Consider the following 57,671-nt stretch of genomic DNA (forward strand, 5'->3'; position numbering starts at 1 on the left):
CCACGTGGATGAGCGAGGTGGCGATGACCGCGTGGCGGCCGGCCATCGTGACGTTCTCGACGAACGACTTGTCGACCTTGAGGATGCGCACCGGGAGTGTCTGCAGCAGGCCGAGCGAGGAGTGACCGGTGCCGAAGTCGTCGAGGGCGATCTCGACGCCGAGCTCGGTGAGCTCGTGGACGGCTCGGACCGCGGCGCCACCGCCGAAGACGGCGGTCTCGGTCACCTCGACGATCAGGCGCGCCGGGTGGACGCCGGTCTCGGCCAGGATCTCGGCGACGAGGGAGACGAATCCGGGCTCGGCCAGCTGGCGGGCGGAGACGTTGACGCCGAAGCGGTACGGCGCCACGCCGTGCCGCCACCACTCGGCGAACTGCCGGCAGGCGGTTCGCAGGATCCACTCGCCGAGCTCGACGATGAGGCCACTGCGCTCGGCGACCGGGATGAACACGTCGGGGGCGATGTAGCCGCGATCGGGGTGCCACCAGCGGACCAGGCTCTCCACGGCCAGGACCTTGCCGGTCGGCAGCTCGACGATGGGCTGGTAGACGAGGTGGAACTGGCGGCGGTCGAGGGCGGTGCGCAGCTCGGCCCCGAGCCGGGCCTCCTCGTCGGTGCTGGTGTCCAGATCGGCGGTGTAGCGGCGGTGCCGGCCCCCGTCGGCCTTGGCGGCGTACATGGCGACGTCGGCCCGTCGCAGCACCTCGACCGGGTCGGTGACCCGGTCACCGGAGACCAGGCCGCCGGATACCGAGCCGTCGGAGACCTGGCCGTCGAAGACCGTGCCACCCCCGAAGACCTGGCCGTCGAGGATCGGGCCACCGGGACCGCCACCGGAGACCAGACCGCCGGAGACGGAGCCGTCGCGGATCGGACCACCGGAGACAGCGCCGGAGGCCGGACCGCCGGAGACGGAGACCGGACCGCCGGGGCCGCCGCCGGAGACCGGGTCGATCACGCCTGCGATGCCGATGCTGGCGCCGACGAGCAGGTCCTGGCCGCCGGCGTGGATCGGCTGGTGGATGGCGGTACGCAGCCGGGCGGCCAGGTCGTCGCCGACGTCGGTGGGCAGCAGCACGGCGAACTCGTCACCGCCCATCCGGGCCGCGACCGCGCCGGCCGGGATCGCGCCGCTGATCCGGGCGGCGACGGCGGCCAGCAGTTCGTCGCCGACGGCGTGGCCGAACCGGTCGTTGACCGCTTTGAACCCGTTGAGGTCGAGCAGCAGCACGGTGGGGGTGCCGGTGGCTACGGCGGCACCGAGCGCCTCCTCGAAGGCCCGCCGGTTGGCGAGCCCGGTGAGCGGATCGAGCATGGCGAGGTCGCCGAGCCGGGAGGCCTGCAGCTTGACCTGCCGCACCAGCCCCCACATGCGCATCACCACGAGCAGGCACAGCACGACCGCCCCGATGCCCAGTGACACCCAGGCGATCGCGGCGGGGTCCCCGGCCCCCTGGAAGAAGAGCAGGCCGGGCGGGATCAGCACGAAGGCGGTGAGGATGCCGAGCCGGGTCCGCCCGATCCGGTGGACGTCGAGGACGGTGTCGGGGCGGCGGGTCATGCTCGGGTGGAGGGCGGCGGCGCCCCAGCAGGCGTACGCCATGAGGAAGCCGGAGTCGACGAACCCGCCGGTGTACTCGGACGTGCTGGACATCGTGGTGTAGATGAGGTCGCCGGTCAGCATGATCACCGCCCCCGTCGCCATCAGCCGCATGCTGGGCGTACGGTTGCCGGCCCGGGTGAGCATCCGGGCGACCGCGGTGGTGAGCAGCACGTCGGCGAGGGGTAGCCGATGGTGACGAGCCGTTCCAGCAGGGGCGCCCCGGCGTCCTGGAGGGTGGGGCCGACCACCCACACCCAGAAGATCAGGCCGATGCCGGTGGAGATGATGGCGGCATCGATGAGGGCGCCGCGCTCCCGGTCTCCGCGGGGGTTGCCGAGCCTCGACAGCGACGCCCAGAGCAGGGGGTAAGCCGACAGGTAGAGCAGGTCCGCCCAGTACGGGTACGGGTACTCGCCGAGCCGCAGCTCGGTCACGTCGTAGGTGATGTCCCCGGAGACGAATGTCAGCACCCCCGCCGCGAACAGCGCCCACGCCCGCCAGTGCTCGGGCCGGTTCCGCACGATGCCGACGACCATGGCCGCCACCGAGGAGAGCCCCACCGTGTTGACGTAGATCTTGGCGGGCAGGGTGTCGTCGGGCACCAGCGGGAAGCACAGGGCCGCGACGACCGCCGCTCCCAGCCACCCCGCCCACACCGGGACCCGCATCAGCACACCCCGCGCAATCGTCCGGCCCCCCGGCCGGTTGAGCGAACCGGCCCCAGGAGGTCCCCGCGATCGGCGAACATACCGGTGGGGGGCGATTCCGGCCGGCCGCGGCCTTGCGCCGGGGCGAGCTGCTCCCGGTTCTGGGCCTGGTGGCGGCGATGCTGGCCATCCTGGGGGCGCCGGTCTATCTGGTGACGGTGTCGGCGTTCGACCGGGTGGAACGCGCTCAGGTCGGCCGCGAGGCGGAGGAGTTGCGGGTCGCGATCAGCGCCCACGCGCAGCGGCTGCGCGATTTCGGCGTGACCAACTCGATCTGGACCTCGCTCTACGACGACCTGGCGGCCCGCGACGCCCGGCAGTTCGCCGTGGACCTGCCGCCGGACGTGCTGACCGGCCAGTACGGCTTCACCGCCGCGATGGCCGTCGACCCGCGGGGCGGCGTCCGGGCGGGCGGCCGGATCGTGGGCTCGGCGTATCAGGCGATGACGCCGCCGCTGGACGATCCGGCGACGCTGACCGGCTATCTGCGCGACGGCCCGGCCGGCTCCCACCACTGCGGGCTGACCAGCGTGACCGGTACGCCGACCGAGTTCTGCTCGTTCCCGGTCTACCGGGACGAGGGGGTGGGCGTCTCGAACGGGCACCTGCTGGTCCTGCGCGAGCTGGACGAGGCGGGGCTGACGTCGCTGGCCGGGCAGACCGACGACGAGGTCACGCTGCGCACGGCCCCGCGGGAGAACGCCGAGTCGCTGCGCGAGCTGTCCAGTGGGTTCGGCCCCATCACGGTGACGACGGCGGTGGCCGGTGACCACATCGCGGTGGCCTGCACGCTGATCGGGGTGGACGGGGCGCCGATCCTCTTCGAGGGCCTCAGTGACCGGGCCATCCTCCGTCAGGCCCGGACGACGTTGGCCCAGCTGGCCGTGGTGGTGCTGGTGGCGGTGGCGATCGCCGGGCTGGCGATCAGCATGGCGATGCGCCGGGCGGTCCGGCATCACGTCAAGCCGCTGCGCCGGACCACCGAGAAGATCATGAGCTCGCGGGATCTGGCGCTGCGGGTCCCGCCGTCCGACGACGCCGACATCAACGTGGTGGCGGGCGCCCTCAACGACATGCTCGCGTCGATCGGCCGGCACGGTGCCGAGCTGGCCGAGATGCGGGCCCGCGAGGAGCGCGAACGGGAGCGGGAGATCCGGGAGCGCGAGGCTCAGCGGGAGGAGATGCTGCGCCGGGTGGAGGCCGAGTCCGAGCAGATCATCGGGGGTGTCGCCTACCAGTTGGGCGACGCGGTCCGCGGGGTGGACGCGGTGAAGTCGTCGGTGCAGGACATCAACTCCGGCGCGGCGACGGCGCACGCCGCGATCGAGCAGATGGCCGATCACGCCGAGCGGGCCGATCAGGCCGCCGAGGCGCTGACGGTCAGCCTGCCGGCGGCCCGGGAGATGGTGGCGATGATCGCGTCGATCGCCGGGCAGACCCGGATGCTGGCCCTGAACGCGACGATCGAGGCGGCCCGGGCCGGTCATGCCGGGCTCGGCTTCACGGTGGTGGCCGACGAGGTGCGCAAACTGGCCGACGACACGGCCGAGTCGACCGAGCGGATCACCGCGACCCTGAACATGCTGACCAGCACGGCCACCGACGTGTCGGGGGCGGTCGCCACGATGACGGACACGATCGAGAGTGTACGGGCGGCGATCGGCCGGGTCCGCTCGGTAGCCGACGACCAGCAGGTCAACATCAGCGGACTGGTCGACCAGGTGCAGAGCGCGATCGGCCAGATCAACGACTTCTCCAGCGACCGGACCCGCCTCACCGACGCCTCGGGCGGCGACACCCGGATGGAGCTGTTCTGACCCTCCCACTGACAGGAGCTTCGCAGGTTGGCTGTGGGGTAATGGTTCGCCATGCGGTCTGAGCCACCGGTCGTCCGAGCCGGTCTGATGGTCCTGCTGCTGGTGCCGGTCGCCGTGCTCGCGGCGTTCGTGAGCGCCGGCTGGGAGCCGTTGCGCGCCCTCGACCGGGCGGTCGCCACCCAGTTGCACGAGGCCGCGCATGCCGCACCCGCGCTGACCACGGTGATGATCTGGGTGACGAACGTCTTCCAGCCGAACGTGCTCCGGGTGGCCGCGCTGATCCTGGTGATCGTGCTGGCCCGCCGGGGCGCCCGCCGGACGGCGACCTGGGTGGCGGTGACGATGATCGCCGGTGGCGTCCTCGGCGGTCTGCTGAAACTGCTGTTCGGCCGGGTCCGCCCGGAGTTCCTGGAGCCGGTGTCGTCGGCGGTCGGCTACGCCTTCCCGTCCGGGCACGCGCTGAACGCCGCGCTGGCCGTGACGATCGTCGTGATGATCCTGCCGCGCTGGTGGGCGCTGTGGCTGATCCCGGTGCTGACCGCGCTGAGTCGCGTCTACCTGGGCGTGCACTGGACCACCGACGTCGTCGCCGGCCTGCTGCTGGGGACCGCGGTGCCACTGCTCACCGCACGTGCGTTCGCACCGGCCCGTGAAGCGCTCCCCGCTGTCCCAGCGGACGCGAGACAGCGGTGAGCACCACACCACCGGATCAGCCGTAACGCCACATTACCCATATTCCGATGGGAGCAAAGGGATTGCCGGGATGCGCGACACTCGATGTCGTGCCCCGATGGATCACGGCTTGGCGCATCGAGCGCGTCTCGCTCCCCTGCCGCCTGCCACGCCACGAAGCGTTGCGCCACATCGCCGCCGGCATCGACGGTCGTTACCAGCACAGCCTCCGGCAGCATCTGTTCGCCGAGGTGGACTTCGTGATCCTCGGCCGCGCCGTCGACGACGACGACATCCGGATCTGCGCCGCCCGACCGCACATCCAGAACAGCTATCGCACCTATCTGCACGCCCGGCTGGTCTCGGACGGCGCGGGCAGCCGCCTCGAGGGTCACCTCGGCTGGTTGCCTTCCGTCCGGCTCTTCTTCGCCGTTCAGGTCGTCGGCCTGGCTCTGCTGTGGTGCGGGCTCGCGGGCTTCGTGGGGCGCTCACTGTTGATCGGCAGCCCGCTCGTGGAGGCCGACGACGGCCCCTTCGTCGAAGCAGTCGGGGGCATGGTCCTGATCCCCCTCGCCCTGGCCGGCATCGTCGGCCTGGCCGCACTCTGCGCACGCCTCGCCCGGCCCGAGGCCGCCCATCTACGGGCATGGCTCGCCGCGCGTCTCGACATCCCCGCGCCCGCCCCCGCCCCCATTCCCCCGGCGCCCGACAGGATCCGGCCACCGGCGCCCACATGACGATCGTGGGCCGCGCCGCGCCGCGCCGGGCCGGGCAGGCCGGGCGGGCCGGCGGTGCGAGCATGAGCGCATGACGAAGCTGACCGGACAGGAGATCACCGAGCGGACGCCGCCCGGCTGGGTGTATCTGCGCAACGCGCTGCGGACCCGGCTTCGGACCGGCGACTTCGCGACCGGGCTGGCGCTGGTGAACGCGATCGGCGCGGCGGCCGAGGCGGTCGATCACCATCCGGACCTGGATCTGCGCTACACCCATGTCGACGTGCGGCTGTACAGCCACGACGTGGGCCGGGTGACCGGGCGGGACCTGCGGCTCGCGGCGACGATCAGCGAGCTGGCCGCCGGCGCCGGGGTGGGCGGTGGCGCGGACGGGCTGACCGTCCTGGAGCTGGCGCTGGACAGTCCGGGCTTCCCGGAGCAGTTGGGATTCTGGGAGGCGGTGCTGGGCTATCCGCCCGACGCCGACGGTGATCTCGTCGACCCGTACCAGAAGGTGCCGTTGATCTGGTTTCAGCACTCCGGCGACGAGGAGCCGCGGCAGCGCTGGCACCCGGATCTGTGGGTCGCGCCGGCGGAGGTGGCGCCGCGGATCGAGGCGGCGCTGGCCGCCGGGGGCACGCTTGTCAGTGACGCCGGCGCGCCGAGTTACTGGGTGCTGGCCGATCCGGAGGGTAACCGTGTCTGTCTCTGCACGTGGCAGGGCCGCGAGTGAGACGCGTGCGACGGCGGTGAGAGCATCCGGGGAAACGGCGAACGGGGCGGCGTGGACCGAGACCACGCCGCCCCGCCCTCATCCGATCAGGCCGCGACAGGAGCCTGAGCGGTGACCGGAGTCGCCACCCCACCGGACAGGTGCCGTAGGTAGGCCGGCAGGGTGAGGAACTCCGGGCAGGTCCGTTCCGACAGCAGGACGGTGAGCAGCGTCCGGGCCTGGCCGAAGCACCGGGCGGCCTCCTCGTCCAGCGCGCCGGTCTCGCTGAGCACGTCCAGCTCCTCGCGCAGCATCCGGGTGACCAGGCCGGCCGTGACCGGCACGCCGTAGTCGGTCGGGGTGCCCGAGGAGATCCACTGCCAGAGCTGGGCCCGGCAGATCTCGGCGGTCGCCGCGTCCTCCATCAGGCCGCCGAGCGCCACCGCGCCCCGGCCGCCGAGCCACGCGGCGATGTAGCGCAGCGCCACGCTGACGTTGGTACGCAGCGCGACCTCGCTGACGGTGATCGAGCTGGTCTTGATGTCGAGCAGTTCGGCAGCGGTGACCCGCACGTCGTCGCGCTTGCGGACGATCTGGTGCGGCTCGTCGCCGAGCCACTGGTCGAACACCTCACGGCACGTCTCGACGAGGCCGGGGTGCGCGACCCAGGAGCCGTCGAAGCCGTCGCCGACCTCGCGCCGCTTGTCCTGGCGGACCTGGTTGAGGGCCCGCTTGGCGGCGACCGGGTCACGGCTGGGCACGACCGCGGCCATCCCGCCGATCGCGTGGGCGCCGCGCTTGTGGCAGGTCTTGACCAGCAGCTCGGTGTAGGCCCGCATGAACGGCGCGGTCATGGTGACCTGCGAGCGCTCGGGCAGGACCACGTCGGGACGGTTCTTGATCATGCTGAACAGGTAGTCCCAGCGGCCCGCGTTCAGGCCGGCCGAGTGCTCGCGCAGCTCGTACAGGATCTCCTCCATCTCGAACGCGGCGTTGATGGTCTCGATCAGGACGGTGGCCCGGATCGTGCCGCGCGGGATGCCGAGGTATTCCTGGGCGAAGACGAAGACGTCGTTCCAGAGGCGGGCCTCCAGGTGCGACTCCAGCTTCGGCAGGTAGAAGTAGGGACCGCTGCCCCGGTCGATCTGCCGCTGCCCGCAGTGGAACAGGTACATGCCGAAGTCGAACAGCGACGCCGACACGGCCCGGCCGCCGATGCGCAGGTGGCACTCCGGCAGGTGCCAGCCCCGCGGGCGCACCATGATCGTCGGGACCTGCGCGCCGATCTCGTAACGCTTGCCGTCGGGCGCGGTGAAGTCCAGCGAGCCGTCCAGCGCGTCACGCAGGTTGAGCTGGCCGAGGATGACGTTGTCCCAGGTGGGCGACGTGGCGTCCTCGAAGTCGGCCATCCAGACCTTGGCGCCCGAGTTGAGGGCGTTGATGGTCATCTTGCGCTCCGGCGGGCCGGTGATCTCGACCCGCCGGTCGGTGAGGTCCGCGGCGGCCGGGGCGACCTGCCAGGACAGGTCGTCCCGGATGTGCGCCGTGGAGGCGAGGAAGTCCAGGTCGGTGGTGCGGGTGGCCCGGCGGCGCCGGCGGCGCTCCAGGAGCTGGACCCGGCGGGCGCCGAACTCGCGGTCAAGTGCCACGATGAACTCGACGGCCTCAGCGGTCAGGATCTCGGAGTAACGGCCTGCGGTCGTACCGGTGATGGTGATCTCTTCGGCGCCCATTGTCTCTACCTACCTGTCGCTTCTAAGGAACTGCTCGGCTCAGAACTGCTCGGCCTCGGTGGAACCGGACAGCGCCGTGGTGGAGCTGTCCGGGTTGAGAGCGGTGGAGACGGCGTCGAAGTAGCCGGTGCCGACCTCGGCCTGGTGCTTGGTGGCGGTGTAGCCGTCGGCCTCGGCCGCGAACTCGGCCTCCTGGAGCTTCACGTAGGCGCTCATGCCGGTCTGGGCGTAGCCGCGGGCCAGCTCGAACATCGAGTGGTTGAGCGCGTGGAAGCCGGCCAGCGTGACGAACTGGAACTTGTAGCCCATCGCGCCGAGCTCCTTCTGGAAGCGCGCGATCGTGTCGTCGTCCAGGTTCTTCTTCCAGTTGAACGACGGCGAGCAGTTGTACGACAGCAGCTTGCCCGGGTGCACGGCGTGCACGGCCTCGGCGAACTTGCGGGCGAAGTCCAGGTCCGGCTTGCCGGTCTCGACCCACAGCATGTCGGCGTAGTCGGCGTAGGCGACACCGCGGGCGATGGCGGCGTCGTCACCCGGGGTGACCCGGAAGAAGCCCTCGGAGGTGCGCTCGCCGGTGACGAACGGCTGGTCACGGGGGTCGACGTCGGTGGTCAGCAGGTCGGCCGCGAGGGCGTCGGTGCGGGCGATCACCAGGGTCGGCACGCCGGCGACGTCGGCCGCGAGACGGGCCGCGTTCAGGGTGCGGATGTGCTGCTGGGTCGGGATGAGCACCTTGCCGCCGAGGTGGCCGCACTTCTTCTCGCTGGCGAGCTGGTCCTCCCAGTGCACACCGGCGGCGCCGGCCGCGATCATGCCCTTCATCAGCTCGAACGCGTTGAGCGGGCCACCGAAGCCGGCTTCGGCGTCGGCGACGATCGGGGCGAACCAGTCGCGCTCGTACTTCCCGTTCGAGGTGTCGATCTGGTCGGCGCGCAGCAGCGCGTTGTTGATCCGGCGGACCACCGCGGGGACCGAGTTCGCCGGGTAGAGCGACTGGTCGGGGTAGGTGTGGCCGGAGAGGTTCGCGTCGGCGGCGACCTGCCAGCCGGACAGGTAGATCGCCTTGAGGCCGGCGCGCACCATCTGGGTCGCCTGGCCACCGGTCAGCGAGCCGAGGGCGTTGATGTAGTCCTCGGTGTGCAGCAGCTCCCACAGCTTCGCGGCGCCGCGCTCGGCCAGCGTGTGCCGCTCCTGCAGGGTGCCCCGCAGTCGCACGACGTCCTGGGCGGTGTAGTCACGCTTGATGCCGGCCCAGCGGGGGTTGTCAGCCCATTCCCGAGTGAGGTCCTCAGCGGTACCGCCACGGTTCTGGTTCTCAGTCATCAGAAGAATCCCTTTCGTGCCCTGTCGCGTTCTTCCGTGTGGAAGAACTTCACTCTCAGGGATCCCACCACCCCCTATGAAGGCCCTTCTTGAGGAAAGAAACGCGAAAATTCTGTTAGGGTCAAACCCGTGACCGCTTCACTTTCCCCCGAGCCCTCGGTCGACCTCGTCACGCTGGGCCAGCGCCTCCGGCACCTGCGCCGCAGCCGGGGCATGACCCTCGACCAGCTCAGCGTCGCGGTCGGGCGGGCGCCGTCCCAGCTGTCACTCATCGAGAACGGCAAGCGCGAGCCCAAACTGTCGGTGCTCCAGGCGATCGCGGGCGCGCTGGGCGTACCCCTGCAGGATCTTCTCCGCCCGGAGGCGCCGAGCCGTCGCGCCGGCCTGGAGATCGAGCTCGCCCACTTCCAGCAGAATCCCGCCTACCAGGCGCTCGGCCTGCCGGCGGTGAAGGCCGGCCGGCGCCTGCCGGCCGACGCCCTCGAATCGCTGATCGGCATGCACCGCGAGCTCAACCGGGTGCTCACCGAGCAGACCGCGACCCCCGAGGTGGCGCGGCGCGCCAACGCGCAACTGCGGGCCGACATGCGGCGGCGGGACAACTACTTCGCCGAGATCGAGGCGGCGGCGGCGAAAGTCCTTCAGTCGGTACGGCACACGACCGGCCCCCTGTCACAGCGAGGCATCCTCGACATCGCGGCGCAGATCGGGTTCAGCCTGCATTACGTCAACGACCTTCCCGCCTCCACCCGGTCGGTGACCGACCTGAAAAATCGCCGGATCTTCCTCCCGCAGGTGGCCAGCGGCAAGGGCCACGACCCGCGGGCGGTCGTGCTGCAGACCCTCGGGCACTTCGTCCTCGGTCACAACGACCCGTCCGACTACGGCGACTTCCTGCGGCAGCGGGTCGAGGTCAACTACTTCGCGGCGGCTCTGCTCATGCCGGAGAAGTTCGCCGTCGACTTCCTGGCCGAGGCCAAGGCCGACCGGGCGCTGGCGATCGACGACTTCCGCGACGCGTTCGGGGTGTCCTACGAGACGGCGGCCCACCGGTTCACCAACCTGGCCACGCACCACTTCGGGATCCCGGTGCACTTCGCCCGCGTCCACGAGACCGGCATCGTCTACAAGGCGTACGAGAACGACAACGTCCGCTTCCCCTCCGACGTGACCGGCGCGATCGAGGGCCAGCCGGTGTGCCGCAAATGGGCGTCGCGCACCGTCTTCGAGGCCGAGGACCCGTACTCGTCGTTCTACCAGTTCACCGACACCACCGCCGGCACGTACTGGTGCACCGTCCACGTCGAGTCGACCGGTTCCGGGCTCTTCTCGGTGACCGTCGGCACGCCGTACGAGCACGCCCGCTGGTTCCGCGGCGGCGACGTGTCCGGGCGGACCGTCTCCAACTGCCCCGACCCGGACTGCTGCCGCCGCCCGCCGGCCACCCTGGTGAGCCGTTGGGCCGGAAACGCGTGGCCCAGCGCGCGCGTCCACTCCCACCTGCTGGCCGCCCTGCCCCCGGGCACCTTCCCCGGCGTCGACAACCGCGACGTCTACGACTTCCTGGAGCGCCGCGCGTAGGAACCGGTCCGGCGCTCACCCCCGGGTCTCAGCAAGCGTGCGAGCGCCGCGCGTAGGACCCGGTTCGGCGCTCGCCCACGGTCTCAGCGAGCGAGCGGGCGAGCGCCGCGTGTAGGACCCGGTTCGGCGCTCGCCCACGGTCTCAGCAAGCGGGCGACAGCGGGGCTCAGGCGAGGAACGCGTCCAGACGACGGCGGGCCGCGGTCTCGAAGGGCTGCACGGCCGTCGCCATACGGGTGAACAGGTCGTCGCAGGTGGCGCGGGCCTCGGCGATCACCTCCGGTGGGTAGCCGTAGCGGATCTGGTGCTCGGCGAACTCGTCCTCGTCGAGCACCGCCACCGAGCCGTCCCAGAGCCGGATCACGTCCAGGTCGAGGTCGACGGCGTGCACCACCCCGTCGACGACCCGGGGCCGGTCGGTGACGTCGATGTAGACGGCGATCTCCGACGCGGTCGACGGGGCGTTGACCGAGGCGATCCAGCAGCCGGACCCGGGCACCAGCATCACGAAGTCGTGCAGCTGCGGAAACATCTCGCCATCGCCGCGGCGCATGCTGATCCCGGCCCGCCCGCCGAGCCACAGCCCGTGCTCGTCCGCGCCGAGCGGCTCCAGGTCGCACTCCCAGTGCCGTCCCCCACCCCACTTGGTGAACCGGACCGCCCCGCTCATGCCGCCCTCTCCATACGCCGGATCCCGATCCGTCATGCCACCCTCGTCATACGCCGGAACCGGATCCGTCATGCCGTTCTCGTCATACGCCGGATCCGTCATGCCGGCACCGCGGCGACGGCCTCGATCTCGATCAGCAGGTCGGGCCGGAACAGCCCCGCCACCTGCACCAGTGAACTGGCCGGCGGCCGTGCCGTGTCGACGAACTCGTCCCGGATCGACCGGATCGCCGGCAGCTCCGAGGTGGCGGTCACGAAGTAGGTAAGCTTGATCACATCGCCCCAGCCGGCGCCGCCCGCGGCCAGTGCGGCCTCCACGTTGCGGAACGTCAGCCGGGTCTGGTCGGCCCAGCCCTCCGGAACCTTGCCGTCCGCGTCGATCGGCACCTGCCCGGAGATGTAGACCAGCCGGCTGCCCGGCGCGAGGACGACGGTGTGGCTGTACCCGTTCGGGGCGGGCGGCCCCGGGAAGTCGATGATCGCCATCCGTCCACCCTAGAGACTCCCCACCCGCCCACAATCGCATTTCCACCGGCGCAAGGGCGGCAAGGCGAGAAGGCGGCGGCGCGAGAAGGCGACGGCGCGAGAAGGCGACGGGACGGCGGGCGGCGCGGGTCAGGAAGCGGGTGGCGGGGTGCCGCGGAGGGCCCGGATCGCGGTGAGCAGGTCGGACTGGGCGATCGGGGGGACGACGATGCCGCGGGCGTCCTGCATGGCCTTGGTCAGCTGGACCCGCCGCAGCACCTCCTTGATGTCGGCGCCCGTCATGCCGGTGCTGGCGACACCGAGCGCGGCGAGGTCCAGGTCGTCGGCGAACATCCGGAACCCGGGGGTCTCGTGGGCGCTGATCAGGCCACGGATCATCTTGCGGAAGATCTCGGCACGGGTCGTCTCGTCCGGTTTCGGAACACTGATCTTGACGTCGAAGCGACCGGACCGGATCAGTGACTCGTCAACCCGGTTCGGGAAGTTGGTGGTGGCCACGACGATGACGTTCGGATTCTCCTCGATCAGGTCGTTCATCTCCTGCTTGAAGATCCCGGCGACCGCGTTGAGGGCCTGGCTGGCCGCGTCCCCGCCCATCCCGGCGTAGCTGACGATCGAGTCGAACTCGTCGAACAGCATGAGCGTGGGCGTCCGGTAGCGGCGGGCGTCGCGGAAGATCTGCTTGATGTTGCGCTCCGAGCCGCCCAGGTACTTGTCGAGGATCTCGGGGGTGCGGATCTCCCGGAAGTCGGCGCCGATCTCGTTGGCGAGCGCGCGGGACAGCATGGTCTTGCCGGTGCCGGGTGGCCCGTACATCAGCAGGCCCTGAGGGCGACGGGCCCCCCACCGCGCCATCGCCTCGGGATGCCGGAAGGAGACGGCGATCTGGCGCAGCTCGGCGACGACCTCGGCGAGACCGCCGACCATGTCGAGGGTGACCGACCCGGTGGTGGCCGGCGTGCTCACCTGACGACCGACCACGTAACGGCGGCCGGTCAGCGAGCCGGGACCGGCGATGTCGGCGACGGCCTGGAGGGTGAGGGTGACGAAGGCGCGCAGGTGGGTGACGCCGACGGCGTCGCGCGGGATCCGCGACTCCAGCCGGGCGACACCGCCGTCGTAGGTCACGGTCGCCTCGATCCCGGCGGAGGCGTCGGCGAGCAGTCCGGGTTCGCGGTCCACCGGCTTCTCCAGACCCAGGCTCCGGTACGCCACGGCGGCTGCCATGCCCACGCCGTCGACGATGCGGGTCACCACCTGGTCCCCGGCGGCGATCCGGCGGGCCAGGAGACGGCCGAGCGGGTCGATGTCGAGCACGATGCCGCGCATCTTCTGCTGGGTGGCGGCCGCCGAGTCGAGGGTGACGATCCGGGCGGTGAAGACGTGCTCGGTGCCGCCGGTGCCGTCGACCGTCACCTCGACCCGGTGCACCGGCTCCGGCCAGGCGGCCTGGTGCAGCAGGTCCACCGCGTTGACGCGGGCGGCGGCCAGCAGGGTGCCGGGGTCGACCAGGTCGACGGTCGCCCCCGCGTGCTCGAAGGTCTCGGTGTGCGGCCGGGTGGAACTCGCCTCGGTCATGTCGTCTCCCGCCGGAGTCGGGTGCCTGACGTACTCCCCCAGCGTGACACGCGATCGCATGGACGGCAGTTTGGCCGGCTCCGGGGCGGGCAAACGACCCGGTATGAGCGACTTCCTGAACAAGGCCAAGAGTTTCGCCGACCAGCACGACGAGCAGGTGGATCAGGCGCTGGAGAAGGGCGGCGACCAGATCGACCAGCGGACCGGCGACAAGTACTCCGAGCACATCGACCGGGGTGTGGACGAGGCGCAGAAGCGCACCGGCGAGGGCGACACCGTTCCGGGCTGAGGAAAACCGCTGGTAAAGCACGGCCCGGTGCGGCGACGATTCCACGATGGATCAGATCACGGGAGACATCGTCGCGTTCTACACCGGCTACGACGAGGCCGGGCGCCTGGAGCGGCGGGCGTCGTTCCAGTTGGAGCGGATCCGCACCCGCGAGCTGCTGGATCGGCACCTGCCGCCGGCGCCGGCCTCGATCCTGGACGTCGGCGGCGGGCCGGGGCGTATGCCCGCCCGCTGCTCGCCGCCGGTTACCGGGTGCGGCTGGTCGACCTGGTCCCGGCGCACGTGGAGCAGGCGCTGGCCGGGCAGCCGCCGGTCGACGCGGTCGTCGGCGACGCGCGGGACCTCCCGGTCCCGGATCACTCCTGGGACGCGACGCTGCTGCTGGGGCCGCTCTACCACCTGCTGGACCGCGACGACCGGGTGCGGGCACTACGCGAGGCGGTACGGGTGACGCGCCCCGGTGGGGTGGTGATGGCCGCGGTGATCTCGCGTTTCGCCGGGCCGCTGGACTTCGCGGCGACCGGCCGGTTCACCTCCGAGCGGCTGTACGCGGAGGCGCGGCAGATCCTGGCCGACGGGCGTAACCACCCGGGCCTGGGGTTCACACACGCGTACTTCCATCGGGCGTCCGAGCTGGTCGCCGAATGCCGCGAGGCGGGGCTGGCCGAGGTCGCCGTGCACGGCATCGAGGGACCGGCCTGGCCCGCCGCGGAGGCCGCCACCGGCACCCCGGCCGAGCAGACGGTCCTGGACGGCGCGCTGGCTCTGGCCCGGCTCTACAGCACCGAGCCGGACGTGCTCGCGACGAGCGCTCATCTGATGGCGGTGGCGACCACCCCGGGCGGACGATGACGTCGGCGTGAATCGGCGGGACCCGATCGGGCCCCGCCACCGAGCCTGAACCGTCACCGGGCGCAGTGCCCTGCCCTCGCCGGATTGATTCCCCCGCAATGCGGCAGCCCGCACGACAAACGAATCGCGCCCGGATCCCATCTCGACCAGAATGGTTCGCCGGTCCGGCGGGGATTCGTCCGGCCCGATCTGGTGGCGATGCGACAATTTCACGATCATCCATGGATGTCAAGATCGAGTACTCGCGCGACGGCCCGAGCCCGAGACATCGACCACAATGCAATCGGCGCCGCCGAGGCGGGTTGCGCGGTGATGATCGTGGATCTAGGGTGGCTCCCGCGAAGCATGGCATGCCGAACGGGGGAGCGGTATTCGGTGATGAACTACAACTGATGTGAACAGGTCTGCGGGCGGCGTCCTCACGATTAGCCGATCCACGCGTATCGCGTGGCACCCAGAGTCATTTCCTGTCACCAGACTTCCCATTCAGCGCGATACTCGCGGCACCAGCCCGGCCTTTTCCAGGCCGGGCCAATTCATTGCGCCCGAATGCATCGAAAGCAGGTAACCATTGTGATCCGCAAAGTGACACGCCTCGGCGTGGCCGCAGTCCTGACGACGGCGGCGACCCTCGGCATCACCGCCACTCCGGCCTTCGCCGCCTGTGGCAGCAAGTGCGACGGCAAGAACCCGGCCAGCTACACGTACCTCGACACCAGCGTCGGCGGCCCCGGCGCCACGGTGCTGTGCCAGACCGACGCCAAGCGGCCCTCGGTCTCCGGCAAGGTCTACAAGAAGCTGGCGAACCCGAACCTGGGCGAGAACAGCGCGTACGTCGAGCTGCGGTACAGCCCCACCTGCCGGACGGCGTGGGCCCGGACCAACGCGTACCAGTGGACGGTCTACGTGGTCAGCTACAACGCCAACGGGAGCTACCGGACCCAGGCGGAGCAGGTCACCAACAGCACCGTCAAGTGGTCGGCGATGGTCAACGACGCCGGCATGAAGGCCAAGGCGTGCCTCGTGGTCCCGGTCAGCGAGCCGGACCTGTGCACCGACCTCTACTGATCCCCGGGATCCGGTAGCCCCTGGCCCGCCCGTTCACCGGGCGGGCCACGGGCGCACGACCGGCCGTTTCCGCGATCGGAACAATGTCACGCCCGCGGATACGGACTACGCCGATCAATCGGTACGCCGTCCGGAGCCGGGATTTTCTGCGACGATGCCGGAGTGACTTCGGCATCGCGCTACCTCAGCGAGCACATCGACGTTCCGGCCGATGACGTGTACGCGTTCGCCGCGAACCCGGCGAACCTGCCCGCCTGGGCGCCCGGACTGGCCACGTCGGTGACGAGGGAGGACGGCCGCTGGCGGATCGGCGACGACGGCGCCGAGCTGGTCTTCACGCCGCCCAACGAGCTGGGTGTGCTCGACCACTGGCTGCGGCCGCCGGACGGCGGGGAGGTCTACGCGCCGATGCGGGTCATCCCGGACGGCGACGGGGCCGAGATCATGTTCACGCTGCGCCGGCTGCCCGGCATGACCGACGAGGACTTCGACCGCGACGCCGACCTGGTGCAGGCCGACCTGACCCGGCTCAAAGCGGTGCTCGAGACGGCCCGCTGACGCTGGGGCCGTCCGCACCCGTACCGCGAAGAAGAACAGCAGGGCCTGCAGGCCCGGCACCGCGAGGACCACCGCCAGCATCGGGCCGCGGGGGTCCATGGCCAGGTGCAGCACCATCATCAGCGCGCTCAGCACCAGCAGGGTCGTCCAGGCCGCGCGGTCGGCGGGGCGGCGCAGGAGCGAGAGACCGCACGGGACGCAGACCAGCGCGAGCACACCGAGGGCCACGAGCAGCGCCGGAGCGTGCCCGGCGTGACCGCCGGCCAGTGCCACGTGCACGGTGACCCCGGCCACACCCGCCGCCGCGGCGAGCCGGGCGAGGGCGGCTTGGTCCACATCGGGGAGTCTGCCATATAACAGTCGGCCAACGACTGCTTTCGATCATCTGCGGCGCGTGGAAAAGTGCAGGGAAACCCCCGGCGACGGCGGAAGGGCCGAATTCGCCCCGAGGTCTCCTTCCGTATGTCTGTCCTCCACCCGGCACTTCCATGATCCACCAGCGCGCACCGGTCACCGGTGCCGCAGAAGGAGGAACTCAGTGCGCACCACCCTTGCCCGCTCCGCAGTCACCACCCTGACGGCTGCCGCGATGATCGCCTTCGCCGGCGCCTGCTCGCCCCCGGAGAAGGAGTCCGAGGCCGCCACGAGCAAGGCCGGGACCGCCACCAGCGCCGCCGACCTGGGCGGCCTGGACGCCCTGATCGCCGAGGCCAAGAAGGAGGGGCAGCTCAACGTCATCGCGCTGCCGCCGGACTGGGCCAACTACGGCGAGATCATCAAGGCCTTCGGCACGAAGTACGGCATCAAGGTCAACTCGGCCCAGCCGGACGGCTCCAGCCAGGACGAGATCAACGCCGCCACCCAGCTCAAGGGCCAGGACACCGCCCCCGACGTGTTCGACCTTGGCGTCTCGGTGGCGACCGCGAACACCGCGCTGTTCGCCCCGTACAAGGTGGAGAAGTTCGCCGAGATCCCGGACACCCTCAAGGACGCGAACGGCACCTGGGTCAACGACTACGGCGGCTACATGTCGATCGGCTACGACAGCGCCAAGGTTCCCGCCCCGACCAGCGTCGCCGACCTGCTCAAGGCCGAGTACAAGGGCAAGGTCGCGCTCAACGGCGACCCGACCCAGGCCGGTGCGGCGTTCGGTGGCGTGCAGATGGCGTCGCTGGCCAACGGCGGGACCGTCGAGGACATCACCAAGGGTGTCGAGTTCTTCGGCAACCTGAAGAAGGCCGGGAACTTCCTGCCCGTCGACCCGACCTCGGCCACCGTCGAGTCCGGTCAGACGCCCGTCGTCTTCGACTGGGACTACCTGAACGCCGCGCAGTCGAAGAAGCTGCCGACCTGGAAGGTCTTCGTGCCGTCCGGTGCGGTCCTCGGCTCGTATTACGTGCAGGCGATCAGCAAGGACGCCCCGCACCCGGCCGCGGCCCGGCTGTGGCAGGAGTTCCTCTACTCCGACGAGGGCCAGAACCTGTGGCTGAAGGGTGGCGCCCGCCCGGTCCGCGCCGACGCCATGCAGAAGGCCGGCACCATCGACGCGACCGCGTTCGCCGCGCTGCCGACCGTCGAGGGCACCCCGGTCATCCCGACCGAGGCCCAGAGCGCCAAGGCCAAGGAGTACCTGACCGCGAACTGGGCCAAGGCCATTGGCTGAGATCGCCGCGGACGCTCCGCAGCGCGTGGCTCCACGGCCACGCCTGCGGGGCGCCGCCCTGCTCGGCACGATCCCGTTCTTCGCGTTCGTGACGATCTTCCTGGTCATCCCCACGCTTACCGTGGTGATCGGCGCGTTCACCGGTGACGGCGGCCGCGGCTTCACCCTGGCCAACGTCCGTGCCCTCGCCGACGGGTACATCGTCGACGCGTTCGGCCGCAGCATCGCGCTGTCGGCGTCCAGCGCCCTGATCGGCGCGGTCCTCGGCGCACTGCTGGCGTACGCGCTGGTCACCGCGAAACCGGACGGGCTGCTGCGCCGGCTGGTCACCGCGGCCGCCGGGGTGCTCGCCCAGTTCGGCGGCGTCACGCTGGCCTTCGCGTTCCTGGCGACCATCGGCCTGTCCGGGTTCGTCACGCTGTGGCTGCAGGAGCACGGCCTCGACCCGTACGCCAACGGGGTCTGGCTGTTCGAGCTGCCCGGACTGACGCTGGTGTACACGTACTTCCAGATCCCGCTCATGGTGATCGTCTTCCTGCCCGCGCTGGACGGCATCCGCCCGCAGTGGCGGGAGGCGCACGTCAGCCTCGGCGGCAACACCTGGCAGTACTGGACCCGGGTGGCCGGCCCCCTGCTCGCCCCCGCGTTCCTCGGCTCGACGCTGCTGCTGTTCGCCAACGCCTTCTCCGCGTACGCGACCGCCGCCGCCCTGGTCAGCCAGGGCAGCCCGATCGTCCCGCTGCAGATTCGCGGCGCCCTGACCAGCGAGGTCGTGCTCGGTCAGGCCAACCTGGGCAAGGCGATGGCGCTCGGCATGGTGGTCGTGGTCGCCGTGGTGATGACCCTCTACGCACTGCTGCAGAAGAGGACCGCCAAATGGCTCGGGTGATCTTTCGCTGGACCGTCCTGTCCGTGATGGGCGTGTTCTTCCTGCTGCCGCTGGTCGCGATGGTCGAGTTCAGCACCCGCGACGACAGGACGTGGCCGCTGCTGCTGGACTGGCCGCGGCTCAGCTCCGAGTACCCGGCGCTGGCCGAGGGCATCACCGCCTCGCTGCTCCAGGCGGCGCTCACCTCGCTGCTGATGCTGGCGCTGCTGGTGCCGACCGCGGTCTGGGTGCGGCTGCGGCTGCCCCGGCTGCGCCGGCTGGTCGAGTTCCTCTGCCTGCTGCCGCTGACCATCCCGGCGATCGTGCTGGTGGTCGGCCTGGCCCCGGTGTACGCCTGGGTCAACTACTTCCTCGGCGGCTCGTCGCTGACCCTGGTGTTCGCCTACACGATCCTGGTGCTGCCGTACGCGTACCGGGCGATCGACGCCGGCCTGTCCGCGATCGACGTGAAGACCCTGGCCGAGGCGGCCCGTAGTCTCGGTGCCGGCTGGACCACCGTGATCGTGCGGGTGGTGCTGCCGAACATCCGCTCGGCCGTGCTGTCCGCCGCGTTCCTGACCGTGGCGCTGGTGCTCGGCGAGTTCACCATCGCGTCCCTGCTGCACCGCACCAACCTGCAGGTCGCCATCGAGTACCTGGGCAAGAGCAGCGCCGGTGTGTCGGTGGCGGTGTCGCTGGCCGCACTGCTGCTCGCGTTCGTGCTCCTGCTCGTGCTCTCGCTGGCGGGCGACTCCTCGTCGCGGCGTTCCTCAAAGGAGAAATCATGACCGGCGTCGCCGTACACCTCGACGGGCTGCGCCGCACGTTCGGCAGCGTCCACGCCCTCGACGACCTGGACCTGTCGATCGAGCCGGGTGAGCTGATCGCGCTGCTCGGGCCGTCCGGCTGTGGCAAGACCACCGCGTTGCGGATCCTTGCCGGGCTGGAGGAGGCCACCGCCGGGCGGGTCCTGGTCGGCGGGAAGGATGTCACGCGACTGCCGGCCAACCGTCGGGACATGGGGATGGTGTTCCAGGCGTACAGCCTCTTCCCGCACCTGAACGCCCTGCAGAACGTGGAGTTCGGCCTGCGCCTCCGCAAGGGCCGGGCTCCGAGGGAGAGGGCCGCGGAGATGCTGGACCTGGTCGGTCTCGGCAGCTTCGGCAGCAGGTATCCGCATCAGCTCTCCGGTGGGCAGCAGCAGCGGGTCGCACTGGCCCGGGCGCTGGCCATCGAGCCGCAGGTGCTGCTGCTCGACGAGCCGCTGTCGGCGCTCGACGCCAAGGTCCGGGTGCAGCTGCGCGACGAGATCCGGCGGATCCAGACGGAGGTCGGCACCACCACCCTCTTCGTCACCCACGACCAGGAGGAGGCGCTCGCGATCGCCGACCGGGTCGGCGTGATGCGGGCCGGGAAGCTGGAGCAGCTGGCCACCCCGTCGGAGGTGTACCTACGCCCGGCGACCGCGTTCGTGGCCGATTTCGTCGGCACCAGCAACCGCCTGCCGGGAACGGTGACCGGCGACGTCGTCGAGGTGCTCGGCACTGCGCTGCCGCTGGTGAGCCCGCACTCCGACGGCGGGGTGACCGCGCTGATCCGGCCCGAGGCGGTCGAGGTGACCCCTGACGCGGACTCCACCGCGAAGGTGCTGACCAGCAGTTTCCTCGGCCCGACGAGCCGCGTCACGGTGTCCGTCGGGGATCATCTGGTGATCGCCCAGGTGCCCAGCGGACGGCTGCCGGAACTGGCTCCCGGCACCGGGGTCCGGGTCACGATCCAGCCGGTGGCGGTCGCCCTGGAATAGACGCCGGTTAACGCAGGCGTTACAGTCGGAGATCCTGGGAGCGCTCCCAGGGCGGGTTCCCCCACTGCCGGTCCCCAGCGGCAGCCCGCACCCATCCCCCGAGGTGATGCTTTCGTGAAACGCCGGACAGCAACGATCTTGACCACGGTCCTGGCCGTGGCCGCGGCGTCGACCGCCGCCTTCTTCGCGCTCCCCGCCAGCGCGGAGACGGCGGCGTTCGCCGTGCAGAGCTCGTGGAACAACGGCTACCAGGCCCAGGTGACCGTCAACAACAACACATCGTCGCAGATCAGCACGTGGAAGGTCGAGCTGACCTTCCCGGCCGGCACGACCGTGACCCAGTCGTGGAACGCCACGCAGGCCGGCAGCGGCAGCAGCTACACGTTCACGCCCGCCGGCTGGAACGCGACGATCGCGGCCGGCGCCTCCACCAGCTTCGGCTTCATCGTCAACGGCACCGGCCGCCCGACCAACTGCCTGGTCAACGGGCAGGCGTGCACCGGGACGACGAACCCGTCACCGTCTCCCTCCGGTTCGGTGAGCACCTCCACGCCGCCCACCACCGGCACACCGGTGCAGGTCAACGGGCAGCTCAAGGTCTGCGGCACAAAGCTGTGCAACGAGTACGGCCAGGCGGTCCAGCTCAAGGGCATGAGCACGCACGGCATCCAGTGGTTCCCGAACTGCTACACCGACGCCTCGCTCGACGTGCTCGCCAAGGAGTGGAGCGCCGACCTCCTCCGCATCTCGATGTATGTGCAGGAGCAGGGCTACGAGACCGACCCGGCCGGCTTCACCAACCGGGTGAACAACCTGGTCGAGGAGGCCACCGAGCGCGGGATGTACGCGCTGATCGACTTCCACATCCTCACGCCCGGCGATCCCGCCTTCAACCTGGAGCGGGCCAAGACCTTCTTCGCGCAGGTGTCGGCCCGCCACGCGAACAAGAAGAACGTCATCTACGAGATCGCCAACGAGCCGAACGGCGTGAGCTGGGCGCAGATCAAGAACTACGCCGACCAGGTCATCCCGGTGATCCGGGCGAACGACCCGGACGGCGTCGTGATCGTCGGCACCCGGGGCTGGTCGTCGCTGGGCGTCTCGGAGGGCTCCAACTCCTCGGAGATCGTGAACAACCCGGTCAGCGCCTCGAACGTGATGTACGCCTTCCACTACTACGCGGCGTCGCACAAGGACAGCTACCGGGCCGAGGTGGAGCGGGCCGCGGCCTCGCTGCCGCTGTTCGTGACCGAGTTCGGCACGGTGACCTACACCGGTGACGGCGCGGTCGACGTGGCGAGCAGCAACGCCTGGTTCGACCTGCTGGACCGGCTCAAGATCGGCTACGCCAACTGGACGTACTCCGACGCGAGCGAGGGCAGCGCCGCCTTCAAGCCGGGCACCTGCAGCGCCGGGAGCTTCTCCGGCACCGGCTCGCTGACCGAGTCCGGCGCGCTGTTGCGCAACCGCATCCGCGCCTGACCCGCGAACTCCGCCGGGCCCGCCTCCCTTCCACCGGGCGGGCCCGGCGGCCTATTTTAAAACGCACCACTTATATAAGCCGCATCTGATAGGGTCGTGCTCGTGCATGCGTTCGACGTACTCGGTGATCCGGTCCGCCGCCGGATCCTCGAGCTGCTCACCGAGGGTGAGCAGACCTCCGGAGCCGTCACCGCCGTCATCCGCGCGGAGTTCGGCATCACCCAGCCGGCCGTGTCCCAGCACCTTCGGGTGCTGCGCGACAACGGCTTCGCGACCGTGCGGCCGGACGGCGCACGCCGGCTCTACGCGGTCGACCACACCGCGCTGCGGCAGGTCGACGAGTGGCTGGCGCCGTTCCGGAGGTTCTGGACGCCGCACCTGTCCGCGATGGCCACCGAGGTGGCCCGCGGCAAACGCCTTCGGCGACTCGGCGAAGGCGTCGGGACCAGCGATGCGAGGAGCGCAGGATGATCGAGGTCAAAGAGCAGATCAGCAGCGTACGGCGGACGATCGGCACCCGTGTGCTGGAGGCCGGCGAGGCGCGCGTGATGACGATCAGCCAGGCCTACGACACCGACCAGGCCGACCTGTGGGACGTGGTCACCAACCCGGAGCGGATCCCCCGGTGGTTCCTGCCGGTCTCCGGTGACTTACGGGTGGGCGGCAGCTACCAGTTCGAGGGCAACGCCGGTGGCACGATCACGAAGTGCGAGCGGCCGCATGCCGTCGGCGCCACGTGGGAGTTCGGCGACCAGGTGAGCTGGGTCGAGGTGCGGCTCGTCCCGGAGGGCGACGGCCGCACCCGGTTCGAGCTGGAGCACGTGGCGCACGTCGCCGACGAGCACTGGGAGCAGTACGGTCCGGGCGCGGTCGGGCTGGGCTGGGAGGGCGCGTTCTGGGGCCTGGCCAACCACCTGGACACCCCGGAGGCGACGATCACCCCGAGGCGGCCATGGAGTGGGCGACGTCGCCCGACGGCCTCACGTTCATGCGGCTCAGCGCCGAGGCGTGGACCGAGGCGGACATCGCGTTCGGCACCGATCCGGAGCAGGCCCGGCGCCAGGCGGCGAACACGCTGAAGGCGTACACCGGCCAGGAATGATCCTGATCTAGAGGCGGGCGGGCAGCACCGGGCCCGCAGGCGGCCACGGACGTCCTCGGCGCGGTCCCGGGCCGGGCTGATCCTGTCCCGCACGGTCAGCCAGGTGCGGACGGCCCGGACCCGGGGCGTGCGGCGGCAGTCGGTGGCCGGCTGATATCCGAAACGGATCAGCCGGTCACCGAAGACCGCCTCGCAGCGGGCGATCTCGTCACCGGTGAGGCGCTGCCGCCAGCTGCTGACCCGGGCCGTGGTGACGTCCGATCTGGTCAGCGCGTGCCACGTCTTGTACTCCGGCACGGCGACCGCAGCCAGGTCGGACGGGTGGGACATCGCCGGGTCGTACTCCTCGCCGAGGAACTCGCAGATCCGGCGCAGGTGCGGCTCCGGGTCGGCGACGAGGTCCTCGTAGCGGACCTGGTGGTAGACGTCACCGGGGAGCGTGCGGGCGGCCCGCAGCGCGTTGTCGGCCGACCGGGCCCAGATGTCGATCAGCTCCCCCAGCTCGCCCGGACTCCACGGGGCCTCCTTGAGCGAGGCCACACAGTCGCGGCCGTCGCGCATGATCGCGATGATCTGCGCGTCCGGGAAGAGGCGCCGGATCGTCGGCAGGTGACGCAGGTAGAGCGGCCGCTTGTCGCCCCAGCGTGGCTTGGCGAAACGGGCGGCGTACAGCTTGAAGACCGTGCCGAGCGCCGAGCCGAGCGTCGGTGGCGCCGCCTCGACCGCGGTGACCACCGCCTCCGGCTCCAGACCGAGATCGCCGAAGTGCGGGGTGCCGGTGATCCACTCACCGAGGGCGCGCCGCCGGGCCGCGTCGGCGAGGTCGCCGAACTCGCGTCTGCGCTGGTAGGCCGGCAGCAGGAACCGGCTCTCCGGGGGCAGCGCGATGCGTGGGTGTGCGTGCAGCATGAGCTGGAGCATGGTCGTGCCCGAACGCGGGCAGCCGACGACGAAGATCGGGCGGTCAGACATGCCTTAGACCGTAAAGTAAGAATTGTCCGCTTTGCAAAAAAGAGGCATGTATGACCGGCGAAGAGCCGTTGCAATACCGTCTCGCCAAGCCCAGCGCCCGGCCGGACGAGCCGTGGGCGGGCGACACGGTCGCGAAGGCCGGCGCCACGAGGCGAGAGCCCCACCGCCGCGCGGCTTCGGCGGCGATGGGGCTCTCGATGATGCGGGGCGGTCAGGCCAGCTTCTTGGATTTCGTGATCGCGGCGGCCAGGGCCTCGAGCAGCGGCGCGGCGCCGGCCCAGGAGTAGATCGGGACGGGCTGCCACGGGAAGACCTGGTTGGCCTTGACCGCGGGCAGCGCGCTCCAGCCCGGCTTCGACGCCAGGTCCTTGGGCTGCAGGGGGTCACCCGGCCGGGCGTCGAGGAAGATGATGTCGGCGTGGTATTTACCGGCATTTTCCCAGCTCAAGGACTCGTAGTAGTCCGCGCCCTTGACCTCGGGCATGATCAGGTCGACGCCGAGCTCCTTGAAGTACATCAGGTCGGAGCTCACCGCCGCGCTGGAGACGTAGAAGATGTCGGCCGAGCCGGAGCCGAACAGCACCTTGACGCCACCGGACGCCTTCGCGGCCGCGGTCAGGTCGGCGGCGGCCTTCTCGAAGCGGGCCTTGGCCTCGGCGACCTTCGGCGCGTTCAGGTCGGCGCCCAGGGCCTTGGCCAGCTCGGCATACCGCTCGATCGGCTTGTTCAGCGGGACGCGTCCGACGTTGACGGTGGCGACCTGCGCGAGCTTGACGATCTGGTCCTTGCTCTCGTCCGGCACATACCAGTAGTTGCCCGGGTCGAACTGGTGGGTGATCAGCAGCTCGGGGGCGAGCGCGGCGTACTTCTCGACCGAGAACTCGCCCCACTTGTTCCCGACGATCTCGACCTTGCTGATGTCGAGGTCGCCCGCCTGGTCCTCGGCAGTGCCGTCGGCCTTCTTCGTCTCGCCGAAGACGCCGACGATCTTGTCCTGCAGACCGAGGTCGACGAGGGCGGCGGCGGTGCCGGTGAAGGCGACGATCTTACTGGGGACCTTGTCGGCCTTGAGCTCCTTGGGCTGGTCGTCGGTGAAGGACCACGAACCCGCAGCGGCGCCCGAAGCGGCTGGTGACGACCCGGTCTCGTCCTTGCCACCACCACATGCGGCGAGCAGCGCGCCGAGCCCGGCGGCGCCGCCGGCGGCCAGGAGGCCGCGACGGGACAAAGAATGCTGTGAATACGTCATCTTCGAGAGTCTTTCTGGGGTACGACCGGCCCTTCGGCCGCCTGCGATGGTTAGGCTAACCTAACGAACCGATCGCGCGTCAACAGGATCCAGACCACCGGGACGGGAGAACCGCACTGTCCACCTATGACACCCCTACCGACCGTGGGGTACGTGTCGTCGCTCCGCCCCAGGCGGGACGGCGGTCGTCCGTACGCCTGCTCGGTCTGGGCCTCGCACTTCTCGCGCTCGCCGCGGTTCTCATGCTGAGCATCGGATTCGGTGCGCGGTACCTCACTCCCGCCGAGGTCTGGTCCGGGCTCTGGGATCCGGGGTCGCCCTACTACGGGATCGTCCACGAGATGCGCCTGCCGCGGACCTTGCTCGGCCTGATGGTCGGCACGGGCCTCGGCCTGGCCGGGGCGATCATGCAGGCGCTGACCCGCAACCCGCTCGCCGATCCGGGTCTGCTCGGTATCAACGCGGGCGCCTCCGCGGCGGTCGCCACGGCGGCGGTCTTCTTCGGCGTCAGCACCTTCTTCGGGTTCGTGTGGTTCGCGCTCGCCGGCTCCGCGATCGTCACCGCGATGGTGTATGCGGTCGGCGGCGGCCGGTCGGCCACCCCGGCACGACTGGCCCTGGCCGGAGCGGCCCTCAACGCCACCCTGCTCTCCTATGTGTCCGCCCTGCTGCTGTCGGACACCCAGGCCATCAACAAACTGAAGTTCTGGACCGCGGGCTCGCTGGCCAGCGCCGACTTCGCCACCGTCGAGCGGCTGCTGCCCTTCTTCGCGGCCGGCCTGCTCACCGGCCTGCTGGTGGCCCGCCCACTGAACGCGCTGTCGCTCGGCGACGACGCGGCCCGCGCCCTGGGCGCCAACCCGTCGGTGATCCGGGGCGCGGTCATCGTCGCGGTCACCCTGCTCTGCGGCAGCGCGACCGCGGCGTGCGGGCCGATCGTCTTCGTCGGACTGCTCATCCCGCACATGGTGCGCCCGTTCACCGGGCCCGATCTACGCTGGCTGCTGCCGTACACGGCGATCCTCGCGCCGGTGCTGCTGCTCGGCGCCGACGTGCTCGGCCGGATCCTCGGCAGCCCCGGCGAGCTGCAGGTCGGCACGGTCACCGCAGTGCTCGGTGGTCCCCTGTTCCTCTATCTCGTGCGAGCCGCCAAATGACCGCCGTCCTCATCGACAGGAAGAACCCGATCGGCCGGCGGATCGGCATCCGGCCGCGGGCCGTCGTGGTCGGTGTCGCCGCCGCACTCGGCGCGTTCGTGATCAGCGTGTTCAGCCTCGGCACCGGCGACTTCGAGATCGCCCCGGCCGACGTGGTGGCCACCCTGTTCGGCGAGGGCAATCCGGCACACGAGTTCATCATCGGCGAGTTGCGGCTGCCCCGCCTCGTCACCGCGCTGCTGGTCGGCGCGGCGCTGGCAGCCGGTGGCGCGGTCTTCCAGTCGCTGGTGCGCAACCCGCTCGGCAGCCCGGACATGCTCGGTGTCACCAACGGCGCGAGCACCGCCGCGCTGGCCGTGGTGATCCTCGGCGGCACCAGCACCCAGCTGTCGATCGCCGCGGTCGCCGGCGGGCTGGCCGCCACCCTGCTCATCCAGCTGATCGCCGGCCGGGCGCTGCACGGGTTCCGGTTCATCCTGGTCGGCATCGGCCTGGCGGCGATCCTCACCGGCATCAGCGGCTACCTGCTGACCCGCGGCGTGCAGATGGAGAACGCCCGGGCGCTGCTCTGGCTCACCGGCAGCCTCGACGGACGCGACTGGGGTCAGGCCGTCCCGATGCTGATCGTGCTCGGCATCACCCTGCCGTTCCTGCTGCTCGCCTGCGGCCCGGGCCTGCGAATGCTGGAGATGGGCGACGACGCGGCAGCCGCGCTGGGTGTCCCGGTGTCGCTGCTGCGGAACGCATCGCTGCTGGCGGCGGCGCTGCTGGTGTCGTTCGCCGCGGCCAGCGCCGGCCCGGTCAACTTCGTCGCCCTGATCGCTCCGCACCTGGCGAAACGGCTCACCCGGGCGCCCGGGCCCAACCTCCTGCCGTCGATCGCGGTCGGCGCGCTGCTGCTCACCGGCGCCGACTTCGTCGCCCAGCACCTGCTCGAGGATCGTCCCCTGCCGGTCGGTGTGGTCACCGGCCTGGTCGGCGGCGCCTACCTCGTCTGGCTGCTGACCACCGAGCGCCGAGCCGGGCGGATCTGAGGCCTCGATGACCGACACTGCGACAGGAGATGAGATGACGGGTCACACGCCCCGGCTCAGCGGCGCCGGGATGACGCTCGCCTACGACAAGCGGGTCATCGCCGAGGACCTGAGCGTCGAGATCCCGGACGGCTCGTTCACCGTGATCATCGGGCCGAACGCGTGCGGCAAGTCGACCCTGCTGCGGGCGCTGTCCCGGCTGCTCAAGCCCACCGCCGGGACGGTCCTGCTGGACGGCAGGGACGTGCACTCGCAGCCGACCCGGATGGTCGCCAGGACCCTCGGGCTGCTGCCGCAGTCGTCGACCGCACCGGACGGCATCACCGTGGCCGAGCTGGTGGCCCGGGGCCGCTACCCACACCAGGGCGTCCTGCGCCGCTGGTCGGCCGAGGACGAGCAGGTCGTGCAGGAGTCGATGGCGTCGACCGGGGTGGCCGACCTGGCCGACCGGCAGGTCGACGAGCTCTCCGGCGGCCAGCGGCAGCGGGTGTGGCTGGCCATGGCGCTCGCCCAGCAGACGCCGTTGCTGCTGCTCGACGAGCCGACCACCTATCTGGACATCGCCCATCAGATCGAGGTCCTCGACCTCTGCGCCGAGCTGCACGAGCGCCGGGGCCGTACGCTCGTCGCGGTCCTGCACGACCTCAACCACGCGGCCCGTTACGCCACCCATCTGATCGCCATGCGGTCCGGCCGGGTGGCCCGCTCGGGACAGCCCTCCGAAGTGCTCACCGCCGAGCTGGTGGAGGAGGTCTTCGGCCTGCCGTGCCGGGTGATCGACGACCCGGAGACCGGCACTCCCCTGGTGATCCCGGCCGCCCGTCGCTCGACAAGCGCATCGGTCTGACGATCAGGGGTGACAGGGCCTCGGCACTCCCGGGGCCCGGCCGGCGCCGTTCATCCGAAGACTTCGGCCACCACATGCTCGGCGATCGCCAGCGAGGACGTCGCCGCGGGTGAGGGGGCGTTGCGTACGGCCGTGACCGGACCCAGACGGTGGATCCGGAAGTCGTCGACGAGGCTGCCGTCGCGGTCCAGTGCCTGCGCGCGCACGCCGGCGCCGGCCCGTACCACGTCGCTCGCGCCGATCTCCGGGACGTACCGCATCGCCTCGGCCATGTAGCGGCTCTTCGACAGCGAGCCGCGGACCTCCTTGATCCCGGTACGCCAGTGCTTCCGCGCCATGTGCCAGGTGCCCGGCCACGCCGCGATGCCGGCCAGGTCGGGGATCGAGACCCGGGTGCGGGTGTAGCCCTCACGCGCGGTGGCGAGCACCGCGTTCGGGCCGACCTCGACGATCCCGGTGACCCGGCGGGTGAAGTGCACGCCCAGGAATGGGTAACGCGGGTCCGGAACGGGGTAGATCATGCCCCGGACCAGGTCCGCCTTCTCGTCGCTGACCCGCATGTACTCGCCCCGGAACGGGATGATCCGCGGTTCGGCGGCGTCACCGGCCAGCCCGGCGACGCGGTCGGAGTGGATGCCGGCACAGACGATCACCCGGTCGACGGTGACGCTGCGTTCGCCGGACTCGATGCGGATCGAGCCGACGTTCCGCTTGACGGCGGTCACCGGGAAATCGAGCCGGACCTCCCCGCCGGCGGAGCGGATGTCCTCGGCGAACGCCTTCGCGACGCCCGGGAAATCGGTGATCGCCGTCTCCGGCGAATGCAGCGCGGCGAGGCCGGCGGCGTGCGGCTCGATCTCGCGGATCCCGCTCGGGTCGACCCTTCTCAATCCGGGTACGCCGTTCTCGCGCGCCCGCTTCTCCAGGTCGTCCAGGCGCCCCAGCTCGTCCTCACGCACCGCGACGACGAGCTTCCCGCACTCGTCGTAGGCGATGGCGCGGTCCGTGCAGTACTCCCGCAGCAGCAGCCGGCCGCGGGTGCAGAGCTCCGCTTTCAGGCTGCCCGGCGTGTAGTAGATGCCGGCGTGCACGACTCCCGAGTTGTGGCCGGTCTGGTGCTGCCCCACCTCGGACTCCTTCTCGACGACCACGACGCGGGTGCCGGGCCGTCGCAGGCTGATCTCCCGCCCGATGGCCAGGCCGACGATGCCGGCTCCGATGATCCCGATGACCTCGTCCGCCACAGGTGTCGCCTCTCTGATACGGCCATCCCGGCCGGTGCCGGAGTCGATGGCGCAGTCTTTCACCTCCGTATGGAACCGCATCACCGCCGGTAAAAGATGATCTTGTGAGTTTGCGCCCACCCGTTGGGTTCGCCGCCACCCCGGCCGGTTCGCCGCCACCCCGGCCGGTTCGCCGCCACCCCGGCGGGCTCGCCGCCACCCCGGCGGGCTCGCCGGTTGGCTCGCCGGTCGGCTCTCAGCGGGCGAAGAGGCGGCCGTCCAGGACCAGCCGGGCGGTGCTGACCACCGACGAGCCGGGCACCACGTCGAGGAAGCCGGTGGGATGCTCCAGGCGCAGCAGGCCCGGTGGCACCACGGCCCGGTCGGCGTCCCGGAGCAGCCGGGCCGCCACACTGCCGGGCCGGGTGGCGGCCGCGCCGACGCCGACCGCGGCGCGGATGCCGATCGCGGCGTGCACGCGGTGCGGCAGGAGGGTCCGGGTGCTCAGGCTGCCGCCGTCGGCCGGTGGGGCCAGCAGGCACATCGTCGGCTCGGTGCCGATCAGCTCGGTGGCGAGCCGGCGCAGGCGGCCGACCCGGTGACGCAGGCGCTCGTCGTACTCCAGCCGGGTCGGGGTCTCGTGTCCGGTGACACCGAGCCCCGCCGCCTCGGCCAGCGCGAGCGGCACACCGTTGTCGACCAGGGTCACCGGCACACCGTCGAGGTCGTCGGCGACCCGGCCGGTGGGCAGCACGGCGACGTCGCCGAAGTCGATGAGCAGCCGGGCCGCGGTGCCCGGCACCCCGCTGACCGCGGTGTCCCCGGCGTAGGCGGGACGGCCGCCCGGAGTGGGGACGTGCACGGTCGCGTGGGCGCCGGTGGCGGGCATGCGCACCCGTACCGCCGTGGTGTCGCCCTGGACGGCGACCAGACCACGCTCGATCGCGAAAGGGCCCACGCCGGCCAGCAGGTCGCCGCACGGCCGCGGCTCGGTCACCGTGTCGCCCTCCACCCGCAGGAACCGGTAGTCGACGTCGGCCGACCGGTCGGCACACTCCCCCACCACGGCGATCCGGCCGGCGAGCGGGTACGGCCAGTCGGCCAGCCGGGGTAGCAGCCGGTCCCGTTCGGCGGGGTCGGCGGGCAGATCACCGGCCAGGAGGTACGCACCCCTGGACCGGCCCCACCGCGCAGCTACGCGGCATCGACTATCCGGGTGTCTGAGCTCCGGGCAGCCGCACCGTCACGACCGTCCCGCACGGATGGTTCGGGCCGGCGGTCACACCGCCGCCGTGCTGGGTGGCGGTCTGCGCGACGATCGCCAGACCCAGGCCGGAGCCGGGCATCGAACGGGCCGCCGTCGCCCGGTAGAAACGGTCGAACACGTGCGGCAGATCCTCGTCGGCGATCCCCGGCCCGTTGTCGGCGACGGTCAGCACACCACCGGACAGCCTCGTCGTGACGGTGCCGCCCGGCGGGCTCCACTTGGCCGCGTTGTCCAGCACGTTCACCACCATCCGCTCCAGCTCGCCGGGGCGGCCCAGCACGGTCACCGGCGTCAGATCGGTGTCGAAGGCCAACCCGGGCGCGCGGATCCGCACCCGGTTGATCGCGGCCGTCACCACCTCGGCGAACTCCACCTGCTCGATCGTCTCCCGGCTGCCCTCCTCGCGGGACAGCTCGACCAGCTCGGTGGTGAGCGTGGCCAGCTCCCGGACCTGGGCGTCCAGGTCGTCGAGCAGCTTGACCCGCTCCTCCGGCGGTAGCCGGTACGCCAGATCCGGCTGGCGCTCCACCGCCATCAGCAGCTCCACATTGGTCCGGATGCTGGTCAGCGGGGTCCGCAGCTCGTGACCGGCGTCCTCGACCAGGGCCCGCTGCGCCTGCCGGGAGGCGTGGATGGCGGTCAGCATCGCGTTCACCGAGCGGCCCAGGCGGGCGATCTCGTCGTTGCCGGACACCTCGACCGGCCGCGTCAGGTCCATCGACACGGCGACGTCCTCGACCGCGCCGGTCAGATGATCGACCGGGGCCAGGCCGGCGCGCGCCACGGTGCGCCCCAGCACCGCCGCCCCGGCGATCCCCGCCGCGCAGCCGACCGCCAGCAGGGCCGCGAACGCCACCAGCACCCGCTCGTCGGGGCTCGGGTCGAGACCGACCTGGACCGCGCCGCCGCCCTCGATCGGGACGGTCAGCATCAGATACTCGCCCGGGCCGATGATGACCTGCTCACGGGTCCCCGGCTGCCCGGCGGTGGCGATGGCCACGGCGGTCGCGGTGACCGGGAGCCGGACGGCGCTGCCGCCGACCACCACGCCGGACGGGTCGAGGACCTGCCAGCAGGGCCCGATCTCCTTGTCGCCCGGGTCGGGGCGGGCGCCCTGCGACTTCAGCCACTGCCAGGGGTTCTCCGCGATCGTACGGGCGTCGGCCAGCAACTCCGCGGAGATCTTGTTCTGCTGGATCGCGCGCACGCTCACCCACGCCCCGGCCGACACGAGCAGCACCGCGGCCGCCACCGCACCGGTGACCAGCAGCGACAGCCGGTCGTGCAGGGGCCGGGATCGCCACCACGCTCTCACCACGGCTCCTCCCGCAGCACGAATCCGACACCGCGGACGGTGTGCAGCAGACGCGCCTCACCCTCGGCCTCCAGCTTGCGCCGAAGATAGCCGAGATAGACGTGCAGGCTGTTCGACCCCTCACCGAAGTCGTAGCCCCAGACCTGCTCGAACAGCGCGGTCCGGGTCAGCACCTGCCGCGGGTGGCGCAGGAACGCCTCCAGGATCCCGAACTCGGTACGGGTCAGTTTCAGCGCGCGCTCGCCCCGCCACACCTCACGGGTGGTGGGGTTCATCCGTACGTCCGCGAAGGTCAGAAGGTCCTCACCGGTCTCCTCGGCGGGGGCCGGCGAGAGGGCGGAGCGGCGCAGCAGCGCCCGGATCCGGGCCAGCAGCTCCTGCAGGGCGAACGGTTTCACCAGGTAGTCGTCGGCGCCCGCGTCGAGACCGGCGACCCGGTCGCCGACGCTGTCGCGGGCGGTGAGCATCAGCACCGGCACCACCACGCCACCGGCACGCAGCTGGCGGCAGGTCTCCAGCCCGTCCATCCGGGGCATGCTCACGTCGAGGACCATCGCGTCCGGCTCGCCGGCCCGCACCGAGTCGAGGGCGGACAACCCGTCGCCCGCGGTGTCCACCTGGTAGCCCTGGAACCGCAGGGTACGGGCCAGCGAGTCACGCACGGCCGCGTCGTCCTCCACCACCAGGATCCGCATGGGGTCCATTAAATCCCGGCCGCGTCGATCGCCGACTGCAGGGACTGCCGGTAGCCGCCACTGGTGTAGGTGGCGCCGGAGACCGAGTCGATGTCCGCGCTCTGCGCCGCCAGGGTGGCCTCGACCAGCACCGGGAGGGCCCGCGCGCTGATCTCGTCGTGCTTCTGGCTGCCGGTCGGATAGACCGGCACGGCGACCGAGGTGATCTTCCCGTCGGCGACGGTGATCACCACTTGGACGTCGCCCTCCCGGGTCGTGGCGGTGTCGCCGGTGAAGGCCCGCCCCTCGCCCGAGGTGGTGGCCGGCGCCACCGCCGCGGTCTCGGCGACGGCGGCCCCGGTGCTGGTGCGGTAGCTGAACAGCAGCACGAGCGCTGCCACGGTGGAGAGCATCCACAGGCTGATACGTCGCATCGGATCTCTCCCTTACCAGGCGAAGAGCTCGGTGTGGACACGGTCGGCGCGGGCGCCGGCGGCGATGGCGGCGGCCTTCGCGGCGGCGGCCCACTCCTCCGGGCCGCAGATGTACACGCGGGCGGTCGCGATGCGCGGTGCCACCTGCCGCAGCGCCTCGGCGTCGCCGGCGCCCGCCAGGCTGCCGGGCAGCCAGGAGGTGCTGCGGGCGCGGGATCCGGTCACCGGCACGACACGCACGCCGCGCCGGTCGGCGAACCAGTCCAGCTCGTGACGGAAGGCCAGGTCGGCGTCGGTACGGGCGCGGTAGACCAGGGTGGCGTCGCCGTCGCGGTAGGGCAGCTCGCCGAGCAGCGACAGCAGCGGGGTGATGCCGATGCCGCAGGCCAGCAGCACCACCGGCTCGCCCCGGTAGGACTCGCCGGTCAGCTTGCCGTAGGGGCCCTCGAACAGCACCCGGCTGCCGGGCTTCAGGGTGGCGATGCGGGAGCTGCCGTCGCCGGAGTCCTTCACAGTGATCCGCAGCGCGTCGCCGTGCGGCGTCGCCGACAGCGAGAACGGGTTGGCGCGGGTCCAGCCCGGGCCGCCGAGGAACCGCCAGTGGAAGAACTGCCCGGCCCGCGCGGGCAGCTCGGCGAGCCGCCGCCCGGTCAGATGGACCGAGGTCAGGCCCGGCCCCTCGGCGACCACGCGGCTCACCGTGAGGCGGTGCCTGCGGTTACGGATCAAGGGCAGACCTATGCGGTACGCCAGAACGGCGCCCGCCGCGGCCAGGTAGAGGGTCCACCAGTAGGCACGCGCCCAGGCCGTGCCGGTGAAGTCGGCGCCCGCCCAGATCTGATGCGGCAGTGCCAGGCCCACACCCAGGTACGCGTACAGGTGCAGCAGGTGCCACGACTCGTAGCGCAGGCGCCGCCGGGCCGCCCGCATCGACGTGACCACGACCATCACCAGCGCGAGCGTGCCGGCCGCGGCCAGCAGCATCCCCGGGTAGGTGAGGATCAGGTTCCACAACGTGCTGAGCGGGTTCGCGCCGGCCGCGTACCCGATGGTGATCGTGACGATGTGCAGGACCATCAGCCAGAACGAGGTGAACCCGGTCCAGCGGTGCCAGCGGGCCAGCCGGTCCTGGCCGAAGGCCCGTTCCACCAGCGGGATCCGGGCCATCAGCAGCACCTGGAGGAGCAGCAGGTCGGAGGCGTACAGGCCGGTGAGCCGGCCGATCGCGGTGATCGCGTCGCCACCGGTCACATCGGACACGCCGCCGTTGCCCACCCAGAGCACGGTGACGATCAGAAGGCTCAGCGCGGCGGCGGTCGCGCCGGCGCCCGGCCACCACGCGGGGGTGACGGGAAGCCGGCGCCGGACGGCGGCGGGCTCAGTGGTAACGGTCATGAGCGCCAACCCTGACGTGATCTTCTAAGACCTCCGAGGGTGGTTCGTAAGGGTTGGCTAAGAGGACGGCGGACAGCGAGACGGCCCGGGTGACGGAAGTCACCCGGGCCGTGATCACCTACCGATCGCCCTACTGCGGGTAGTCCTCACGGCAGGCGGCTGCCGCGGGGTTCCGGGTGGCGGTCGGGACGAACGCCATGGCGTCGAAGGCGACACTGTCGTTGCCCTCGAACTCGGGGACCCCGATGTTGCTGATCTGCACCTGAGAACCGCGGCCCATGTCGTAGTTGCCGAGGTAGACCCACTTGCCCTTGCCGACGACGCCGGGGATGTCGCTCTGGGTCTCGGCCTCGAAGTCGACATGGCATTCCTTGGTCACATCGGTGATGGGACCGTTGTAGATCTGGTAGTCGCCGAAACCGTCCGCGCCGTGGTTCGGCAGGTGAGCGACGACGCTGTACCGGCTCCGGGTGCCCGGCGCCAGGTCGAGGTCCGGGATCCAGGTACCGACGATCTTGTGCTTGTAGCGTTCGTTCGGATACATGTACGTGAACCACGAGTGGCCCTTGTAGCCGGCACCGGCCTGGTGCAGGTCGATCTCCGCGTACGGCGCCGTGTCCGGGCTGCCGGCCGGGTTTCCGAGACGGAGGGTGAACTTGCCGTTCTGCTCCTCGACGTCGCCGCAGCCGAGATTGTGCCGCGAGGTGTCGTTGAGGCTGTATACGATCGACACCTTCTTGGTGGCGTCCCGGGCCGGGTCGCTCCAGAAGCCGAAGGTGTCGCACTCCTTCGGATAGATGCGGTCGGTCTCCGGCTCGGAGCTGCCCAGCGAGTAAGCGAGCTTCTCGGTCGTGCATTCCTCGAGCAGGCAGTTGGCGATGTCACCCTTGTGCTTCTGCTGCCCGGGGCCGGCCGGCCAGCGCGACTGCGAGTGGCCGTAGAACCAGCAGGAGGCGTTGACCGCCGGGCAGCCGTTGGCCGCCTCGGAACAGCCGTTGACCGCCGGATTGCAGAAGTCGAACCGGCCCGGCACCGACAGGATTCGCTTCAGGTTCTCGTCGTCCGACCGGCCGCTGTTGCCGAAGGTCGGCTTCGAGTAGGCCTCGGTCCAGATGACCAGGCCCTTCTTCTGCGGGTTCTCGACCCAGCCCATGATGCGCTCGGGGTAGGACCATTTGCTCGGTCGCTCCGCGTCGGCCATCGTCTTGCGCAGGAACGGGTCACGGTCGGCCGGGTACTCGGTGTTGGCCGGGTTGTTCAGCCAGCCGATGCCCCAGTAGCCGCCCTGCAGCGTGCTGTTGCGCCGGTCGTACGGGTAGTAGCCGCTGTTGTAGGCCCAGAGCGCGGTGAACCAGTTCTCGACGTACGAGGGATCGTTGTTGTTCATCAACGTCTGGTACTGGCTCGGCTCGAGCTGGAGCTGGTTCCACTTCTCGATCAGGATGTTCAGGCTGGCCGCGATGTTCGCTGCGTAGTCCAGCGAGATGGCGCGCGCCTGTGTGTCCGTCCACAGTCCGCCGGCCATGCCGTCGGTGACCTGGCCGATGCCGTACCCGCAGTCGGCGTCGTCGTAGTTGATGTAGTCGAGGTTGCCCTTGTTGCCGTAGTAGCTGCCGATCAGCGGGTTGCCGGTGTCACCGGGAACCACGTGCCACGACGCCTGCGACATGTTCGTCTCCTGGGCGACCACGCCCAGCAGGACGTTGGCCGGCACGTGACCGCCGCCGATCAGTTCCTTCCTCTCGAACAGCGCCTGCGGCCTGTACGCCGGCAGTCCCGCCTTGAGGTAGTCCGCCGGGCGTTGCACCATCAGACGGCCGTGGACCGCCTGGTCGATGGCCCACTCGACCTGGTTCGGGCTCGGCTGGTGCGGCTGCATCATGGGGTCGTTGCGCCGCACGATGCACTTGGGCTGGGTGATGCTGCGCGCGGCCAGGGCGGCCGACACCTTCGCGGCGCCGCCCTTGTCCGGCGAGGAGTTGATGTCCGCGTCCAGCACGGGCGCCTTGGTGGCCTTGAGCTCGTGGGTCACGCGGGCACCACTGGTGGCGGCACGCAGCTTGACCGTGACCTTGCCGGCGTCCTCGGGATCGGCGAACTGCAGCGGGCTCTGCACCGCGACGGCGGACTGCTTGCTGAAGACCTCCTCGGCGAGCAGGTGGCCCCTGGCCGAGACCTTGTCCACCCGCGCGTCGGTGGCGACGGTTTTCAGCTGGGCCGTGGTGACCGCCGACGTCGTCGTGCCGACCAGCGCGTTCTCGCCGCCGGCCTGGCCGAACAGCTGCAGCTTCCCGACCGGGCCGCGGGCCGTCTCGCGCAGCTTGCCGCCGCTGAAACGCTCCGCGACCGTCTCCCTGCCCCGCACCGAGACGATGTCGAGGCCGGAGCGGGCGGTCGCCCGTACACCGAAGGCCTGGCCGTTGATCGTGGCGACCTTGGTCGTCCGGCCGTCGGCCGCGATCTTCACCAGCTTGCCACCGGCGATGCCGTAGTCCCCGTCGGGCGCGGGGGCCGGCGTGGTGAGCTGCCCCTTGACCTTGCGGGTGCCGGTCACCTTCGCGGCTGCGGCGTCGATGGTCAGGATCTCGGTGTCGGTGCCGAAGTCGTCGCCGATCGACCGGTTCACCAGGACCCGGTCGTCCGGCCCGCACGCCGGGTTGTAGTAGGAGAGCGACACCCCCGTCGCGACGTGGGTGGACTTGCCGGTGGTGGTGTCGACGACGGCGGCGAAGCCACCGGCACGCATCAGCTCCGGCTTGTTCGCCGCCTTCTTCGGGGCGAACACCGCGACGGCGTACCGGCCGGAGCCGGTGACACACACCTCACCCATCCACGGGCCGATCTCGAGCGAGCTCGACTTCAGCGTGGCCAGCGTCTTCCAGGCGAAGGCGTCCTTCTCCCGGGCGATGTAGAGGTGGTAGCCGTCGGTGTCGCCGGCGCCGGTGACGATGACGTCGGAGGACTTGCGCCACGACGATCCCAGGGTGGCGTCCGGCTGCGGCATGGCGCCGCCGTCGGCGGATGGAGCCGTCGGCGCCGGCGTGGGTGCCGGGGCGGACAGGGCCTGGCCCGGCACGGCGAGGCCGGCGGCGACGGCCGCCGCGGTACTCACCGCCAGGAGGCGTGACTTGGCGAAACGAGAGTGCACTTTTCCCCCGTGCGAATGGTCGTTGCTGTTGCGATGAGGCGTCACTGATCAGCGCCAGAGCGTGCAGAACGCGTTCGGCATGCCGGTGACGGCGCAGAACCGGACCGACCGCTGCCAGCCGACCAGGGTCGTGACGTAGTTCTGCGCGCCGGTGATGCCGAGGTTCGCCCGCTGCTCGTTCACGCCGCCGTACTCGGGCGAGAACTCGAGGTAGACCGAGCCGGAGAATCCGGCGGTGAGCGAGGTGAAGTCGGCCCACATGGCGTGACAGGTCACGCTGTAGTAAAGGTCACCACGTCCGACGACCGCGCCCGCCGAGTCGAGGACCTTGGTGCCGGTGATGACATACGCGTTGGCCTTGCAGTCGGTGTCCGCGACCTTCAGGCCGTCACAGCCGAAGTTGACGCAGTGGACCGCGGCGGCCGCCGGGGAGGCCGGCAGCACGAAGGCGCCGAGCCCCAGCAGGATAGTGGACAGGAAGACGATGATTCGCCGTAGAAGCATATAGATCCCCGTGGCTAGATTCTGCGGCGTCATCCTGCCTCAAGTGATCGACCTCAGTCAAAGCTCCGGCTCAACATCAATTTGATACGCTTCGCTGCCTTCCCGGACACGAATGAGCTGCTGAGGACACCCATGTCAACACCCGAGACACACTCGTCGACCCGTTCGAACGGCAGGCGAACGATGGTAGTGATCTTCATTGCTCTGCTTCTGCTGGCTCTGACCGCCTTCGCGGTGAAGCAGCTCCTGAGCGTGGACGCGGACCCGACGGGCGGCTCGGACTCCGGCCTTCCGGCGGTATCCGCCGGGGCGGTCGGCGCCGACGGCACCCCGGACTCCGGAGAGTCCAAGGCCGGTGGGGACGCCGAGTCCACGGCCGGTGGGGGCGTCATGGTGCCCGGCACAAGCGAAAGCGATCCCGCCCGTCTCGCCTACACCTTGCCGCCGTTGGGGCCGATCCAGGGCGTCGATGGTCAGGCCGTGGCCAGGGCCTGGGAGAAGCGCTGGAAGGCGCCTCTGAAGGAGAACGCGGAGCTGCGCGAGCGGTACACGATCGTCGACTATCCCGCGGGCGGCGGCCGGCTGAGCTTGGTCCTCACCACCATCGTGGGCGGCGCCGAGGCGGAGTCCGTGCGATGCCTCCTCGAGCACGGCACGAAGAAGGTCGACCGGAAGGTTCTGGACGGCGTCGTGAACGACTGCCTCGCTCCGGCGTTGGAGCAGTCCGAGCGCGCCGAGGTCATCACGTGGCTGAGCGCCCAGGACTACAAGGCCGCAACCAACATGCAGACCTGGAAGAAGTCGATGCCGCGCTTCGACCTGACGGTCGACGTCTTGGCGGGCAGTCTGCGCGCCAGCGTGGTGGGCCGCCCCTAGACGATTCACCGACGCGGGTCACCACCGGCGCTGCAGGCGGCCCGGTGGTGACCCGCGTTACGTTCGGCGGGTCTCAGACCCGCAGCACAGAGGCTCCACAGGACGCGCACAGGGTGTTCCGGCGAAATGGAAACACCTGATGAACGCCACCTGAAGGAAGCCTCTAGTGACCACGTTGCTCGCCGTCGCCGCGGATCTCGTCGCGATCATCGTCCTGACGTTCGGTGTCTACTTCCCCCGCCACCGGCGGCGGGATCTGGTCACCGCCTTCCTCGGAGTGAACATCGGCGTCCTCGCGGTCGCCACCGTCCTCGGCTCCTCGACCGTGGGGGCGGGTCTCGGGCTCGGGCTCTTCGGCGTGCTGTCGATCATCCGGCTCCGCTCCGACGAGATCAGCCAGCACGAGATCGCGTACTACTTCGCCGCGCTCGCCCTGGGCCTCATCGCGGGGCTCGGTAACGTGATGAACGTCCTGCACCTGAGCCTGATGGCCCTGGTCGTGGCGGCGCTCTTCGTCGGTGACCACCCGGCGCTGTTCCGCCGGCACCGCAACCAGCTGATCCGGCTCGACGTCGCCTACAGCGACGAGAGCGCCCTGCGGGCCCACCTCGAACAGGTCCTCGGTGGCCAGGTGACGGCCGTCGCGGTCAAGCAGATCGACATGGTCAACGACAGCACCCTGGTCGAGGTCCGGTGGATCGCCGGCTCCGGCCACGGCCGCGCCGCCGGCCGGCTGGGCCCGCAGATGGAGCGGGTGAACGCCCGATGACCGTCACCACCGAGGTTCCGCTCTTCCACCGCTTCGCCCCGATCAGCCTGGACGAGCTGGTCGGCGAGGCCGCCCTCCTGACCCGCCTGGACCGCAAGTACGTGCTGCCCGCCGAGGCCCTGCCCGGCCTGCTGGACCGGATGCCGCACGAGGTTCGGGCCCTGCAGATCGATCACCAGCGCACCTTCGGCTACCGGTCGGTCTACTTCGACACGGCCGCCCTGGACAGCTTCCTGGCCGCGGCACACCAGCGTCGCCGCCGCTTCAAGGTCCGCGTGCGCACCTATCTGGACAGTGGCCTGAACTTCGTCGAGGTCAAGACGCGCGGCTGCCGCGGGGTCACCGTCAAGGAGCGCATCCCGTACGCCGGGGACGGCGCCGACCTGGGCGCGGACGGGCGGGCGTACGCGGCCGCCGTCCTCGCCGAGGCCGGGCTCCGTCCCGACGTGGACCTGCTGCGCCCGGTGATGGCCACCTACTACCGCCGCAACACGCTCTACGTGCCGTCGACCGGCAGCCGGGTCACCGTCGACACCGGCCTGTCCTGGCAGCTGCCGGACGGCTCGGCCGTCCACATGCCCCGCTCGGTGATCGTCGAGACGAAGTCCGGCCGGGCCGCCTCCGACGTCGACCGGCTGCTCTGGTCGCTCGGCCACCGTCCCGCCTCCATCTCCAAGTACGCGACCGGGCTCGCCGCCCTGCGCCCCGAGCTCCCCGCCAACCGCTGGCGCCCCGTCCTGCGCCGGCACTTCACCACCACCTCGAAGGGACTCTGATGAGACTCCGCAAGAAGGTCGTCGCCGCCGTCAGCTCCCTGGTCCTGGCCACCGCCGTGCTGGCCGGGTGCTCCTCCTCCGATGCCACCACCGCGGCCACCGAGGTGGCCGCCACCAGCACCGTCGCAGCCTCGACGGTCGACGGCACCCAGGACGCGGCCACCGTCCTCAAGGCGGACAAGGCGGTCCACACCGCCGGCGACTCCTCCTCCGACGCGGTCGCCGTCGAGCTGACCGGCAGTTCGGCCACCGCGTCCGGGGAGGGCGTCACCGTCGACGGGGGCACGGTCACCATCGCCGCGGCCGGCACCTACCGGATCAGCGGACGACTCGACGGGCAGATCGTCGTGAACGCGCCGGACGCCACGGTCACCCTGATCCTCGACGGCGCCGAGATCAGCAGCACCACCACCGCGGCGATCGCCGCCACCGAGGTCGGTCAGCTCGTCGTCTCGCTCGCCGACGGCAGCAGCAACACCCTGTCCGACGCGTCGTCCTACGCCGACGACGCGGACGTCGACGCCGCCCTGTTCAGCGCCGGCGACCTCACGGTCACCGGCGCCGGGAAGCTGACCGTCACCGGTAACGGCAACGACGGGATCACCAGCAAGGACGGCCTGCTCGTGGAGTCGGGCACGATCACCGTGACGGCGAAGGACGACGGGCTGCGCGGCAAGGACTACGTGGCGGTCTCCGGTGGGACGATCACGGTCACCGCGGGCGGTGACGGCGTCAAGGCCGACAACACCGAGGACGCCGACTCCGGGTACGTGTCGATCTCCGGTGGGACGGTCGAGGTGACCAGCGAGGGTGACGGCGTGGACGCGGCCACCGACATCGTGGTCACCAACGGGACGCTGACGATCACGGCCGGCGGTGGGCACACCGTCCAGCCCGCCGACGACACGTCGGCCAAGGGGCTCAAGTCCGGGGTGATCACGGTTCTCGAAGGCGGCACCATCGCCGTCGACGCGTCCGACGACGCGGTGCACACCGACGGCGCGGTGCACTTCAACGGCGCGAAGGTGACCGTGGCCAGCGGCGACGACGGGGTGCACGCCGAGGGGCAGCAGATCATCGACGGCGGCTCCCTCGAGGTGACCGCGGCGGTCGAGGGCCTGGAGGCGGCCGTCTTCGTCCTCAACGACGGCACGGTGCACGTGATCTCCAGCGACGACGGCATCAACGGCGCGGGCGGCACCACCGGCACCGACACGGCCGACCAGGGCGGGCAGCAGGGCGGCGGGTTCCCGGGCGGCGGCGGTGGCCCCGGCGGCGGCGAGGAGGTCGGTGACTTCTCCGTGACGATCAACGGCGGGAGCCTGGTCATCGACTCGGAGGGCGACGGGCTCGACTCCAACGGCGTCGCGTCGATCACCGGCGGCACGGTCGTGGTGAACGGACCGGAGGGCAACGGCAACGGGGCGCTCGACGTCAACGGCACCTTCACCGTCAGCGGCGGCACGCTGCTCGCCGCGGGCAGCGCAGGCATGGTGGTCACGCCGGGCGCCGACTCGGGGCAGGGCTGGATCTCGGCCACTCTGGACAGCGCGATCGCGGCCGGCACCACGGTGCAGATCACCGACGGTGACGGTACGGTCGTCGCCACCTACGTGACGAGCAAGAGCGTGCAGAACATCACCTTCTCCTCGTCGAAGATCACGAGCGGGGAGTCGTACACGATCAGCACCGGCGGGACGGCGACCGGCGCGAGCACGGGCGGTCTGGCCGCCTCGGGCTCGCTCGGCTCGGCCACGAAGGTCGCCACGGTGACCGCCGGGCAGGCTCCCGCCGGTGGCGGCCAGGGCCGTCGCGGCGGCCGCTGACCACTCCTGCACCCCCCGGTGCGGCGCCCGGGACCGGCGACGGTCCCGGGCGCCGCCGTCGTGACCGAATCGTCGCTCTTCGAGTTGACCTCCGGAGCGGGTGGGGCCCTCACGTGAGTATGCTGATGCGGATCGCCAGCCCAGGATCCACAGAGGACTCTCGAAGAGGTCCACGTGCCCGACCAAGTGACCGATAACGACGACGGCTTCAGCCACAACAGTGGGGCCACGGTCCGCCGGCTTCAGCTCGGCGGTCATCTGCGTGCCCTGCGCCGGGCCAAGGGGCTCACCCGTGACCAGGCCGGCTACACGATCCGGGCGAGCGAGTCGAAGATCAGCCGGATGGAGCTGGGCCGGGTCAGTTTCAAGGAACGTGACGTCACCGACCTGCTCAAGCTCTACGGGGTCGAGGACCCGGCCGAGCACCGGCGGGTTCTGGCGATGATGCGTGAGGCCAACGCGCCGAGCTGGTGGCAGGCGTTCGGGGACGTGCTGGACACCTGGTTCCAGAACTATCTGGATCTGGAGCAGGCGGCCGAGCTGATCCGCACCTACGAGATCCAGTTCGTGCCCGGCCTGCTGCAGACCGACGCGTATGCGCGGGCCGTGATCGCGCTCGGTCACGAGGACGGCGGGCCCGAGGAGATCACCCGGCGGGCGCAGCTGCGGATGGCCCGTAAGCAGGTGCTGCGGCGACCGGACGCGCCACGGCTGTGGGCGGTCCTCGACGAGGCGGTGCTGCGCCGTCCGATCGGCGGCCGCGACGTGCACCGGGAGCAGATCGAGTATCTGCTGGAGGTCTGCGAGTCGCCGCGGGTGCGACTGCAGGTCATGCCGTTCGAGAAGGGCGGGCACGCGGCGGCCGGGCAGGCGTTCAGCATCCTGCGGTTCCCGCACGAGAAACTGCCGGACGTCGTCTACATCGAACACCTCACCAGCGGCCTCTATCTGGAGCGGCGTGAGGAGGTCGACCGGTACGCGGCGGCGATCGGCCGGCTGTTCATCGAGGCGGAGCTGCCCAGCCGGACGCCGGAGATCCTTCGCGAGCACCTGGCCCGGCTTTAACTCACGATCGACCCATGGGCCGGGCACAGGAGGCCCACAAGATCCGCCGGTTGACTGCGATGCGTGACGACGAATCCCGTACCCCCGAAGTCCCGCCGGATCGGCCGCCGCGGTCTCCTCGCCGGTGGGCTGGGCCTGCTCGCCGCTGCCGGCGGCGGTAGCGCCTGGGCCCTCGACCGCTACGTCCTCGACCACGTGGAGGTGTCCGGCGTCTCCCAGCTGGCCGCACAGAACGTGGTCGCGGCCGAGCCGGACAGCACCGGAACGGCGACCGCCAGCAGCTACTCCAGCGACACCGCCACCATCAAGATCAAGAACGTGGCGGTCGGGTCGGGCAACGACAAGGTCACCTACTACGTGGCCGACGTGCAGGTCACCGACGCGACGATCGTCAGGTCGGCGTTCGCGCAGGACCAGTTCGGCGAGAACATCATCGCGAACCCCTCCGAGATCGCCGCCTCCGCCGACGCGGTCCTGGCGATCAACGGCGACTACTACGGGTTCCGGGACACCGGCATCGTCGTCCGCAACGGGGTCAAGTTCCGTGACTCCGGGGCACGGCAGGGGCTGGCCCTCTACGCCGACGGGTCGATGAAGCTCTACGACGAGACGAAGACCAGCGCCGACGAGCTGATCGAGGACGGGGTGTGGAACACGCTGTCGTTCGGACCGGGGCTCGTCCAGGACGGCGCGGTGATCTCCGGCATCGACCAGGTCGAGGTGGACACCAACTTCGGCAACCACTCCATCCAGGGGCAGCAGCCACGCACCGGGATCGGCATCGTCGACACCAACCACCTGCTCTTCGTCGTCGTCGACGGGCGCAGCAAGGGCTACAGCCGGGGCGTGACCATGCCGGAGTTCGCGGAGATCTTCGCCGGGCTCGGAGCGCGGGTCGCCTACAACCTCGACGGGGGCGGCAGCTCGGCGATGATCTTCCAGGACAGGCTCGTCAACAACCCGCTCGGCAAGGGCCAGGAGCGCGGCACCAGCGACATCCTCTACGTGGCCGGGTGACGACGATGATCGTGCTCATTCCCGCATACCAGCCCGACCGGCGCCTGGTGCACCTCGTCGAACGGCTGAACCGCCATCGCATCCTCATCATCGACGACGGTTCGGGTGGCCCGTACGCCCAGGTGTTCGAGACCGCCCGCCTCGCCGGCGCCGAAGTGGTCACCCTGCCCACCAACCGCGGCAAGGGCTTCGCTCTGAAGACCGGATTCGCGCACATCGCCGCCCGCCACCCGGGTGAGGACGTGGTCTGCGCCGACAGCGACGGGCAGCACCGGGTCGAGGACATCGAGGCGGTCGCCGGGCGGCTCAGCACCTCACCGGCCGCCATGGTGCTCGGGGTGCGCCGGTTCACCGGGCCGGTGCCGGCCCGCAGCCGGTACGGCAACGCCGCCACCCGGATCCTGTTCCGCCTGATCACCGGGCTCGCGGTGACCGACACGCAGACCGGGCTGCGCGGCTACCCGGCCCGGATGCTCGGATGGCTGGGCCGGGTGACCGGCGACCGCTTCGAGTACGAGCTGAGGCTCCTACTCCGCGCCGCCCGCGAGCGGCTGCCCGTCGAGGAGGTCGAGATCGCCACCGTCTACCTCGACGGCAACAGCTCCTCGCACTTCCGGCCGATCATCGACTCAGCGCGGATCTACGGGCCGCTGCTCGCCTTCGCCGGATCGTCGCTGCTCGCCTTCGCCGTCGACGCCGCGCTGCTCGCCGTCCTCGTCTCATGGACCGGCCAGCTCGTCACCTCCGCCGTCATCGCCCGGCTGATCAGCGCGACCCTCAACTACACGGTCAACCGCGCCGCCGTCTTCGGTGGTGACGGCCGGACCCCGCACCGGGAGGCCGCACCCCGCTACGCCGCCCTCGCCGCCGCCTCCCTCACCGCCAACGTGCTGCTGCTCGAATGGCTCACCGCGGCGACCGGATCGCTGGCGGTCGGCAAGGTCGTCACCGAGCTGGCGCTGTTCGCCGCCGGGTTCACCGTCCAGCGGCTGTTCGTCTTCGGCCGCAGAACCGCCGAGCCGGGCACCCCGATCGCACCCGAGCGGCAGCCGGCAGGGACCCGCGGGTGAGCAACCTGGGCACATGACCCTCCGTCGCGTGGCGGCCTGGCACCTCTGCCTCGCCGCCGCCCCTGTGCTCATCGGCGCCTACTACCTGCTCGCCCACGCCGGCATGTGGCCGGGTGTCCAGGTGGCGCTCTACGTCAGCGCCAACGCCGGCTTCGCCGTCGCCGCCCTGGTGACCGCCCGCCGTCACCCGTCGATGCGCGCCATCATGCTGCTGCTCGCCGGGTCCGCGGCGGCCGGGGTCACCGGGGACATCCTGTTCTACTTCGAGGCGCTGGTGCACGGCGAAGCGCCGTACCCCGGCGTGCCGGACCTCTTCTACCTGCTCGCCTACCCGCTGATGGCGGTCGGGCTACTGCTGATCGTGCGGCGGCGGACCCCCGGCTGGGACAGCGCCAGCATGATCGACGCGGCGATCGTCGCAATCGGCGCCGGCTACCTGGTCTTCCAGTTCCTGATCGTGCCGCTGGTCGACTTCGAGGACAGGTTCACCTCGCTGGTGTCGGTCGCCTACCCGATCGGCGACCTGATGATCATGATGGTCGGCGCGCGGCTCATGCTCGGCGCCGGGCCCCGCACCGCCGCGCTCCGGTTCGTCGGCGCCTACCTGGGGCTGGTCCTGGTCGCCGACGCGCTCTACGGCTACCAGACGCAGGCCGGCACCTACCAGGCCGGTAACTTCCTCGACGCGTTCTGGATGGGCGCGAGCTTCCTCTTCGCCGCCGCGGTGCTGCACCCGTCGGTGCCCAAGATGATCAGCGCCTCCAACACCGCGACACCCGACGCCACCCCCGGCCGTCTCGCCGTCCTGGCGATCGCCGCGGTCACCGCTCCCACCTCGATCGTCATCCAGCACTACGCCGGCGGCCAGGAGCACGTGGTCGCCGCGGCCATCGTCTGCAACCTGCTGTTCCTGCTGGTCATGCTGCGGATGGCCGGGCTCGTCCAGGCGCAGCGGCACGCCGCCGTCACCGACGGGCTCACCGGGCTGCGCAGCCGCCGCTTCTTCGAGCAGGCCCTCGGCAACCAGGGCGAGCGGTCGTCCAAGAGCGGCGTCCCGGTCAGCGTGCTGCTCCTCGACATCGACCACTTCAAGACCGTCAACGACACGTACGGCCACAACGGCGGCGACCGCGTCCTCGTCGAGGTGACCCACCGTCTGCGCGAGCTCGTCCGGCCCGGCGACGTGGTCGCCCGCTACGGTGGCGAGGAGTTCGCGGTCCTGCTCCCGGACACCACTCCGGACCAGGCCGCCGAGGTCGCCGAACGGATCCGCCGGGGCGTCAGCGCCGCGCCGATCGCCGTCGACGAGTCCCGCCTGCACACCGTCACCGTCTCCGTCGGGATCGCCGGCATGCCCGCCGCCGCGACCACCGACGAGCTGGTCCTGGCGGCCGACCGGGCGCTCTACGCGGCAAAGAACGCCGGCCGTAACCGGGTCGCCAGCGCGAGCGAGTCGTCGTCCGGCGTTCCCGTCCCCGCCTGACCGCTCCCCGGGTCCTCGCCGGACAGACCCGGGACGGCAGAATCGTCGGCATGCGGTTCGGTGTCCTGGGTCCCGTCCGGGCGGAACGGCCGGACGGGACCCCGATCCCGCTCGGCGGCCCCCGCCTGCGTGCGCTGCTCGCGATGCTGCTGCTCGACGCCGGCCGCCCGGTCCCGATCGACCGGCTGATCGACGGCCTCTACGGTGACGAGCCGCCGGCCGGGGCGGCCAACGCGCTCCAGTCACAGGTGTCCCGGCTGCGGCAGGCGCTGCCGGTCGAGCTGGGCCCGGCCGGATACCGTCTGGCGGCGGCCCGCGACGACGTCGACGTGCACCGGTTCGCCGCGCTCGCCGCCGACGGCCACCGGGCCCTCACCCAGGGCGACCACGAGCGGGCGGTCACCGTGCTGCGCGAGGCGGCGGGTCTCTGGCGGGGAGAGCCCCTGGTGGACGTACGCGACGCGCCGTTCGCACAGGCCCAAGCCGCCCGCCTCACCGAGCTGAGACTGACCGCCCTCGAGGACCGCTACGACGCCGAACTGGCCCGGGCTACGCCGCTGCCTCCGGAAGCGATCACCGAGCTCCGCGGCCTGATCGCCGAGCACCCGCTCCGCGAACGCCCCCGCGCTCTGCTGATGCGCGCGCTGACCTCGGCCGGCCGCCCCGCCGAGGCGCTCACCGCGTTCGAGGACGCCCGCCGCACCCTGGCCGACGAGCTCGGCACCGACCCCTCCCCGGAGCTGTCCGCCCTGCACACCGGCCTGCTCCGCCGGCACACCGGCGCCCGGGACGGCCCCGCCCGGCACGGCGTCCCCGGCCAGCTGACCAGCTTCGTCGGACGCGACGGCGACCTGTCCCGGGTCGCGGCCGTGCTGCGTACCCGCCGGCTGGTCACCCTGCACGGCCCCGGCGGCGCCGGGAAGACCCGTCTCGCCGCCGAGGCCGCGGCCCGCCACGACGGCGACGTCTGGTTCGTCGAGCTGGCCGGCGCCGGACCCGACGGCGTCCCCTCCGCCGTCCAGGCCGCCCTGGGCCTGCGCGACGTCCTCGTCAACCCGCCCCGGCCGGCCCCCACCGCGGCGCCCGGAGTGATCGACCGGCTCGTCGGCGCCCTCAGCGACCGGCGGCTCCTGCTCGTCCTGGACAACTGCGAACACGTCGTCGACGCGGCCGCCGCGCTGGCCGCCCGGCTGCTGGCCGGGGCGCCCGGCCTGCGGATCCTCGCCACCAGCCGGGAGCCGCTCGGCATCACCGGGGAGGCCCTGCTGCCGGTCGCCGGCCTCCCGGTCCCACCCGAGGTCCCGGCCCGGCCGGCCGGCTCCGCGGGCACGCTGCCTTCACACCCCCGGGCGACCGCCGCCGCGCTCGCCGCGTTCCCGGCGGTACGGCTCTTCCTGGACCGGGCCGCGGACGTCACGCCCGGATTCACGGTCACCGCCGCGAACGCCGACGCGATCCGGCAGCTCTGCCGCACCCTCGACGGGCTGCCACTCGCCGTCGAGCTGGCGGCGGCCCGCCTGCACGCGCTGCCGGTCACCGAGATCGCCGCCCGGCTCGGCGACCGGTTCCGGCTGCTGTCGGGTGGCAGCCGCACCGCCGCGGGACGGCACCGCACGCTGCAGGCCGTCGTCGCCTGGAGCTGGGACCTGCTCACCGAACCGGAACGTGTCCTGGCCCGCCGCTTCACCGTCTTCACCGGCGGCGCCACCCTCGACGCCGTCGAACGGGTCTGCGGTCCCGTCGGCGCCGACCCGCCGGACGTCGAGCCAGCCGCCGTCGTCGACGTGCCGGCCGGTCCCGTCGGCGCCGGCCCGCCGGACGTCGAGCCAACCACGGTCGTCGACGTGCTGGCCGGGCTCGTCGGGAAGTCACTCGTCGAACGGGACGGGGACCGCTACCGGATGCTGGAGACCATCCGGGCGTTCTGCGCGGAGCGTCTCGCCGAGTCCCGGGAGCAGGAGCGGATGCACCGGGTGCACGCCGGGTACTTCCTGGAGCTCGCGGTTCGCGCTGATCCGTACCTCCGAGGGTTTGATCAGATCGCCTGGCTGGACCGCCTCGACGCCGACCGGGACAACCTGCACGCCGCGGTCCGGCGCAGCGTCGCGCACGGCGCGACGCCGACGGCGTTGCGGCTGGTCGCCGCGCTCTCCTTCTACTGGTGGCTGCGGGGGCTGCGAGGCGAGGCCGCGACGCTCGCCGATCTCACCCTGCGCGCGGCCGGTCCCGAGCCGCCGCCGGGACACACCGAGGAGTACGTGATCGCCGTGTTCAACGCGGCGCTCAGCGACGGGGACCGGACCGCCCGCCCGGCCGAGCGCTGGACCGACTACATGCGGACGCTGACCGCGGCACCCGCGCACCCGTTCCTGCTGTACCTGTCGGCGATGGCGGTGGGCCCGCCGTCCGGTGACCCGGCGGGCGTCATGGAGCTCAACCGGCGACTGCGCGGCCAGATCGCGGGCGACCCGTGGAGCAAGGCGCTCGGCGGGATCGGCGCGGGCTGGATGGTGATGTTCTCCGGCTCCGATCCGGCCCTGGCAGAACCCGAGTTCCAGTCGTCACTCGACGGCTTCCGTGCTCTCGGCGACCGCTGGGGCGCGATGCTCGCCCTCTCCGGACTCGCCGAGCTCGCCTCGTGGCGGGGCGACCCCGCGGCCGCCATCGCCCCGACCGCCGAGGCCCTGGACCTGGCCGGCGAGCTGGGCTCCACCGTGGACGCCGCCGACCTGCTCCGCGGGCGCGCCCAGGCCCGCATGGACACCGGCGACCTCGCGGGCGCCGCGGCCGACTTCACCCGTGTCACGGAGCTGGCCCGCTCCGCCGGAGCCCCCGAGCTCGTGGCGGCCGCCCTGCTCGGCCTCGGCTCCCTGGCCCTGCACCGCTCCGCCCCATCCCGGCCCGCATCCGCATCCGCCGGAGCCTCCCGACCCAGCGACCCGACGCCGCCCACCGCGCTCTCCCCAGACGCCCCGCCCCCGGCAGATCCGGGCTCGGCGGCCGGGACCGACTTCACGGCAGGGTCCAGATCGGCGGTCGGTGACATTGATCGGGAGGCCCTGGCCGAGGCGCTGCGGTACGGCAACGAGGCCCTCGCCGCGTGCCCTGCCGGCTGGTACAGCGCCGATGGGACCCGGATGACGATCCTGGTGATGCTGGGCCGGATCGCCGAGCTGACCGGCGATCCGGCCGCCGCCGGGGCACGGTATAGGGAGGTGTTCACGGTCCGTGCCGGGATGCTCGGATTCCAGGTGATGGCGGAGGCCCTCGACCGGCTCGCCGGACTGGCCGTCGCCGCCGGAGAGCCGGAACGCGCCGCCCGCCTGCTCGGCGCCGTTCACGCCCTCGGCCTGCGCACCGACCCGGAAGCCTCCGAACCGGCACGGTCCGCCGCCGCGGCCGCCCGTGCCGCCCTCGGCCCGCAACGGTTCGCCGCCGCCCTGGCCGAGGCGGCCGTCCTCCCCCGGACGAGGCCATCGACCTGGCGTCGGCCCCACCACCCTGACCGGCACCGCACCTGGCTGCGCAGCAGGCGATGTGGGCGGCGACAGGAGCGTCGTACGATTCCGGGCGATGGAGCTGTGGGAACGAGCCGGGGCGCTGGCGCAGCTGGACGGGCTGTTGCGGGACAGCCGGCGTTCCGGGCGGGTGGCTCTCGTCGCCGGTGAGGCGGGGATCGGGAAGTCGGCGCTGGTCACCGCGTTCACCCGGCGTTGCGGCCCGCGGGCCCGGGTGTTGCTCGGCGTGTGCGATCCGCTGGTCACGCCGCGGGCGCTGGGTCCGGTGCACGACATCGGGCGGCAGGTCGGTGGCCGGCTGGCCGAGCGGCTGACCGCCGGAGCGGACCGTGGCGAGGTGCTGTCCGCGCTGGTCGGCGAGTTGTCGGGGCCCCACGCGCGGCCGCTGCCGGTGGTGATCGTCGAGGACGCGCACTGGGCCGACGAGGCGACGACGGACCTGCTGGTGTTCCTGTCCCGGCGGATCGGGCGGCTGGCGGCCATGCTCGTGGTGACGTTCCGCGATGACGAGGTGGGGCCGGAGCATCCGCTGCGGGCGGCGCTGGCGGCGATGCCCCGGGAGGTGGTGCGCCGGATTCCGCTGGCCCCGCTCTCCGAGGCGTGTGTGAGCGAGCAGGCGGCCCACGCCGGCCGGGACGCTGTGGAGCTGTTTCATCTCACCGGGGGTAACCCTCTCCTGGTGACGGAGGTGCTCGCCGATGACGCGGCGGGGCCGCCGGCCGCGGTTCAGGATCTCGTGCTGGCCCGGCTGCGGGGCCTGCCGGCGCCGGCTCGTGAGCTGGCCCGGCTGGTCGCGGTGATCCCGACACGGGCGGAGACGGCGGTTCTCGGCGGGTTCGGGGCCGAGGTGCAGCAGTGCCTGGACTCGGGGGTGCTCACCCGGTCGGGGAACGGGGTCGCGTACCGGCATGAGCTTCTGCGCCGGGTCGTCGAGGAGTCGCTGTCGCCGGTGGCCCGGGTCGCGCTGCACCGGCGGGCTCTCGACCTGCTGGAACGTGTGGACGGCATCGATCCGGCGCGTCTGGCACACCACGCGCGCCCGGCCGGTGACGGGGCGGCGGTGTTGCGGCACGGCACTGCGGCGGCGGTGCGGGCCGCCGGGCAGGGCGCCCACCGCGAGGCCGCGGCCCACTACCGGGCGATGCTTCCGTACGCGTCCGGGCTGCCCCCTGCGGAGAGGGCAGATCTTCTGGAGGCGTACGCCGTACAAGCGTATCTGTCCGGGGTCGCCGGAGAGGGCCTGCCCGCCTGCCGCGACGCGCTGCGGGTGTGGCGGTCTCTCGGCGACCGGGACCGGGCCGGCGACTGTCTACGCTGGATCTCCCGGCTGGCGTGGTGGAGCGGCCGTGGCGTGGAGGCCCGGGAGGCCGCGGCCGAGGCGGTCGAGGCGCTGGAGCAGGGGCCGCCCGGCCGGCCGCTGGCGATGGCGTACAGCAACCGGTCCCAGCTGCACATGCTGGCGTACGAGCCGGACGCGGCGGTGCGGTGGGGTGAGCGGGCCGGGGAGTTGGCCGCCGCGCTCGGTGACACGGAGACGGAGTTGCACGCGCGCGTCAACGTGGCCAGCGCCCGCATGCTGTCGGGTGATCCGGCCGCCGCCGGGCAGCTGCGCCAACTGCATCGCGAGGCGGCCGCGGCGGGGTCGGCCGACCACGCTGCCCGGGCGCTGGTCAACCTGACGTCGGCGCTGATCGAACAGGCCGGCCACGGCGACGCCATCGAGACGACGCGGGAGACGCGGGCCCGCCACGACGATGCCGGGGAGGTGCTCGAGGAGGCGCTCGCCTATGCCGTCGAGCAGGATCTGGACGGGTACGTGCAGTATCTGCTCGGCCTGCGGGCGATGATCCGGTTCGCGGCGTGGGACTGGGCGGGCGCGCTGGAGGATGCCGAGGCGTCGCTGGGGCGGCCCAGCCGGGGCGGCGTGGCGGTGGTTCCGGCGCTGGTGGTGCGGGGGCGGATCCGGTCGGCGCGGGGTGACGACGGGGCGCTGGCCGACCTGGATGCGGCGGCGGCGCACGCCTACGGTCTGGCGGAGCTGCAGTGGACGGGTCCGGTGGCGGCGGCCCGGTCGGAGTATTTCCGGCTCGACGGTGACCGGGAGCGGGCGCTGGCGGAGGCACAGCCGGCATACGAGCAGGCGGTCGCACGGGGGCACCGGTGGTTCGCCGCGGAGCTGGCCGGTCACCTTCGGCTGGCCGGGGACGCGCCGGTTTCCGTACCCCCGGAGGTCTTGACCGCATGTGATCGGTTAGGTGCCGTGCGGGCGGCGGCCTGGCTGCGGGCGGCGCTGCGCCGGCAGGGGGTGACCGGGGTGCCGCGTGGGCCGCGCCCGGCGACCGTGGCCAACGACGCGGGGCTGACGGCCCGGCAGGCGCAGGTGCTGGCTCTGCTCGCCGACGGATTGTCGAACGCGGACATCGCGGCCCGGCTGACCCTGTCGGTGAAGACCGTCGAGCATCACGTCTCCGCGGTGCTCGCGAAGCTCGGGGTGACCAGTCGCGGTCAGGCGGCGGCCGCGGCCCGGCGGCGCCCGAGTTAGGGGGTTTCCCCCACGAGATCGCGCCGGCGCACCGCTACGGTCGGCGGCCATGACACTGCTGCAGACTCCGGAGTCCTCGCCGCTCTACGACGCCGACCGTGGGCGGATGGGTTACGTCGCCAACTATTCGCGGGTGTTCGCGCTGGCCCCGGACGTGCAGGCGGGCTGGGCCGGGCTCTCGAAGGCGCTGCGGTCGGCGATGGATCCGCGCCGGTATCAGCTGGTGACGCTGGCCGCGGCCCGGCGGATCGGCTCACGGTACTGCTCGCTCGCGTTCGCCACGGCGCTGCGGGAGGCGTTCCTCGACGACGCCGGCCTGCTCGACGCGGTCACCGGCCGGTCGCGTCTGGCGCCGGTCGATGTCGCGGTCATGGAGTTCGCGGAGATCGTGGCGGGTGATCCGTCGGCCGTCACGCCGGCCGACGTGGACCGGTTGCGCGAGCACGGCCTGTCCGAGACCGACATCTTCCACGTGATCGCCGCGGTGGCGGCCCGCCGGTTCTTCACCACCGTCCTGGCGGCGACCCGGACAGAGCCGGACGAGGTCTACGGCTCGCTGGATCCGGAGGTGCGCAAGGCCCTGCCGTGAGTGTCCATCCGCCGCACCACCACGGCGATCACGTTCTCGACCGGGATGAAGCCGAGATGCCGGGAGTCCAGGCTCTGCGCCGGGTTGTCGCCGAGGACCGCGACATGACCGGCCGGCACGACAGCCGTGCCCATGCCCTCCGGGGCGGGCCCGGCAGGCCCGGCGGCGACGCGTTTGACGAGCAGCGGCCCGTCGGACGATCCGGGGACGCCATGCGCTCGCGGGTTGCGGAACACCACGACGTCACCACGCCCGGGCGCCGACCGGCGGCGGCGCGCGACCAGACGGTCCCCGTCGTCGTAGGTGGGCCGCATGCTGGGCCCACGGACGACCACCACCAGCACGTTCGCGCGGATCCACAGCGTGACGGCCCCGGCCACGGCGAGGATCACGGCGGCGGCGATCAGCATGTGCGGCCCTTCGGCGACAGGGGAACGGCCCTGCCGCCGGCGCGGCAGGGCCGCCGGGATCATGCGGCCGGGCAGCTGTACGTGACCCGGTCCGCGCAGTTGTCGTAGATGTAGGTGTACTTGTAGCGGGGGATGCGGTCGCCCGTGACACTGCCCCGGCACCAGCCGGCCTGGACGGTGGTCTTGCGCAGGAAGATGCAGGCGGCGTCGACCTCGGCGGTCGGGGCGACGGTCGCCAGCAGGCGATCGGCGAGCTTGCCGAACATGCTCATGTGCTCACTCCCTCGTTGCACCGGCCGGTGGGTGACCGGCCGGCTCCTGATCACCCACCGGTCGGCGGGTGAAGCTCCTCGGCATAGCCGGACGCCTGCAGGGTGTACAGGCCGGCGTAGATCCCCCCGCCGGCCAGCAGTGTGGCGTGATCGCCGAGCTCGGCGACGACGCCGCCGGACAGCACGGCGATGGTGTCGGCGTCCCGGACGGTGCTGAGCCGGTGCGAGATCAGCACGCTGGTGGCGCCGGCCCGCAGCGCGCGCAGCCGGGTGTGCACCTCGTGCTCGGCGCCGGCGTCGAGTCCGGCGCTCGGCTCGTCGAGGATCAGCAGGTCACGGTCGGCGCGCATGAAGGCGCGGGCCAGCGCGATCCGCTGCCACTGACCGCCGGACAGCAGCACCCCGGCACTGTCGCCCGGCTCGTCGTCCAGCCCGTCTGCCGGCTCGTCTGCCGGCTCGTCCTGCGGCTCGTCCTGCGGCTCGTCTTCCGGCTCGTCTTGCGGTGAGAAATACCTGGTCAACAGGGTGTCGTAGCCCTTGGGCAGCTTCTCGACGGTCAGGTTCACCCCGGCCCGCCCGGCGGTCGCCTCGATGGCCGGGCGGTCGTCGATGCGGGCCACGTCGCCGAGGCCGATGTTCTCGGCGGCGGTCAGGTCGTAGGACATGAAGTCCTGGAACACCGCTCCGAGGCGTTCGCGCAGGTCGGCGACGTCGAAGCGGCGCACGTCGACGCCGTCCCAGAGCACCGTGCCACGGGTGGGGTCGTAGAAGCGGCACAGCAGTTTGACGATGGTGCTCTTGCCGGCGCCGTTCAGCCCGACCAGCGCGGTCGCCTCACCGGCACGGATGGTCAGATTCACGCCCTGCAGGATCCAGGGCAGCGTGGGGGCGTACCGGAACCAGACGTCCTTGAACCGGATCCCGTCGCGCAGCGGCGGCGCGGCGCGGACCGGCAGACCGTCCGGCGCCGCGAGATCGGCCGGCGCACCGGTCACCTCGCGGAAGTGCCTGAAGATCAAGAGCGCTTGATGGGTACGGGCGAAGCCGCCGATGATCTGTGCCAGGAGGTTCTGGACGCCGCCGGTCGCCGCCGCGAAGACGACGATGTCGCCGATGCCGAGTCCGCCGGAGCGTGCGGAGAGCGCCGCCCACACCAGTCCCCCGCCGGCGACGACCGCGGCGAGCCCGGTGAGCAGCGACTGCATGCGCAACTCCCGCAGGTCGAGGCTGCGCATGCCCCGGTTGATCTTGCGTAGCTCGCTGCCCATCCGGGTCGCGAACAGGTTGCTCAGCCCGTAGAGCCGCACCTCCTTGGCCGCGGTCACCGAGGAGATCAGGTCGGCGTAGAACAGCTCCCGCCGGGTGGCGTGCCCGAGTTGCAGCATCATCGCCGCCCGCGCGCGGGCGAGGATCATCTCGCCCCGGACCGTCGGGATCGCCGCGACCGCCACCACCAGCGCCATCCACGGGGCCATGCTCGCCAGCACGGCCACGAACCCGGCGATCGTGACCGTCGACTGGGCGATGGCCAGGCCGTTCGCGGCCACCTGGGCCGGGGTGGCAGGCCCGCCGGCGACGGCCACCTGCAGCCGGTCCTGAAAATCCGGATCCTCGAACCGCCCCAGTCCGGCGAACCCGCCGATCGCCCGGAACAGCTCCTCCCGCCCGGCCAGCTGGGTGCGCCGGCTCATCTCGGCGTCGACGAACTCGCCGGCCGACGGCATCAGCGCGCCGACCAGGCCGGCCGACGCCAGGGCCAGCACGACGGCCAGCACGTCGGCGTCCGAGCCGTCGCCCGCCAGGTGGTCGAGCAGCAGCTTGGTCAGCCAGGCGACCGCCACCGGGGCCAGGCCGCCGAGCAGGGCGATGCCGGCGCGGGCCGCGAGAAGCCACCGCGACGCGCGCCAGGCCAGTGTGAACGCCGCCCGCAGCAGGGTGACGGTGCCGTGCGCGCCGGGTTCCGCGACGGTCACGCCACCGCCGCGATCGGTAGGTCGTCGAGGGCGACGCCCCCGGCGACGATCCGGGCGTCCGGGCCCACCACGAAGAACGACGGGAAGGCGGTGATCGCGAACGCCGAGATCAGCGGCCCGTCCGGCTCGTCCAGCACGACCCGCGCGACCGGCGTCAGCGACGGCAGGTAGTCCGACGCAGACAGGGCGTCCGACATCACGATCGCGAGCGACCGCTCACGGCCGAAGACTCCGGCGGCGGAGACGAAATCCGGGAGACGGTCCCGGCAGGCGTCGCATCCGGGGGAGAAGAAGCCGATGAGGGTACGGCCGGAGAGCTCGGTGCGTGACACGGCCCGGCCGTCGCGGTCGTGGGCGGTGAAGTCACCGATCAGCGAGCCCGGTGTCAGGAACCCGGGCGTGGAGACGATCGTGTTCGCCGGGCGGGTCCGCAGCCGGCGGATGACGCCGAAGGTCAGCAGCAGGTTGAGGAGGGTCAACGCGCCGAAGAGCGCCACCAGCGCGTACAGAGTTGCCATCGTCGTCCCCTCACCACGGACCGCCGGGGTGACCGGCCGGTAGCCGAACGTTAGGTTCGACGACTGTCGATCCGCTATCGATTCGCTGTCACCGATGCCCCCGGCTCGTCAGCGCACGGTGCGCGACTCGTCAGCGCGGACCGCCAACCTGGGTCCATGACATCCACGATCGTGGCCAGTGGGCTGCGCAAACGTTACCGGGGCGGGCAGGGGACCATCGCGCTCGACGGGTTCGACCTGGAGGTTCCGGCCGGCATCGTGCACGGCCTGCTCGGGCCCAACGGAGCCGGGAAGACCACCGCCGTACGGGTGCTGTCCACCCTGCTCGGCTTCGACGCCGGCCGGGCGGAGGTGGCCGGCGCCGACGTCGCCCGGCAGCCCGGCCTGGTCCGGGAACGGATCGCCCTGACCGGCCAGTACGCGGCCGTCGACGAACTGCTCAGCGGCCGGCAGAACCTGATCCTC

Annotated in this window: 50 protein-coding genes and 2 pseudogenes (2 of these 52 cut by a window edge); 31 read left to right on the forward strand and 21 right to left on the reverse strand. The window is 71.5% G+C overall.

The features are described from left to right. Together ACQPZW_RS34685 and ACQPZW_RS34690 are read right to left on the reverse strand one after the other, a co-directional pair. A protein-coding gene (locus ACQPZW_RS34685) for a putative bifunctional diguanylate cyclase/phosphodiesterase (RefSeq protein WP_433790234.1) crosses the window boundary here: on the reverse strand, positions 1–1,774 show its 5' portion. It extends 152 nt beyond the left edge of the window; the window shows 1,774 of its 1,926 coding nt (coding positions 1–1,774); it begins with the start codon at positions 1,772–1,774; the stop codon falls past the left edge of the window. Beyond that, complete coding sequence (locus tag ACQPZW_RS34690; RefSeq protein WP_433790235.1) at positions 1,705–2,271, reverse strand: hypothetical protein; 567 nt, start codon at positions 2,269–2,271, stop codon at positions 1,705–1,707. Before ACQPZW_RS34690 ends, ACQPZW_RS34685 begins: the two co-directional genes overlap by 70 nt. 158 nt (positions 2,272–2,429) lie before the next feature. Here ACQPZW_RS34690 and ACQPZW_RS34695 point away from each other — a divergent pair, with 158 nt between their 5' ends. The 4 genes from ACQPZW_RS34695 (at position 2,430) to ACQPZW_RS34710 (ending at position 6,248) form a co-directional block, all read left to right on the forward strand. After that, entirely contained in the window at positions 2,430–4,127 is a 1,698-nt protein-coding gene (locus ACQPZW_RS34695) for a methyl-accepting chemotaxis protein (RefSeq protein WP_433790236.1), read from the forward strand. A 51-nt stretch (positions 4,128–4,178) separates the two neighbouring features. Then, entirely contained in the window at positions 4,179–4,820 is a 642-nt protein-coding gene (locus tag ACQPZW_RS34700) for a phosphatase PAP2 family protein (protein WP_433790237.1), read from the forward strand. An 89-nt stretch (positions 4,821–4,909) separates the two neighbouring features. Then, positions 4,910–5,536, forward strand: coding sequence for a hypothetical protein (locus ACQPZW_RS34705; protein WP_433790238.1), 627 nt, complete (start codon positions 4,910–4,912; stop codon positions 5,534–5,536). Between the two features lie 70 nt (positions 5,537–5,606). Next, a complete protein-coding gene (locus ACQPZW_RS34710) occupies positions 5,607–6,248 on the forward strand; it encodes a 4a-hydroxytetrahydrobiopterin dehydratase (protein ID WP_433790239.1) in 642 nt (213 codons plus the stop codon). 86 nt (positions 6,249–6,334) lie between these two features. Here the strand turns inward: ACQPZW_RS34710 and aceB are convergent, their stop codons facing one another. Beyond that, complete coding sequence (aceB, locus tag ACQPZW_RS34715; protein ID WP_433790240.1) at positions 6,335–7,960, reverse strand: malate synthase A; 1,626 nt, start codon at positions 7,958–7,960, stop codon at positions 6,335–6,337. A gap of 39 nt (positions 7,961–7,999) precedes the next feature. Beyond that, a complete protein-coding gene (gene aceA, locus ACQPZW_RS34720; protein WP_433790241.1) occupies positions 8,000–9,283 on the reverse strand; it encodes an isocitrate lyase in 1,284 nt (427 codons plus the stop codon). A 129-nt stretch (positions 9,284–9,412) separates the two neighbouring features. On the opposite strand from aceA, the gene ACQPZW_RS34725 reads away from it, so the two are divergent. Further along, the gene (locus ACQPZW_RS34725; RefSeq protein WP_433790242.1) at positions 9,413–10,864 is read left to right on the forward strand and encodes a helix-turn-helix domain-containing protein; all 1,452 of its coding nucleotides are present in this window, start codon (positions 9,413–9,415) and stop codon (positions 10,862–10,864) included. Positions 10,865–11,030: 166 nt separating this feature from the next. Here ACQPZW_RS34725 and ACQPZW_RS34730 read toward each other — a convergent pair whose 3' ends face one another. The 3 genes from ACQPZW_RS34730 to ACQPZW_RS34740 all read right to left on the reverse strand — a co-directional run bounded on the left by ACQPZW_RS34730 (position 11,031) and on the right by ACQPZW_RS34740 (position 13,597). Beyond that, positions 11,031–11,636 (reverse strand): DUF402 domain-containing protein, encoded by a 606-nt coding sequence (locus tag ACQPZW_RS34730; RefSeq protein WP_433790243.1) that lies wholly within the window; start codon positions 11,634–11,636, stop codon positions 11,031–11,033. Then, entirely contained in the window at positions 11,633–12,019 is a 387-nt protein-coding gene (locus tag ACQPZW_RS34735) for a RidA family protein (RefSeq protein WP_433790244.1), read from the reverse strand. The genes ACQPZW_RS34730 and ACQPZW_RS34735 overlap by 4 nt, the downstream gene beginning before the upstream one ends. 129 nt (positions 12,020–12,148) lie before the next feature. Beyond that, positions 12,149–13,597 (reverse strand): ATP-binding protein, encoded by a 1,449-nt coding sequence (locus ACQPZW_RS34740; protein WP_433790245.1) that lies wholly within the window; start codon positions 13,595–13,597, stop codon positions 12,149–12,151. Between the two features lie 103 nt (positions 13,598–13,700). Between ACQPZW_RS34740 and ACQPZW_RS34745 the strand changes: the two genes are divergently transcribed. The 11 genes from ACQPZW_RS34745 (at position 13,701) to ACQPZW_RS34795 (ending at position 23,260) form a co-directional block, all read left to right on the forward strand. Then, the gene (locus ACQPZW_RS34745; RefSeq protein ID WP_433790246.1) at positions 13,701–13,886 is read left to right on the forward strand and encodes an antitoxin; all 186 of its coding nucleotides are present in this window, start codon (positions 13,701–13,703) and stop codon (positions 13,884–13,886) included. Between the two features lie 252 nt (positions 13,887–14,138). Then, complete coding sequence (locus ACQPZW_RS34750) at positions 14,139–14,738, forward strand: class I SAM-dependent methyltransferase (protein ID WP_433790247.1); 600 nt, start codon at positions 14,139–14,141, stop codon at positions 14,736–14,738. Between the two features lie 585 nt (positions 14,739–15,323). Further along, positions 15,324–15,806 (forward strand): DUF2690 domain-containing protein, encoded by a 483-nt coding sequence (locus ACQPZW_RS34755; protein ID WP_433790248.1) that lies wholly within the window; start codon positions 15,324–15,326, stop codon positions 15,804–15,806. Positions 15,807–15,968: 162 nt separating this feature from the next. Next, a complete protein-coding gene (locus ACQPZW_RS34760) occupies positions 15,969–16,364 on the forward strand; it encodes an SRPBCC family protein (RefSeq protein WP_433790249.1) in 396 nt (131 codons plus the stop codon). A 538-nt stretch (positions 16,365–16,902) separates the two neighbouring features. Beyond that, positions 16,903–18,027, forward strand: coding sequence for an ABC transporter substrate-binding protein (locus ACQPZW_RS34765; RefSeq protein WP_433790250.1), 1,125 nt, complete (start codon positions 16,903–16,905; stop codon positions 18,025–18,027). Between the two features lie 25 nt (positions 18,028–18,052). After that, positions 18,053–18,916, forward strand: coding sequence for an ABC transporter permease (locus tag ACQPZW_RS34770; protein ID WP_433790251.1), 864 nt, complete (start codon positions 18,053–18,055; stop codon positions 18,914–18,916). Next, the gene (locus ACQPZW_RS34775; protein WP_433790252.1) at positions 18,904–19,683 is read left to right on the forward strand and encodes an ABC transporter permease; all 780 of its coding nucleotides are present in this window, start codon (positions 18,904–18,906) and stop codon (positions 19,681–19,683) included. Before ACQPZW_RS34770 ends, ACQPZW_RS34775 begins: the two co-directional genes overlap by 13 nt. Beyond that, positions 19,680–20,699, forward strand: a complete 1,020-nt coding sequence (locus tag ACQPZW_RS34780; RefSeq protein WP_433790253.1) for an ABC transporter ATP-binding protein — start codon at positions 19,680–19,682, stop codon at positions 20,697–20,699. The genes ACQPZW_RS34775 and ACQPZW_RS34780 overlap by 4 nt, the downstream gene beginning before the upstream one ends. Positions 20,700–20,813: 114 nt before the next feature. Next, on the forward strand, positions 20,814–22,181 hold the full coding sequence (locus ACQPZW_RS34785; RefSeq protein ID WP_433790254.1) for a cellulase family glycosylhydrolase: 1,368 nt from the start codon (positions 20,814–20,816) through the stop codon (positions 22,179–22,181). Positions 22,182–22,283: 102 nt separating this feature from the next. After that, the gene (locus ACQPZW_RS34790) at positions 22,284–22,652 is read left to right on the forward strand and encodes an ArsR/SmtB family transcription factor (RefSeq protein ID WP_433797698.1); all 369 of its coding nucleotides are present in this window, start codon (positions 22,284–22,286) and stop codon (positions 22,650–22,652) included. Between the two features lie 77 nt (positions 22,653–22,729). Then, positions 22,730–23,260, forward strand: coding sequence for an SRPBCC family protein (locus tag ACQPZW_RS34795; RefSeq protein ID WP_433797699.1), 531 nt, complete (start codon positions 22,730–22,732; stop codon positions 23,258–23,260). A 251-nt stretch (positions 23,261–23,511) separates the two neighbouring features. On the opposite strand, the pseudogene ACQPZW_RS34800 reads toward ACQPZW_RS34795, so the two are convergent. After that, a pseudogene (locus ACQPZW_RS34800) lies at positions 23,512–24,255 on the reverse strand (sulfotransferase family protein); the annotation flags it as partial. Positions 24,256–24,466: 211 nt separating this feature from the next. Further along, positions 24,467–25,504, reverse strand: coding sequence for an ABC transporter substrate-binding protein (locus tag ACQPZW_RS34805; RefSeq protein ID WP_433790255.1), 1,038 nt, complete (start codon positions 25,502–25,504; stop codon positions 24,467–24,469). A 242-nt stretch (positions 25,505–25,746) separates the two neighbouring features. Between ACQPZW_RS34805 and ACQPZW_RS34810 the strand changes: the two genes are divergently transcribed. From ACQPZW_RS34810 to ACQPZW_RS34820, 3 genes are all read left to right on the forward strand, one after another. Continuing rightward, a complete protein-coding gene (locus ACQPZW_RS34810) occupies positions 25,747–26,661 on the forward strand; it encodes a FecCD family ABC transporter permease (RefSeq protein ID WP_433790256.1) in 915 nt (304 codons plus the stop codon). Continuing rightward, entirely contained in the window at positions 26,658–27,695 is a 1,038-nt protein-coding gene (locus ACQPZW_RS34815; RefSeq protein ID WP_433790257.1) for a FecCD family ABC transporter permease, read from the forward strand. Before ACQPZW_RS34810 ends, ACQPZW_RS34815 begins: the two co-directional genes overlap by 4 nt. A gap of 70 nt (positions 27,696–27,765) precedes the next feature. Next, on the forward strand, positions 27,766–28,542 hold the full coding sequence (locus ACQPZW_RS34820; RefSeq protein WP_433797701.1) for an ABC transporter ATP-binding protein: 777 nt from the start codon (positions 27,766–27,768) through the stop codon (positions 28,540–28,542). 50 nt (positions 28,543–28,592) lie between these two features. On the opposite strand, the gene lhgO is transcribed toward ACQPZW_RS34820, so the two are convergent. From lhgO to ACQPZW_RS34860, 8 genes are all read right to left on the reverse strand, one after another. Next, positions 28,593–29,786: an L-2-hydroxyglutarate oxidase gene (gene lhgO / locus ACQPZW_RS34825; protein WP_433790258.1), complete on the reverse strand. Its 1,194-nt coding sequence runs from the start codon at positions 29,784–29,786 to the stop codon at positions 28,593–28,595. A 235-nt stretch (positions 29,787–30,021) separates the two neighbouring features. After that, the gene (locus tag ACQPZW_RS34830) at positions 30,022–30,924 is read right to left on the reverse strand and encodes a PrpF domain-containing protein (RefSeq protein WP_433797702.1); all 903 of its coding nucleotides are present in this window, start codon (positions 30,922–30,924) and stop codon (positions 30,022–30,024) included. A gap of 49 nt (positions 30,925–30,973) precedes the next feature. Beyond that, entirely contained in the window at positions 30,974–32,347 is a 1,374-nt protein-coding gene (locus tag ACQPZW_RS34835) for a sensor histidine kinase (protein ID WP_433790259.1), read from the reverse strand. Further along, positions 32,344–33,042: a response regulator transcription factor gene (locus ACQPZW_RS34840; RefSeq protein WP_433790260.1), complete on the reverse strand. Its 699-nt coding sequence runs from the start codon at positions 33,040–33,042 to the stop codon at positions 32,344–32,346. Before ACQPZW_RS34840 ends, ACQPZW_RS34835 begins: the two co-directional genes overlap by 4 nt. Before the next feature lie 8 nt (positions 33,043–33,050). Further along, positions 33,051–33,455 carry an FMN-binding protein gene (locus ACQPZW_RS34845; RefSeq protein WP_433790261.1) on the reverse strand — a complete coding sequence of 135 codons (405 nt, stop codon included), beginning with the start codon at positions 33,453–33,455 and terminating at the stop codon, positions 33,051–33,053. A gap of 12 nt (positions 33,456–33,467) precedes the next feature. Next, positions 33,468–34,850, reverse strand: coding sequence for a ferredoxin reductase family protein (locus ACQPZW_RS34850; RefSeq protein ID WP_433790262.1), 1,383 nt, complete (start codon positions 34,848–34,850; stop codon positions 33,468–33,470). A 130-nt stretch (positions 34,851–34,980) separates the two neighbouring features. Beyond that, on the reverse strand, positions 34,981–37,998 hold the full coding sequence (locus ACQPZW_RS34855; protein ID WP_433790263.1) for a hypothetical protein: 3,018 nt from the start codon (positions 37,996–37,998) through the stop codon (positions 34,981–34,983). A gap of 48 nt (positions 37,999–38,046) precedes the next feature. Next, the gene (locus tag ACQPZW_RS34860) at positions 38,047–38,502 is read right to left on the reverse strand and encodes a hypothetical protein (protein WP_433790264.1); all 456 of its coding nucleotides are present in this window, start codon (positions 38,500–38,502) and stop codon (positions 38,047–38,049) included. A gap of 183 nt (positions 38,503–38,685) precedes the next feature. On the opposite strand from ACQPZW_RS34860, the gene ACQPZW_RS34865 reads away from it, so the two are divergent. From ACQPZW_RS34865 to ACQPZW_RS34915, 11 genes are all read left to right on the forward strand, one after another. Then, positions 38,686–39,378 (forward strand): hypothetical protein, encoded by a 693-nt coding sequence (locus tag ACQPZW_RS34865; RefSeq protein WP_433790265.1) that lies wholly within the window; start codon positions 38,686–38,688, stop codon positions 39,376–39,378. A gap of 166 nt (positions 39,379–39,544) precedes the next feature. Beyond that, the gene (locus ACQPZW_RS34870) at positions 39,545–40,147 is read left to right on the forward strand and encodes a DUF4956 domain-containing protein (protein WP_433790266.1); all 603 of its coding nucleotides are present in this window, start codon (positions 39,545–39,547) and stop codon (positions 40,145–40,147) included. Next, positions 40,144–40,923: a polyphosphate polymerase domain-containing protein gene (locus ACQPZW_RS34875; protein ID WP_433790267.1), complete on the forward strand. Its 780-nt coding sequence runs from the start codon at positions 40,144–40,146 to the stop codon at positions 40,921–40,923. Before ACQPZW_RS34870 ends, ACQPZW_RS34875 begins: the two co-directional genes overlap by 4 nt. After that, on the forward strand, positions 40,923–42,749 hold the full coding sequence (locus ACQPZW_RS34880) for a carbohydrate-binding domain-containing protein (protein WP_433790268.1): 1,827 nt from the start codon (positions 40,923–40,925) through the stop codon (positions 42,747–42,749). Before ACQPZW_RS34875 ends, ACQPZW_RS34880 begins: the two co-directional genes overlap by 1 nt. A gap of 174 nt (positions 42,750–42,923) precedes the next feature. After that, entirely contained in the window at positions 42,924–43,814 is an 891-nt protein-coding gene (locus ACQPZW_RS34885; RefSeq protein WP_433790269.1) for a helix-turn-helix domain-containing protein, read from the forward strand. A 63-nt stretch (positions 43,815–43,877) separates the two neighbouring features. Further along, the gene (locus ACQPZW_RS34890) at positions 43,878–44,831 is read left to right on the forward strand and encodes a phosphodiester glycosidase family protein (protein ID WP_433790270.1); all 954 of its coding nucleotides are present in this window, start codon (positions 43,878–43,880) and stop codon (positions 44,829–44,831) included. Positions 44,832–44,836: 5 nt separating this feature from the next. Further along, positions 44,837–45,901 (forward strand): GtrA family protein, encoded by a 1,065-nt coding sequence (locus tag ACQPZW_RS34895; protein ID WP_433797703.1) that lies wholly within the window; start codon positions 44,837–44,839, stop codon positions 45,899–45,901. Positions 45,902–45,914: 13 nt separating this feature from the next. Further along, a complete protein-coding gene (locus tag ACQPZW_RS34900; protein WP_433790271.1) occupies positions 45,915–47,384 on the forward strand; it encodes a diguanylate cyclase in 1,470 nt (489 codons plus the stop codon). Positions 47,385–47,434: 50 nt separating this feature from the next. Further along, on the forward strand, positions 47,435–51,052 hold the full coding sequence (locus tag ACQPZW_RS34905; RefSeq protein ID WP_433790272.1) for a BTAD domain-containing putative transcriptional regulator: 3,618 nt from the start codon (positions 47,435–47,437) through the stop codon (positions 51,050–51,052). Then, positions 50,958–53,444, forward strand: a complete 2,487-nt coding sequence (locus ACQPZW_RS34910) for an ATP-binding protein (RefSeq protein WP_433790273.1) — start codon at positions 50,958–50,960, stop codon at positions 53,442–53,444. Before ACQPZW_RS34905 ends, ACQPZW_RS34910 begins: the two co-directional genes overlap by 95 nt. A gap of 49 nt (positions 53,445–53,493) precedes the next feature. Then, a complete protein-coding gene (locus ACQPZW_RS34915) occupies positions 53,494–54,033 on the forward strand; it encodes a carboxymuconolactone decarboxylase family protein (protein ID WP_433790274.1) in 540 nt (179 codons plus the stop codon). On the opposite strand, the gene ACQPZW_RS34920 is transcribed toward ACQPZW_RS34915, so the two are convergent. From ACQPZW_RS34920 to ACQPZW_RS34935, 4 genes are read right to left on the reverse strand one after another with little or no spacing between them, the layout of a single operon-like run. Beyond that, positions 53,991–54,506: a S26 family signal peptidase gene (locus ACQPZW_RS34920; protein ID WP_433790275.1), complete on the reverse strand. Its 516-nt coding sequence runs from the start codon at positions 54,504–54,506 to the stop codon at positions 53,991–53,993. The genes ACQPZW_RS34915 and ACQPZW_RS34920 overlap by 43 nt on opposite strands. After that, positions 54,503–54,715, reverse strand: a complete 213-nt coding sequence (locus ACQPZW_RS34925) for a hypothetical protein (RefSeq protein ID WP_433790276.1) — start codon at positions 54,713–54,715, stop codon at positions 54,503–54,505. The genes ACQPZW_RS34920 and ACQPZW_RS34925 overlap by 4 nt, the downstream gene beginning before the upstream one ends. A 50-nt stretch (positions 54,716–54,765) precedes the next feature. Then, the gene (locus tag ACQPZW_RS34930; RefSeq protein WP_433790277.1) at positions 54,766–56,688 is read right to left on the reverse strand and encodes an ABC transporter ATP-binding protein; all 1,923 of its coding nucleotides are present in this window, start codon (positions 56,686–56,688) and stop codon (positions 54,766–54,768) included. Then, positions 56,685–57,206 carry a hypothetical protein gene (locus ACQPZW_RS34935; RefSeq protein ID WP_433790278.1) on the reverse strand — a complete coding sequence of 174 codons (522 nt, stop codon included), beginning with the start codon at positions 57,204–57,206 and terminating at the stop codon, positions 56,685–56,687. Before ACQPZW_RS34935 ends, ACQPZW_RS34930 begins: the two co-directional genes overlap by 4 nt. Before the next feature lie 156 nt (positions 57,207–57,362). Here ACQPZW_RS34935 and ACQPZW_RS34940 point away from each other — a divergent pair. Next, positions 57,363–57,671, forward strand: a pseudogene (locus ACQPZW_RS34940) (ATP-binding cassette domain-containing protein) (its annotated part continues 660 nt past the right edge of the window); the annotation flags it as partial.

Source organism: Actinoplanes sp. CA-252034 (assembly GCF_050956125.1).
In the GTDB taxonomy this organism is placed as follows: domain Bacteria; phylum Actinomycetota; class Actinomycetes; order Mycobacteriales; family Micromonosporaceae; genus Actinoplanes.

Bases quoted from the DNA above. Each gene is read 5' to 3' on its own strand.
- aceB (WP_433790240.1), bottom strand. From the start codon at position 7,960: ATGGGCGCCGAAGAGATCACCATCACCGGTACGACCGCAGGCCGTTAC.
- ACQPZW_RS34775 (WP_433790252.1), top strand. From the start codon at position 18,904: ATGGCTCGGGTGATCTTTCGCTGGACCGTCCTGTCCGTGATGGGCGTG.
- ACQPZW_RS34805 (WP_433790255.1), bottom strand. From the start codon at position 25,504: ATGACGTATTCACAGCATTCTTTGTCCCGTCGCGGCCTCCTGGCCGCC.
- ACQPZW_RS34815 (WP_433790257.1), top strand. From the start codon at position 26,658: ATGACCGCCGTCCTCATCGACAGGAAGAACCCGATCGGCCGGCGGATC.
- ACQPZW_RS34690 (WP_433790235.1), bottom strand. From the start codon at position 2,271: ATGCGGGTCCCGGTGTGGGCGGGGTGGCTGGGAGCGGCGGTCGTCGCG.
- ACQPZW_RS34745 (WP_433790246.1), top strand. From the start codon at position 13,701: ATGAGCGACTTCCTGAACAAGGCCAAGAGTTTCGCCGACCAGCACGAC.
- aceA (WP_433790241.1), bottom strand. From the start codon at position 9,283: ATGACTGAGAACCAGAACCGTGGCGGTACCGCTGAGGACCTCACTCGG.
- ACQPZW_RS34865 (WP_433790265.1), top strand. From the start codon at position 38,686: ATGGTAGTGATCTTCATTGCTCTGCTTCTGCTGGCTCTGACCGCCTTC.
- ACQPZW_RS34880 (WP_433790268.1), top strand. From the start codon at position 40,923: ATGAGACTCCGCAAGAAGGTCGTCGCCGCCGTCAGCTCCCTGGTCCTG.
- ACQPZW_RS34840 (WP_433790260.1), bottom strand. From the start codon at position 33,042: ATGCGGATCCTGGTGGTGGAGGACGACGCGGCCGTGCGTGACTCGCTG.
- ACQPZW_RS34810 (WP_433790256.1), top strand. From the start codon at position 25,747: ATGCTGAGCATCGGATTCGGTGCGCGGTACCTCACTCCCGCCGAGGTC.
- ACQPZW_RS34735 (WP_433790244.1), bottom strand. From the start codon at position 12,019: ATGGCGATCATCGACTTCCCGGGGCCGCCCGCCCCGAACGGGTACAGC.
- ACQPZW_RS34740 (WP_433790245.1), bottom strand. From the start codon at position 13,597: ATGACCGAGGCGAGTTCCACCCGGCCGCACACCGAGACCTTCGAGCAC.
- ACQPZW_RS34900 (WP_433790271.1), top strand. From the start codon at position 45,915: ATGACCCTCCGTCGCGTGGCGGCCTGGCACCTCTGCCTCGCCGCCGCC.
- ACQPZW_RS34795 (WP_433797699.1), top strand. From the start codon at position 22,730: ATGACGATCAGCCAGGCCTACGACACCGACCAGGCCGACCTGTGGGAC.
- ACQPZW_RS34925 (WP_433790276.1), bottom strand. From the start codon at position 54,715: ATGAGCATGTTCGGCAAGCTCGCCGATCGCCTGCTGGCGACCGTCGCC.
- ACQPZW_RS34920 (WP_433790275.1), bottom strand. From the start codon at position 54,506: ATGATCCCGGCGGCCCTGCCGCGCCGGCGGCAGGGCCGTTCCCCTGTC.
- ACQPZW_RS34780 (WP_433790253.1), top strand. From the start codon at position 19,680: ATGACCGGCGTCGCCGTACACCTCGACGGGCTGCGCCGCACGTTCGGC.
- ACQPZW_RS34845 (WP_433790261.1), bottom strand. From the start codon at position 33,455: ATGCGACGTATCAGCCTGTGGATGCTCTCCACCGTGGCAGCGCTCGTG.
- ACQPZW_RS34915 (WP_433790274.1), top strand. From the start codon at position 53,494: ATGACACTGCTGCAGACTCCGGAGTCCTCGCCGCTCTACGACGCCGAC.
- ACQPZW_RS34700 (WP_433790237.1), top strand. From the start codon at position 4,179: ATGCGGTCTGAGCCACCGGTCGTCCGAGCCGGTCTGATGGTCCTGCTG.
- ACQPZW_RS34895 (WP_433797703.1), top strand. From the start codon at position 44,837: ATGATCGTGCTCATTCCCGCATACCAGCCCGACCGGCGCCTGGTGCAC.
- ACQPZW_RS34875 (WP_433790267.1), top strand. From the start codon at position 40,144: ATGACCGTCACCACCGAGGTTCCGCTCTTCCACCGCTTCGCCCCGATC.
- ACQPZW_RS34905 (WP_433790272.1), top strand. From the start codon at position 47,435: ATGCGGTTCGGTGTCCTGGGTCCCGTCCGGGCGGAACGGCCGGACGGG.
- ACQPZW_RS34860 (WP_433790264.1), bottom strand. From the start codon at position 38,502: ATGCTTCTACGGCGAATCATCGTCTTCCTGTCCACTATCCTGCTGGGG.
- ACQPZW_RS34695 (WP_433790236.1), top strand. From the start codon at position 2,430: ATGCTGGCCATCCTGGGGGCGCCGGTCTATCTGGTGACGGTGTCGGCG.
- ACQPZW_RS34935 (WP_433790278.1), bottom strand. From the start codon at position 57,206: ATGGCAACTCTGTACGCGCTGGTGGCGCTCTTCGGCGCGTTGACCCTC.
- ACQPZW_RS34710 (WP_433790239.1), top strand. From the start codon at position 5,607: ATGACGAAGCTGACCGGACAGGAGATCACCGAGCGGACGCCGCCCGGC.
- ACQPZW_RS34820 (WP_433797701.1), top strand. From the start codon at position 27,766: ATGACGCTCGCCTACGACAAGCGGGTCATCGCCGAGGACCTGAGCGTC.
- ACQPZW_RS34850 (WP_433790262.1), bottom strand. From the start codon at position 34,850: ATGACCGTTACCACTGAGCCCGCCGCCGTCCGGCGCCGGCTTCCCGTC.
- ACQPZW_RS34910 (WP_433790273.1), top strand. From the start codon at position 50,958: ATGGAGCTGTGGGAACGAGCCGGGGCGCTGGCGCAGCTGGACGGGCTG.
- ACQPZW_RS34730 (WP_433790243.1), bottom strand. From the start codon at position 11,636: ATGACGGATCCGGCGTATGACGAGAACGGCATGACGGATCCGGTTCCG.